Source organism: Pedobacter humicola (genome assembly GCF_056490705.1).
Genome location: NZ_JBWJIG010000015.1, coordinates 1 through 57,671, shown reverse-complemented (window position 1 = coordinate 57,671; position 57,671 = coordinate 1). Strand labels below are relative to the sequence as shown.

At 39.9% G+C, this 57,671-nt stretch carries 46 protein-coding genes, 3 tRNA genes and 1 pseudogene (1 of these 50 running past the window's edge); 24 read left to right on the top strand and 26 right to left on the bottom strand.

Annotated features, from left to right (window positions below):
- The 5 genes from AC04Q1_RS20600 to AC04Q1_RS20580 form a co-directional block, all read right to left on the bottom strand.
- Positions 1–715 carry the 5' portion of a glycoside hydrolase family 30 protein gene (locus AC04Q1_RS20600; RefSeq protein ID WP_478366448.1) on the bottom strand. The gene continues 692 nt to the left of window position 1, outside the view, so 715 of the gene's 1,407 nt are visible here — the first part of the coding sequence; its start codon is at positions 713–715; its stop codon lies beyond the left edge, outside the window.
- Between the two features lie 93 nt (positions 716–808).
- Positions 809–2,335, bottom strand: a complete 1,527-nt coding sequence (locus AC04Q1_RS20595; protein WP_478366447.1) for a RagB/SusD family nutrient uptake outer membrane protein — start codon at positions 2,333–2,335, stop codon at positions 809–811.
- A gap of 11 nt (positions 2,336–2,346) precedes the next feature.
- Positions 2,347–5,490, bottom strand: coding sequence for a SusC/RagA family TonB-linked outer membrane protein (locus AC04Q1_RS20590; RefSeq protein WP_478366446.1), 3,144 nt, complete (start codon positions 5,488–5,490; stop codon positions 2,347–2,349).
- A 260-nt stretch (positions 5,491–5,750) separates the two neighbouring features.
- Positions 5,751–8,666: a ligand-binding sensor domain-containing protein gene (locus tag AC04Q1_RS20585; RefSeq protein WP_478366445.1), complete on the bottom strand. Its 2,916-nt coding sequence runs from the start codon at positions 8,664–8,666 to the stop codon at positions 5,751–5,753.
- A gap of 511 nt (positions 8,667–9,177) precedes the next feature.
- Positions 9,178–9,837: a GDSL-type esterase/lipase family protein gene (locus AC04Q1_RS20580; protein WP_478366444.1), complete on the bottom strand. Its 660-nt coding sequence runs from the start codon at positions 9,835–9,837 to the stop codon at positions 9,178–9,180.
- A gap of 175 nt (positions 9,838–10,012) precedes the next feature.
- Here AC04Q1_RS20580 and AC04Q1_RS20575 point away from each other — a divergent pair, with 175 nt between their 5' ends.
- Positions 10,013–10,711, top strand: coding sequence for a tetratricopeptide repeat protein (locus AC04Q1_RS20575; RefSeq protein WP_478366443.1), 699 nt, complete (start codon positions 10,013–10,015; stop codon positions 10,709–10,711).
- 736 nt (positions 10,712–11,447) lie between these two features.
- Here AC04Q1_RS20575 and AC04Q1_RS20570 read toward each other — a convergent pair.
- Both AC04Q1_RS20570 and AC04Q1_RS20565 read right to left on the bottom strand, forming a co-directional pair.
- Entirely contained in the window at positions 11,448–13,529 is a 2,082-nt protein-coding gene (locus AC04Q1_RS20570; protein ID WP_478366442.1) for an FUSC family protein, read from the bottom strand.
- A gap of 128 nt (positions 13,530–13,657) precedes the next feature.
- Positions 13,658–13,730: transfer RNA gene (locus AC04Q1_RS20565), tRNA-Lys, on the bottom strand.
- Between the two features lie 871 nt (positions 13,731–14,601).
- Between AC04Q1_RS20565 and AC04Q1_RS20560 the strand changes: the two genes are divergently transcribed.
- The 16 genes and pseudogenes from AC04Q1_RS20560 to AC04Q1_RS20485 all read left to right on the top strand — a co-directional run bounded on the left by AC04Q1_RS20560 (position 14,602) and on the right by AC04Q1_RS20485 (position 28,826).
- Complete coding sequence (locus AC04Q1_RS20560; RefSeq protein WP_478366441.1) at positions 14,602–15,042, top strand: hypothetical protein; 441 nt, start codon at positions 14,602–14,604, stop codon at positions 15,040–15,042.
- An 82-nt stretch (positions 15,043–15,124) separates the two neighbouring features.
- Entirely contained in the window at positions 15,125–15,973 is an 849-nt protein-coding gene (locus tag AC04Q1_RS20555; RefSeq protein WP_478366440.1) for a hypothetical protein, read from the top strand.
- Positions 15,974–16,320: 347 nt separating this feature from the next.
- The gene (locus AC04Q1_RS20550) at positions 16,321–16,683 is read left to right on the top strand and encodes a hypothetical protein (RefSeq protein WP_478366439.1); all 363 of its coding nucleotides are present in this window, start codon (positions 16,321–16,323) and stop codon (positions 16,681–16,683) included.
- 299 nt (positions 16,684–16,982) lie between these two features.
- Complete coding sequence (locus AC04Q1_RS20545) at positions 16,983–19,034, top strand: hypothetical protein (RefSeq protein WP_478366438.1); 2,052 nt, start codon at positions 16,983–16,985, stop codon at positions 19,032–19,034.
- 126 nt (positions 19,035–19,160) lie between these two features.
- Positions 19,161–19,850 carry a hypothetical protein gene (locus AC04Q1_RS20540; RefSeq protein ID WP_478366437.1) on the top strand — a complete coding sequence of 230 codons (690 nt, stop codon included), beginning with the start codon at positions 19,161–19,163 and terminating at the stop codon, positions 19,848–19,850.
- A 470-nt stretch (positions 19,851–20,320) separates the two neighbouring features.
- Positions 20,321–20,554: a hypothetical protein gene (locus tag AC04Q1_RS20535; protein WP_478366436.1), complete on the top strand. Its 234-nt coding sequence runs from the start codon at positions 20,321–20,323 to the stop codon at positions 20,552–20,554.
- A gap of 79 nt (positions 20,555–20,633) precedes the next feature.
- Complete coding sequence (locus AC04Q1_RS20530) at positions 20,634–21,374, top strand: DUF6261 family protein (RefSeq protein WP_478366435.1); 741 nt, start codon at positions 20,634–20,636, stop codon at positions 21,372–21,374.
- A gap of 142 nt (positions 21,375–21,516) precedes the next feature.
- Positions 21,517–22,284, top strand: a pseudogene (locus tag AC04Q1_RS20525) (DUF2310 family Zn-ribbon-containing protein).
- A gap of 460 nt (positions 22,285–22,744) precedes the next feature.
- A complete protein-coding gene (locus tag AC04Q1_RS20520; RefSeq protein WP_478366434.1) occupies positions 22,745–23,293 on the top strand; it encodes a hypothetical protein in 549 nt (182 codons plus the stop codon).
- Positions 23,294–23,351: 58 nt separating this feature from the next.
- On the top strand, positions 23,352–23,750 hold the full coding sequence (locus AC04Q1_RS20515; RefSeq protein ID WP_478366433.1) for a hypothetical protein: 399 nt from the start codon (positions 23,352–23,354) through the stop codon (positions 23,748–23,750).
- A gap of 35 nt (positions 23,751–23,785) precedes the next feature.
- Positions 23,786–24,547, top strand: a complete 762-nt coding sequence (locus tag AC04Q1_RS20510) for a hypothetical protein (RefSeq protein ID WP_478366432.1) — start codon at positions 23,786–23,788, stop codon at positions 24,545–24,547.
- A gap of 135 nt (positions 24,548–24,682) precedes the next feature.
- A complete protein-coding gene (locus AC04Q1_RS20505) occupies positions 24,683–25,051 on the top strand; it encodes a ribonuclease E inhibitor RraB (RefSeq protein ID WP_478366431.1) in 369 nt (122 codons plus the stop codon).
- A 134-nt stretch (positions 25,052–25,185) separates the two neighbouring features.
- Positions 25,186–25,659: an SMI1/KNR4 family protein gene (locus AC04Q1_RS20500; protein WP_478366430.1), complete on the top strand. Its 474-nt coding sequence runs from the start codon at positions 25,186–25,188 to the stop codon at positions 25,657–25,659.
- Positions 25,660–25,765: 106 nt separating this feature from the next.
- A complete protein-coding gene (locus AC04Q1_RS20495) occupies positions 25,766–26,515 on the top strand; it encodes a hypothetical protein (RefSeq protein WP_478366429.1) in 750 nt (249 codons plus the stop codon).
- Positions 26,516–27,252: 737 nt separating this feature from the next.
- Positions 27,253–27,441, top strand: coding sequence for a hypothetical protein (locus AC04Q1_RS20490; RefSeq protein ID WP_478366428.1), 189 nt, complete (start codon positions 27,253–27,255; stop codon positions 27,439–27,441).
- Between the two features lie 317 nt (positions 27,442–27,758).
- Positions 27,759–28,826, top strand: a complete 1,068-nt coding sequence (locus tag AC04Q1_RS20485) for an FISUMP domain-containing protein (protein ID WP_478366427.1) — start codon at positions 27,759–27,761, stop codon at positions 28,824–28,826.
- 280 nt (positions 28,827–29,106) lie between these two features.
- On the opposite strand, the gene AC04Q1_RS20480 is transcribed toward AC04Q1_RS20485, so the two are convergent.
- Complete coding sequence (locus AC04Q1_RS20480) at positions 29,107–29,685, bottom strand: dihydrofolate reductase family protein (RefSeq protein ID WP_478366426.1); 579 nt, start codon at positions 29,683–29,685, stop codon at positions 29,107–29,109.
- 592 nt (positions 29,686–30,277) lie between these two features.
- On the opposite strand from AC04Q1_RS20480, the gene AC04Q1_RS20475 reads away from it, so the two are divergent.
- The 3 genes from AC04Q1_RS20475 (at position 30,278) to AC04Q1_RS20465 (ending at position 33,088) form a co-directional block, all read left to right on the top strand.
- A complete protein-coding gene (locus AC04Q1_RS20475) occupies positions 30,278–31,252 on the top strand; it encodes a hypothetical protein (protein WP_478366425.1) in 975 nt (324 codons plus the stop codon).
- Between the two features lie 11 nt (positions 31,253–31,263).
- A complete protein-coding gene (locus tag AC04Q1_RS20470) occupies positions 31,264–31,614 on the top strand; it encodes a VOC family protein (protein WP_478366424.1) in 351 nt (116 codons plus the stop codon).
- A 319-nt stretch (positions 31,615–31,933) separates the two neighbouring features.
- Positions 31,934–33,088 carry a TlpA family protein disulfide reductase gene (locus AC04Q1_RS20465; RefSeq protein WP_478366423.1) on the top strand — a complete coding sequence of 385 codons (1,155 nt, stop codon included), beginning with the start codon at positions 31,934–31,936 and terminating at the stop codon, positions 33,086–33,088.
- A gap of 204 nt (positions 33,089–33,292) precedes the next feature.
- On the opposite strand, the gene AC04Q1_RS20460 is transcribed toward AC04Q1_RS20465, so the two are convergent.
- From AC04Q1_RS20460 to AC04Q1_RS20440, 5 genes are all read right to left on the bottom strand, one after another.
- Complete coding sequence (locus AC04Q1_RS20460; protein WP_478366422.1) at positions 33,293–33,655, bottom strand: hypothetical protein; 363 nt, start codon at positions 33,653–33,655, stop codon at positions 33,293–33,295.
- Between the two features lie 356 nt (positions 33,656–34,011).
- Entirely contained in the window at positions 34,012–36,462 is a 2,451-nt protein-coding gene (locus AC04Q1_RS20455) for a TonB-dependent receptor domain-containing protein (RefSeq protein ID WP_478366421.1), read from the bottom strand.
- 533 nt (positions 36,463–36,995) lie between these two features.
- On the bottom strand, positions 36,996–39,449 hold the full coding sequence (locus tag AC04Q1_RS20450) for a TonB-dependent receptor domain-containing protein (protein WP_478366420.1): 2,454 nt from the start codon (positions 39,447–39,449) through the stop codon (positions 36,996–36,998).
- 45 nt (positions 39,450–39,494) lie between these two features.
- A complete protein-coding gene (locus AC04Q1_RS20445; protein ID WP_478366419.1) occupies positions 39,495–41,234 on the bottom strand; it encodes a PspC domain-containing protein in 1,740 nt (579 codons plus the stop codon).
- Positions 41,235–41,249: 15 nt separating this feature from the next.
- Positions 41,250–41,585, bottom strand: a complete 336-nt coding sequence (locus AC04Q1_RS20440) for a PadR family transcriptional regulator (RefSeq protein WP_055903176.1) — start codon at positions 41,583–41,585, stop codon at positions 41,250–41,252.
- A 600-nt stretch (positions 41,586–42,185) separates the two neighbouring features.
- On the opposite strand from AC04Q1_RS20440, the gene AC04Q1_RS20435 reads away from it, so the two are divergent.
- Both AC04Q1_RS20435 and AC04Q1_RS20430 read left to right on the top strand, forming a co-directional pair.
- Positions 42,186–43,637: an amino acid permease gene (locus AC04Q1_RS20435; protein WP_478366418.1), complete on the top strand. Its 1,452-nt coding sequence runs from the start codon at positions 42,186–42,188 to the stop codon at positions 43,635–43,637.
- A 208-nt stretch (positions 43,638–43,845) separates the two neighbouring features.
- Entirely contained in the window at positions 43,846–44,010 is a 165-nt protein-coding gene (locus AC04Q1_RS20430; protein ID WP_478366417.1) for a hypothetical protein, read from the top strand.
- Between the two features lie 15 nt (positions 44,011–44,025).
- Here AC04Q1_RS20430 and AC04Q1_RS20425 read toward each other — a convergent pair whose 3' ends face one another.
- The 4 genes from AC04Q1_RS20425 to AC04Q1_RS20410 form a co-directional block, all read right to left on the bottom strand.
- Positions 44,026–44,922, bottom strand: coding sequence for an NAD(P)/FAD-dependent oxidoreductase (locus AC04Q1_RS20425; RefSeq protein WP_478366416.1), 897 nt, complete (start codon positions 44,920–44,922; stop codon positions 44,026–44,028).
- 74 nt (positions 44,923–44,996) lie between these two features.
- A complete protein-coding gene (locus AC04Q1_RS20420; protein ID WP_478366415.1) occupies positions 44,997–45,623 on the bottom strand; it encodes a class I SAM-dependent methyltransferase in 627 nt (208 codons plus the stop codon).
- A gap of 112 nt (positions 45,624–45,735) precedes the next feature.
- Positions 45,736–46,647 carry a UbiA prenyltransferase family protein gene (locus tag AC04Q1_RS20415; protein WP_478366414.1) on the bottom strand — a complete coding sequence of 304 codons (912 nt, stop codon included), beginning with the start codon at positions 46,645–46,647 and terminating at the stop codon, positions 45,736–45,738.
- A gap of 119 nt (positions 46,648–46,766) precedes the next feature.
- Positions 46,767–47,114: a DUF5077 domain-containing protein gene (locus AC04Q1_RS20410; protein WP_478366413.1), complete on the bottom strand. Its 348-nt coding sequence runs from the start codon at positions 47,112–47,114 to the stop codon at positions 46,767–46,769.
- A gap of 51 nt (positions 47,115–47,165) precedes the next feature.
- Here AC04Q1_RS20410 and AC04Q1_RS20405 point away from each other — a divergent pair, with 51 nt between their 5' ends.
- Positions 47,166–47,573 carry a VOC family protein gene (locus AC04Q1_RS20405; protein ID WP_478366412.1) on the top strand — a complete coding sequence of 136 codons (408 nt, stop codon included), beginning with the start codon at positions 47,166–47,168 and terminating at the stop codon, positions 47,571–47,573.
- Positions 47,574–47,890: 317 nt separating this feature from the next.
- Here AC04Q1_RS20405 and AC04Q1_RS20400 read toward each other — a convergent pair.
- From AC04Q1_RS20400 to recO, 3 genes are all read right to left on the bottom strand, one after another.
- Positions 47,891–47,965, bottom strand: a tRNA-Val gene (locus tag AC04Q1_RS20400).
- A gap of 56 nt (positions 47,966–48,021) precedes the next feature.
- Positions 48,022–48,099 (bottom strand) — tRNA-Val (locus AC04Q1_RS20395).
- A 94-nt stretch (positions 48,100–48,193) separates the two neighbouring features.
- Positions 48,194–48,919: a DNA repair protein RecO gene (gene recO / locus AC04Q1_RS20390; protein WP_478366411.1), complete on the bottom strand. Its 726-nt coding sequence runs from the start codon at positions 48,917–48,919 to the stop codon at positions 48,194–48,196.
- A 121-nt stretch (positions 48,920–49,040) separates the two neighbouring features.
- On the opposite strand from recO, the gene AC04Q1_RS20385 reads away from it, so the two are divergent.
- Complete coding sequence (locus AC04Q1_RS20385; protein WP_478366410.1) at positions 49,041–51,392, top strand: efflux RND transporter permease subunit; 2,352 nt, start codon at positions 49,041–49,043, stop codon at positions 51,390–51,392.
- A gap of 80 nt (positions 51,393–51,472) precedes the next feature.
- Here AC04Q1_RS20385 and AC04Q1_RS20380 read toward each other — a convergent pair whose 3' ends face one another.
- The 6 genes from AC04Q1_RS20380 to AC04Q1_RS20355 form a co-directional block, all read right to left on the bottom strand.
- Entirely contained in the window at positions 51,473–53,329 is a 1,857-nt protein-coding gene (locus AC04Q1_RS20380) for an STN and carboxypeptidase regulatory-like domain-containing protein (protein WP_478366409.1), read from the bottom strand.
- Between the two features lie 5 nt (positions 53,330–53,334).
- Positions 53,335–54,285: a FecR family protein gene (locus AC04Q1_RS20375; RefSeq protein ID WP_478366408.1), complete on the bottom strand. Its 951-nt coding sequence runs from the start codon at positions 54,283–54,285 to the stop codon at positions 53,335–53,337.
- 4 nt (positions 54,286–54,289) lie between these two features.
- Positions 54,290–54,856, bottom strand: coding sequence for an RNA polymerase sigma-70 factor (locus tag AC04Q1_RS20370; RefSeq protein ID WP_478366407.1), 567 nt, complete (start codon positions 54,854–54,856; stop codon positions 54,290–54,292).
- Between the two features lie 54 nt (positions 54,857–54,910).
- Positions 54,911–55,702 (bottom strand): SDR family NAD(P)-dependent oxidoreductase, encoded by a 792-nt coding sequence (locus AC04Q1_RS20365; protein ID WP_478366406.1) that lies wholly within the window; start codon positions 55,700–55,702, stop codon positions 54,911–54,913.
- 155 nt (positions 55,703–55,857) lie between these two features.
- Positions 55,858–56,871, bottom strand: coding sequence for an SDR family NAD(P)-dependent oxidoreductase (locus tag AC04Q1_RS20360; RefSeq protein WP_478366405.1), 1,014 nt, complete (start codon positions 56,869–56,871; stop codon positions 55,858–55,860).
- A 1-nt stretch (position 56,872) separates the two neighbouring features.
- On the bottom strand, positions 56,873–57,538 hold the full coding sequence (locus tag AC04Q1_RS20355) for a DUF6134 family protein (RefSeq protein WP_478366404.1): 666 nt from the start codon (positions 57,536–57,538) through the stop codon (positions 56,873–56,875).
- Positions 57,539–57,671 lie beyond the last annotated feature (133 nt).

The following is a 57,671-nucleotide window of genomic DNA, read 5'->3' as shown; positions in this document are numbered from 1 at the left end:
CCATTAACAGGCTTGGGTTATTACCAGGGTGCAGGGGTTCATTCTGAACAGTAACCGCATCAATCGGGATCCCCTCTTTTTGCATCTCCTGCACGTAACGGACAAAGTATTTAGCATAAGCATCATAATATTCGGGCTTGAGCATGCCTCCCCGGGCATCATAAGTGGTTTTCATCCATAAGGGAGGAGACCATGGCGAGCCCATAATTTTTAGCTTAGGGTTTATCGCAAGGATCTCCTTCATTACCGGAATCACATCCACTTTATCCGGGCCTAAATCAAATTTAGCCTGTGTTAAATCGGTCTGTCCTTCGGGAAGGTCGTTATAAGAAAATACTTTTTCATTCAAATCAGAAGCGCCAATGCTCAGGCGGATATAACTCACACCAATATTGTTCCCATCTGTAGCAAATAATTCCTTTAGTAATGCCGCTCTGGCTGGTGCCGACATTTTTACAATGTGCTGTGCACTTCCTCCGGTTAAGGCATAGCCAAAACCATCAATATTTTGAAAAGTTTCCTTATCATTTACCGCAATGGTTGGGTGATCATTTTTTGCTGTAGCAAAACTTAAACCTGTTGCCTGTTTAGCAAATAATACAGATCGGTCTGCCTTGGTGAGCCAAACTGCTGCCTGGTTCTGTGCAATAACGGAAAGAGAAGAGCAGGTAAAAACACAAGCAATAAAAAGGCGAAGCGGTTGGGTAGAAAGCATAAATAAATGGAAATCGGATTAAAAAACAGGAAGAAAGGCTGTGCTTTCTCCCTGTTAACAATTAAACTTTAAGCGTTTGTAATAGATGAGCAGTTATTTTGTTCCACCCCACTCTTTGCTTTGAAGAATTTTGGTGTTGTTTAACTCAGCCTGTGGGATTGGCAAGGTTTCGTTTCTATTTGCCTTAAATCCTTTAAAAGCCAGTTTAGTTGGGGCGAGTCCCCATCTTACCAAATCAAACCATCTTTGTCCTTCAGCTACAAGTTCCAGACGTCTTTCTTTCATGATATTATCCATGGTTACCTCAACAGGATTTAAACCTACACGGGCTCTTACGGCATTGAGGAAAATATAAGCTCTGGTACCTGCACCTACCGCAGCACCACTTTTCAATAGTGCCTCAGCTTCCATTAAGTAGGTATCAGCTAAACGTATTTCGTACATGTTCTGACCAAAGTTTAATTCTAACTGGCCAACAGCGGCTTTGGTAGAAACTCTTCCAGCATACTTCTCAACAAAATATCCGGTATTATCATTGGCATGTTTGTAGGTTACAATACCTGCCTTTTCCAAACTATCCAAATTGGCAACAGTAGGTTTATTACGCGGATCGTAGTGAATTAAGTCGAACAGTTCTTTGGTTATTGGCATAACACTCCAACCCGAAACATAATCAGGAGCTTTTGCAGCAATTACAGGCACGTAATTACGTGGTCCTACCAGAATGCCCATCACATTACCTTCACGACTTCCTACATTACTCCAGCCCATGTTAGAGGTAGTGTTGTAGCTGAGTTCTAAAATAGATTCGGAATTGAACTTGTTTTTAACATTCCATAAATCAGCAAAATTTGAAAGTAGTTTATAGCCATAGGTACTTGCTCCAGGAGCCGTACCATTTACAAGCGCAAACTCTGCAGCTGCCGGAGCCCATTTTTCTTCCCATAGGTATACCTTACCTAAAACTGCATGGACCGCACCTTGACTCAAACGCCCTGCATCAGCAGTAGGGATAGTTACAGGAAGAGCAGGTAAAGCTTCTGCTAAATCTGTTTCTATTTGTTTATACACATCTGCCGGAGCAACCTGTGTAACATCGAACATGCCAGAAGGCTCTACCGGTGCGAGGATTAATGGTATATTTTTGAAGATACGCACCAAATCAAAATAAAATATAGCACGCAATGCTTTAGCTTCAGCAATATACCTTGCTTTGGTTGAGGCATCCATTGTAATACCTTCTATTTTCTTCAATAAAACATTTGCACGGTAAACACCGGTAAAACCTTTACTCCATAAATAACTTGGGGCACCTGATAATGAGTTTACCGTATAGTTATTCATCGCTTGCATATCCCCTAAATCTGACGGAGAATCGGCACCGGCGAAATGATCATCTGATGCAGAGCTAAATAAATTAAGTTTTGTGAGGTAGCCACTAGACTGATTACCCAATTGATCGTAAACAGCTACCAAACCAGTAAAAGCCTGCTGCTGGGTTTGATAATAACTTGTCTCCAGAATACGTTCACGCGGATTTACATCCAGTTGTTTTTGACAAGAAACGATTAGTTGAGAAGCGGTTAAAAGGGCTGCAATAGCTAAAATATTCTTTTTCATTTTAATTTTTTTTAGAATCCAACATTTAAACCAACCATAAACGAACGGGCCTGTGGATAAATACCTCTATCTACGCCCAATACAGTTCCACCGATTTCGGGATCGTAACCTGTATATTTTGTAATTGTCCAAAGGTTTTCACTCATCAGATATACACGCACCTTTTGTGCGCCAATTTTTTTAATCACATTAGCTGGAAGATTATAACCTACCTGAAGGGTTTTTAAACGGAAGTAATCTCCTTTTTCTAAATAATTTTTAGAAAACTTAGTATAGTTTCCGTTAAGGTCTTTATCTGCAACACGGGGAATATTGGTTGAGGTGTTTGTAGGTGTCCATCTATCCAGAACTGATTGTTGCCAGTTTCCATAAGTTACATCTAAACGTCTTAATCCCTGGAAGATCATATTTCCGCCTACACCGTTTCCAAAGGCAACAAAATCAAAGTTTTTATATGCCAGATTAATGGTAATACCGTAGGTGTATTTTGGAAGCGGACTGCCTAAATACGTACGGTCACTGCCATCAATGGTTTCGTTTCCATCTAAATTGGCAAATTTAATATCACCGGGTTTTGCAGATGGCTGCAGTACTGTACCTGCAGGGCCTTTGTAAGCACTAACTTCTGCCTGCGACTGGAAAATACCAGCCACTTCATATCCATAAAACTCGTTAAATGAACGGCCGAGTCCGGTACGGGTAAAGTTACCCATGCCTTGAAAACTCTGTGCGTTATCCTCAATAAACTCTCTTCCCGGCAATAGCTTGGTTACCTTATTTTTCAGGGTGGAGATATTGGCGTTGATACCTAAATTAAGCTCTCCGATTTTTTTTCTGTAGCCTAATTCGAATTCGATACCAGTATTCTGCATATCACCAACATTTTCTGCGGCACCACCAGCTGCACCTAAATAAAGTGGAATAGAAGGGGTTTGCAATACGCCAATGGTTTTCTTTTTGAAGTAAGAAGCACTAAGCGTAAAATCGTTAAATAAAGTAGCATCCAAACCAATATCTGTTTGATGGGTTTCTTCCCATTTCAAATCAGGATTTGATAAGGCGGCAGGACTCCATCCAATAGTACTTACATCTGTAGTACCAAAAGTATAATTACGTCCGCTGTTCACCAACGACACATAACTGAAATCGCCAATAGCATCGTTTCCTGTTATTCCGTAGCTACCGCGTAATTTTAAGAAATTAATAATCTTGTTTTCCTTCCAGAAACCTTCTTTGGTAGGCACCCAGCCTATTGAGGCCGAAGGGAAGTAACCAAAACGGTTGTTTGTACCAAAGCGTGAAGAACCATCACGACGAACAATACCCGTAAATAAATATTTTTCGTCATAGTCGTAAGTTACACGGGTAAATAAGGAGTTCACAACATGCAGGGTACCATCACTGCCATCACCCTGAATATCGGCAGTGGCTGGTTTATAATTTAAATTAGCCTGGTAAAAGTCTTGTGCAATGATATTGTTAAACCTTACATTTAAGCCCTTGTTATTGTTATCCATATAATAACCCTGACCCAAAATAGCGTAGGCATGATGTTTACCAAAACTTTTTGAATAGCTAACAGTGTTTTCCCAGTTATAATTCAAGGTCATATTCATCTCGCGATAGAAATTGGCCTTGCTGTTCGTGTTTGAGGGACTTAACCAGAATAAAGGGGTATAAGACTCCGCACCATAAAATGCAATTTTCGTTCCCAGTGATGATCTGAATTTTAAATTTTCAATGGGCTCAATTTCTAAGAAAGCATTACCAACAATATTGTGATCCCAGCCATAGTTACCCAATCTGGTTTGAATATAAGCCAGCGGGTTACTCATTTCCTGGCCAACAGGGCCTGAAATACCATAAGGAAATCCTGTTGCCGGATCTCTGATAATATTCGCAATGGTATAAGGTGATTTGCCGATAGCAGTTGGGTCGGTTTGAATAACCGGGGTAATTGGATCTAAATGGATTGCCGAGCTTAAAGGACCACCAAACTCGCTATTGGTATTTCCTAAAGAACTGTTAACCGAATGACTATAGCCTAAATTTTCACCAAAGCTGATCCATTTGGCAGGCTTAAATGTAGAATTAAGACGAATGTTTGCCCGATTAAAATTAGAAATCGGTGAGGCTACAATACCTTCCTGATCCAGATAACCAAAAGAGGTATAAAAGGTAGATTTATTCGTTCCGCCCGAAACGCTAAACTCATGGGTTTGTCGGCGGGCATCGTCATTAAAAACAACCGACTGCCAATCAGTACCTTCTCCATAAGAAGATGGATTTGCATACGGAAGGGTAAAAGTTCCATCGGTTGCTGCATTATAGCTATTTGAATACGCTTCATTTCTAATCATTGCATATTCACTTGCGTTGAGCAGTTTTAACTTTTTAGCCGGCGCTTGTGTACCGTAAAATCCATTGTAATTTATCGCCAACCTGCCTTCTTTACCTTTTTTGGTTGAGATAATAATTACCCCGTTTGCCGCTCTGGCACCATAAATGGCCTGTGAAGCTGCATCTTTTAAAACCTCAATAGATTCGATATCTGATTGATTTAAATAGCCAATACCGCCATTATCTACAATTACACCATCAACAACCCAAAGCGGATCGTTATTACCTGAAGATGCAAAAGAAGTAAAACCCCTCACCCTCACTGTTGAAGCAGATCCCGGTTGTCCGTTACCACTGGCAATAGTTAAACCAGATGTTCTTCCCTGTAAGGCTTGTTCTACTCTGTTAATGGGCATCGATTCCAGGTCTTTTGCCTTAACGCTGGAGATTGATCCGGTTACCAGGGCTTTCTTCTGCGTACCGTACCCCACAACCACCACTTCTGTTAAATCTTTCGAATCGGCTGCAAGTATAACACTGATGCGGCCACCTGCTGGAACAGTTACCGTTTGTGTGGCCATGCCGATCAAACTGATGGTGAGCTTCCCACCTACCGGCGCCTGGATGCTAAAAACACCATTGGCATCAGTAGATGCTGCCTTGGTTGTTCCGTCTAGCTTAACGGTTACGCCAGGTAAAGGACCGCCATTTTGTTCTGTTACTTTTCCTGTAACGGGAATGTCTTGTGCCAATAGGGCCAATGGAAATGCCAAGATACAGTAAACGAAGAATACGAATGTAAATCTTCCTCTCATAGAAATTAGTTTTAAGTTAATATTTGGTTAGTTTACGACCAGGGAGTTTGGTGCCCCCGATTCATCAATCAAATCTATAGCGGTGCATCACAATAGCAGAATTTGCCGCTACTACACGAACCATACAGAAGCCCTCAATTCACCTAAAAAGAAGAAATACAGACCTACATAAGCCCTACACAGAATACACAAACACACTGAAAAACAGCTAATTAAATTATTTCAATAGAAAATGTTCCGTTTGTAACAAAAACATCGATTTAAGCCCCTTTCTGACGGGCAATATTGATCAGAAACTCATATAAATTGGTTTCCGGTTTAAGCTGAAGTTTCTTTCTTAAGCGATATCTGCCCACTTCGATGGCCTTAATGGTAACATTCATCAGTTGTGCCATTTCTTTTGAGGATAGGTTCATCGATAAATAGGCACAAAACTTCAAATCATTCTGACTTAAATCCGGATAAAGATCTTTAAGCTTATTAAAGAATTCGGTATTTACGTGGTTAAAATGCACACTTAAATGATCCAGCTCCTGATCTTTCTTCTCTACATCCCTGATCAGCCTGATTAAATGCCGGAAACTCGGCGAGCTTTCATTAATATCATGGTTTTTGATTACCGCCGAGATTACTTCCTTAATCTTGGCCAATACCTTACCCCGCTGTACCAAATGCATGGTCATGGTAGAGAGTTCTTTGTTTTTATAATTTACATCTGCTTCCAACTTTTCATTCTGCAGCCTTACAATTTCCTTTTCATTCCTGTCCAGTTCAAGCTGGTGGAGATAACTCATGCGCTCCTGTTCCTTAATGTGCTTGCGCTTTTGCCATTTAATAATCAGCCTGATTAACAAGATGATTAAGATCAGGTAAAAAATTCTCATCCAGATGGTATTGTACCAGGCAGGTAATACCACAAAAGTATAACCCACCACTGCCGATTCATTGCCAACATCTGTTCGGGCTTTAATGTTGAAAGTATATTTACCTGCAGGCAAATTGGTATAGTCTTTTTCACTTTTGGCGCCCCATGCAGACCATTCGCGATCGAAGCCTACCAATTGATAGCTAAAGTTTATATTCTTGTCGTGCTCAAAAAGTGTAGACGCATATTCAAAGTGTATAGAATTTAAACTGTTGATGTATTCCGGTATCTCGCGGTCCTGTTTGGCAGAAATTACACCTTTGTTTACAAAATAACCCCCAAATACCAAACTGTCTTTATTGCCAAGCAGTTTAACCTGCCCCAGGGTTATAATAGGTTTGGTGATGTTTTGGATATACTTTTCATAGTTAATATGATAAGCACCCTTGTTGGCGCCAATAAATATATTCCTGCTATCGAGTGTGTAAATGGATTCGAAACCGCCAACCACTTTCCCATCCAGTTCGGGCAGGTAAAAAATGGTGAAGGGATTCGCACCCGAAGGATGTTTAAAATCGATTACACCAACTTTTTTATTGCTTACAAACCAGATGTTCCCATCACCATCTTCCTTCATGTATTGAACAGAAATACCTTTTAACACACTGGCCAATAATTTAAAACGGATAAACTTCTGTCTGCCCTCATCATATTCATAAATCCCATCCGATGTTGCAATTACAACCCTGTTTTTAATATGGAAAACATAATTATAAAGGTTAGATGGTAAACCATTTTTATCGGTATACAAAGTGGTACGGAGCACACTTTTATGATCGGGACGCAATTCTATTTTGTATACACCATGATAAGGGTGTGATGCCCAGATGCGATCGGGATTATTGTTATCGGCTACAATAAACCGCAAGGTTTCGGCAATACCGCCTATTTTCCCGGCATTGATAAAACGGGAGTTGCTATAGGTTATTTTCTGCAGCCCGGCATAGGTACCGGCAATCACCTCATTACTGGGGTAAATATTATCCGGGGTTTGGTACATCCAGGTTCCGATCAGGCTGTAAACCGGCTTCGCTACATTCTCCTGAACGAGCAAGGTTCCATCCTCATGTGCCATCAATAACTGGCTGTTAATTTCATCCAGGCCCCAAACCTGCCCCTTGGTATTTTTTACCTCTTCAAAATTGGCAGGCGAGTAGCTTAAATCCTGCACGCCCGAACTTACTTTTGCCCGGTACAGGCCGTTAGAAGTACCAATGTAAATCGATTGGTTAAATTTCCGGAAGGCATAACTGGTAATCTGTTTGTTTCGGTCGGGGAAAATATTCTTAACCGCACTGTTAATGGCCACATAGGCTATTCCATCATCAAGGGCAAGCCACATGTTTTTATCCCGATCGATCAAAATACCCCTTACATTGTTGTTCTGTAAACCTTCCCTGTAATTGTATTTCTGTACCAGCTCACCTTTCCTGTTCATAATGTACACCCCACCTGAAGTAGTGGCTACACCATACAAATGATTACTGATCTGATTGGCAAAGTAGATCCTGTCATTCAAAAACACCTGGTCTAGCTTTGTTTTTAGAGGAATAAGCTGGTGGTTAACCACCAGAAAGAATCCCTTTTTTAAAACCGAAACCAAAAGGGTATCCCCACCGTAAGGCAGTACAGCTGTAATGGCCGAGCGGTTTAAAATACTATCGTTGCAAAAGGGCTTCCACATTTCGTGATCGTAAATCATTAAACCCGAATCTGATGACTGCGAAAAAACTTTATTGTTCGCCATGCCCATAAACAGCCAGGTGGTGGTGGTTTTGTAACTCTTAATTACCCCATCCTTGTAATGCAGAATGGCGTGTATGGACCTAAAAAACACTTCGTCGTTAATGATGGAAACGCCCCAGATATCGGCCAGTTTCCGCATGTTCTCGGGCAGCAGATTTAACAGGGAAGTATATTTTAAAACACCCTGTGCATTGGGGTAGAAGTAGCCAAACTCGTCCTGTCCGCCTACATAAATCCGGTTTTTGGCATCGATGCCCACCGAACGTACCGAAGTATAATTCGGCAATCTGAAAAGGTTCCAGTAACGCCCGTTAAAAGTGAGCAAACCCTCATTATTGCCAAAATAAAGTATACCGTTCCTATCCTGCTCCACATCCCAGTTCTGGATGCCGGCATTATATTGCTCATTATTGTAATTTACAACCTGCGGAATACCCAAAAGGTCCTGGGCATGCAGGGCATAGCCTGTTAAACAAAATATAATCGCAAGTAGGAGTTTATTCATCTGGGTTAGGGAGGATGATTTGAACGCAATAATAAATATATAATTTTAATTCCGATTAACCTTGTTTACAACCGCATCAGGAAATATATCGTTATGATGGATAAAACATAGTAATCCTTATTGCTTAGGTGAGCTAAGTTGCCTAAGGTGGTGAGAATAAATAGATGCTTTTATTTTTTAGAGCGCAATGCCTGTGGTGCTTGGGTTTGCTTCGGTCCCGCTTTCACTGCAAGTCCACGCTGCGCTGTGGGCTTTCCGTTCATCCAATAGCTATCAGATCGGGGCTAAAGAACAACAGACCGTACACTAAATACCAAAGCAATAAACTAAACTTAGGTGTGCTCAGGTGACTAAGGTGGTAAAAAGGTGTTTATTTTTTTAGCGCTACAGCTCAAAGGTTTTCTAACCATATAAGATATTTTAGAGCATATAAGCTCATATGTCCTTAGATCACTTATATGGTAATAATTAGAAGAATATCTTAATCAGAAATACCTCGGTTATAAAATAACTATTTTAGCAAATAGGGTTCAACCGCTTTTCGCCAGATGGCATAACCCGCAGCATTCATATGCAACATATCCCCTACAAAAAGCTCCGGTCTTAATTTCCCCTCTTTTGTTAACATCAAAGGATAAACATCAACAAATTTCACATTGGCTTCTCCGGATAAAAACTTTTTGATCAGTGCATTCGAAGCCACCGCTTTCTCTTTAAACTTATCCCTGCTTGGGCTTGGTTTAATCGAGATGTAAACAACGGGTACGCCAGGTAATTTTGCCCTGATGCCCTGGTATAAACGGATGGTTCTATTCAAAACCGTATCAGGTGTTACCGCATCGTTTACCAGATCGTTCTCACCCACGTACAATACAATCTGTTTAGGTTGATATGGAAAAACAATATCGTTTAGATAATAGGTAATATCATTGATCACCGCACCTCCAATACCACGGTTCAAGGCATTATATTTAGCAAAAACCTGTGTACAATCGTCCCATTTACGGATCGACGAACTCCCTACAAACAACACCGGATGAACAGGTGGCTTGTACATCTGATCGTACTTTTTAATCGTTTGCACATCCTCCCAAAAATTAGGTTTGTTTTGCGCGAACGCAGTAATCGTTAAAAAGGATATCAAAAACAGGACTAGAAATGACTTTTTCATATTGGATAAGGATGTAAAAGTTCACAATATAACGATATCTACATTTTTATAAACCAATCAATCAAATTTATTACGCCTAAACCTGATGCAAAATCACAACTAAATTACATCACACACCAATAAACTAAGTAAATAGTTCATATATTTAGTCAACCAAATATTTAAATAACAGCTCATGCAAAATTACCGTCTTTTAACAGGCCTCAAAAGCCAGATCTCAATCAAAAAAATCAGTTTCATTCTTTTTGTTTCCGCAGGTCTCTTATACGCTTGCAAACAAAACAACAAACAGGCTGATCATCTACCAAAACCAGGTGCCAAACTGGCCAATGATAGCGCAGTTAAAATCTACATGAATGTGGTAGGGCTAAAATATCCTAAAGACTCCCTAGAAAGTGCCGTTAAACTTTACAAAAAGGCGTTGGCTGAAGATCCTGAATCTGAACTGTTTTTTTATAATTTCTTAGATTGCTACAACTACATGAACAAATATGATGAGGCTGTAGCACTATGTTCTGCATGGCTGAAGAAAAACCCTAGTGACGTAAATGTCCAATATAAAAGGTCGATGATTTATGAATTACAGGGGAAAAGCGAGCTGGCCAGGTCCGGTTTTAAGGCAGCTGTTGAGGAGATCGAAAAAAAGCCACGTCCAAAAATTGATACCTCGTTAACACCTGCACAGATCGATGAGTTATTGTCTGACGCAGCAGTATTATATATTGCGGAGAAAAACAACAGCAAATCTTTATCCCTAATCAACGAGTTAAAAGCAAGTTTCCCCGATAATACAAGAGTTGATGGTGTTTACAATAGCATCATAAAGAATAACAGGCTTGAAAGAATCAAAGATGGCCTGCATTATGCAAGATAGGAATATGGCTCTGCGATTATCATCTTTAATCTGCAGGAACAAACCTGTTGCCTAATGGTTTCCCGCTGATTGCGCAGGTTTACGCTGATCCAGTTCCATCATCCATTTCCATCTTTTAACCACAGCGCTTGGCGGTCCTCGTCTCCATCCAATAGCTATAGGATCAGACTGACAACATCTAAACTAAAACCCATTTAATCTGCGCTATCTTCTTTAATCTGCGGGAACAAACCTATAGCCTAATGGTTTCCCGCTGATTGAGCAGATTTACGCTGATCCAGTTCCATTATCCATTTCCATCTTTTAACCACAGCGCTTGGCGGTCCTCGTCTCCATCCAATAGCTATAGGATCAGACTGACAACATCTAAACTAAAACCCATTTAATCTGCGCTATCTTCTTTAATCTGCGGGAACAAACCTGTTGCCTAATGGTTTCCCGCTGATTGCGCAGATTTACGCTGATCCAGTTCCATCATCCATTTCCATCTTTTAAACGCTGTAAATAAACCTGATAGAACGGAAAGCCCGGAGCGAAGCATGAGTGAGGACTTGCAGTGATAGCAGGACTACCGCCCGCCACGACCTAAGCCCTTCCATTTCCAAAAAAGTCGAAATTTTCATCTTTCCAACCGCAAAGTACGCGGAGAGAAGGGCGCAGAGGGCACGGAGCTAGGCGCTTCTACTCCCTCCGATAGCTATCGGACCAGACTGACAACAATAAAGAAAGCAACCTATTAGCCCCTAAAACCTGCACTAAACTGGCTAAACTGACCAGACAATGCCGCAATATGCGCCAGCTTCTGTTTGGTAGAATGATCACCATCGTGATACAGATAAACCTCATCATCTGGTTCGGTATTATTTTGTACCACTGCCCCATCACTTAAATTGCTGACAATCCGATCCACCAACAAGGGATCGGCCTGTTCGGGTTTGTGGTTAACCGAAAGGTAAATGGAGGTAATAATCGCATTGATCTGGTAAATGGCCGATTGAACCCCGTACAAGCCATTAAAATCGATATGTTTCCGCATGGGCTCCTGACTGGCCGATTCGATGGCTTCGCTCAAGGCCGATAAACTCAGGTTGGCGTTCTTCCGTGCCATACGCGAAACGTTCCCGCCCAGGTTTTCCTTCCTTTCTATCGCTACCTGTAAATAATGCAGCGTATCGGTTGTGGCCCTGCTTATCTTTGCTTTCAGCTGGCGGCTGTCCCAGATGGGGAAAAGATAGGTGGCAAAAATGGCGATCACACAGCCCAATACCGTGAAGATAATCCGGTCGTGCACAATATGGTCGAAATGCCCCTGGTAACTGCCCAGGGTTAAAATAACCGCCGGGGTAATAAACAGCACACTGATGGTATAATTTAAACGGTTAAAGGCATAAAAGCCGAGCAAAAAGATCACCGAAAAAGAGAGCAGCACCGCCGGACTCTTCACCAAATACACCATCACCAATCCGATTACCACCCCGCCAAGGCTCCCCTTTAAACGCTGCAGGTTCCGTTTCCAGGTAATCGAAAACTTTGGCCGCGCCACAATCACCAGGGTCAGGAAAAGCCAGTAGCTGTATTTGCTCGGTTCCATTTGCCAGATCAGCACAAAACCAAACAGGAAACAAATGGCCAAACGCAGCGAAAACCTGAAGATGGGCGATTTTAACGTGAGGTGTTCCTGAATCGAAAAGCGATCTCCGGTAATAAATAATGGATACGAAATCGCTCCGCTCAGTTCCTGCAAATGTTTTTCAGGCGTGCGCTCATTGCCCCTGATCATTTCGATAATGCGCACGATATCGTTCATGTTCGAAACCACCTTCAACACAATTTTCCGTTGGTTCTCGTTTAAACGCTCCATTTCCTGCAACAGTGTTAGCCGTTTCTGGTAGTACTCGATATTGGTGGCCACCTCGCCCTTGTAAGCCTTGGCCGAGCGCACGTGCCTGCCCAGTTGTTCGAGTTCTTTGGCCAGCAGCTCAATTAAGGTGGCAATGAGTTTTAAACTTGGCCCGGCAGCCAATGTCTCGCGCACCAGAACATAGTCGTAATGTACGGCATTCAGCTGTTCGTATAAATCGATCAATAAACGCGCCCGCTCCAACAGCAACTGACCTTTAGCATTATCGGGGTTCATGGCATACTTATCGGTAAGCAACAGGTTGCGGATCAGCTCATGTTTCTGGTTCACCTTGATGTGCAGTTTTATCGCTTCCTTTTGTTGCAGATCAAGCGGGACATCCACATCGTAATTCCTGGCCTTGGCATTGAGAAATAACGCGCTGCTCATCAGGCATTCGAAAATGGCATGGTGAAGCGAGCGGTAAGGCCGCAGCAATATCTGGATTAAACTGATCACATAATACCACACTCCACCCAGCAGAATATAACTGCTAAAATATAGCGGTCGCGCCGGATGAAGCCCCATTACAAAGGTGCATACAATCAGGGCCATGGTGCCGATGAGTGAGAGTTTCTGTCCGTATACGGCAAACATCGAAAAGCCGAAAGCGGCAACTACCACCACCACCGCCGTAAGATAAACCTGATCTAAAACCGACGACACCACCAGCGTAGTGGCAAAAAAAACGATGATACTCGATAAAGCTGTTTTCAGTTTATTCAGGCGGTTATCGGGCAGATCGGTTAAACTGATCAGCAGTGCCCCAACGCCTATCCCCTTTGCCGCTTCGGGGTTGCCCAGGTAAAAGAACAATATAATCGGCAATACCACCGTAATGGTGGTGCGCAGTGCATCAGAAAAATACTCTCCTAAAAAGAAATACGTAATGGTAGAGCCGATGCTGTTTTTGCCCATGTAAAATAATATGAATAAACCTCAGTTAGAAAGCCGCAAAGGTACAGGATTAAAGTGAATGTGAACAGCGCAATCGCAAAACCGTAATCATGGCTTTGCGGATCGGTTAAACAGGAAGATTAATATAGTGACCCCTCAGGGGCTCGAACCCTGGACCCACAGATTAAGAGTCTGTTGCTCTACCAACTGAGCTAAGAAGTCTTGGTAGATTAAATATAAGAAAAAAAGGGAGAGTCAGCTAACCCTGCTATCAGATTAATAATGATAAGCGCCAAAGCAATGTGGCGCTTTTTTATTATACTTGGATTCTAAATATTAATGAGTTAACTATGAAAAGAGAGTTGATTATCATTCTTGTAATTGCCTTTTCTATTTATGGATGTAGCACGAAACAGAAACAGAAGCCCTACACGCTAACCATGTTTGTGATTAAATACGACAACAAAGGTAATCTTTTCGACTTCACGCGTAATCGAGGACCGATTTTAGCCTCCGATGATACTACTGCTTGCAATCAAGCCATCAAATTGTTTTATATAGAGAGGCTTAATGAGATGAAATTGGATTCCAAACATTTTGAAAGAACAATGAGATTTGAACTTAAGGATGGATCACGAAATGTAAATACTGATCTAACGCCAAAAGTTGTTGATAGTCTTCGTTTAAATTATCAAAGGTTAAATCCAAAGGTGCTTACAGATTTGCATTCATCCTAAACCATCGCATAGGTAGCCGAAGTAAGACTGCGCGCAGGGCAGGAACAACAACCTACTCTTTATCCCCATTACCCCGCCTCAGCTCATCATAAATCCCCTTCAAAATTTCATTGCGCTGCAAATTAGATTTACTGATATTATCCAGTCTGCTCAACACAAAATAAATAATGGTAACCACTACAAGAATTTGAAAGGTTAAAATCGCGATCGACATGAATCCCATAAGGCGTATATTTTTTTTAACTAAGATAAAGATTTATAGCAAACTAAATCAGACACTTGCGCAAAAGCCAAATTTTAATACACCATTCTAATTATTCCCCCGAATGTTTATATTTGATCAAAACGCAATCTCAATGAAAAGACAAACCCTACTGCTAATCTCAGCATTAATCCTGATCGCCATCAGCCAAAAAGCCAAAGCGCAGGACAGCACAAAAGTAACCGCCCTGGCCGATACTACCATTTATGACGACAAATTGTCGTCTGAAGGACATGTATACAAGTTCCCGCTGTCACCGATGAATCAGGTAGATTATACGCAATTCATCAACAATCAATTTGCAACCTCAAATGTGATCAGACAAAATAAACTTTACACCAAACTAGAGGTAACCACAGTTGTGGAGAAAGATGGCAGTGTTTCTAACTACCAGGTAAAAGGAACAGGCACAGAAGCCATGAAAAACGAAATCGCCAGGATTCTGAAACTCCTCCCTAAAAACACCCTCGGCACCAGAGATGGGCAAGCGGCCAGGTTTCGGCTACACCTGCCTTTTGAGTTTAAATATGAGTAAAGGTTGCGCTGGCATATCTGGGCACGCAAAATCCCATAACTCCGCACCATCAGTTTTATTTATTTAGCGTTAGCACCAATTTATGAGGGCACGAATAACCACACTATTAACCTTTTTTCTTCTGGCTGTTTCGACTGTTTACGGACAAACATTCGAACCTCTGGACTTAGCGAAAACGATATTTGGTAAAGACAGTTTGCCAGATATTAAAAAATACATTGCAGGCGAATATGAAGGCCGACCAAATGGACAAGACTTACAAAGTGGTACGATAACAAAATTCACATTGCTCGGCCAGTCTAAAAAAACTGCTGTTGTAGCCATGTCGGTTCTCGACTCATTAGGCAAAGGCTTCGACACCTATTTGCACTTCGAAAAAGATACCACCTGGAAAATGACTGCTTTTAGAGCACTAGCCATGACCGGAATAATTGTGCAGGCAAAAATGGAGCTTGAAAAGATGACTCCACAGCAAATAGACGAAATTATTGCCAGGGCTAAAGTGAAGAAGAAAGACGATTATGCCGTGTTTACTTCAAGAGAGGATTATAACTTCCAATTGGGTAATGCTAAACTGATCCTCGAACTGGATGAAAACATTGCTAAACACTTTTTAGCCAATCAGCCCCAATTTGAGCGCCTTAAAAACCTGGCCCTAACGCAACTTGGTAAAAGGAAAGCAGATGAAGAAAGAAGTATTAAACTAATTGAAGACGCAAAATCTACCTACCGTAAACTTTTTGTTTCTGCTGTATCTACAGGAGGTTATGAATTGGGAAACGGCATTAATTTTTTAATTGGCGGAATGATTGATAATTCTGTTGGCTACCTATATGTAAAAGATAAAAAGGACCTGCCTGAAATGAATGCCGAAAGGGTGATCATGATCAGGGAAATCGGAAATGGATGGTACATTTACAAGACGACTTAAAAGCAAAACCAGTACTCACGTCCGTTTGACAATAGGAAGGCTAAAGTAATCAATCAAAATTTTGTATCAGGTTAATCCACCATGAACCAGGAAACAGCAAATTATATCATCGCCTACTTTAGCAACTTAATGTCTGACGCTGAAAAGTTAGCGTTGAAACATTACAGGCACAGCTTCAAAACTGATGGTGATCCTAAAATGAGGAGGATTTTGATTGATAAAGGTTGGATCAGGACGGAACCTAAAATACTCAGCTTGTTAAAAACGGCTATCAACAATTTGAGTTGAACACAGCCAGGCGTATCATGACGGAAAATCCTGAAAAGGTATTTCTTAACTATTGTTCAGTGTGTAATCTACTTGCCAGAACACCCTACGCCAGGCAATGCCGTTGTGGTCATAACTGGCACGCCATAACCGTAGCCCAGTTTAAATTTGATGGTGCTTATCAATTGACAGGAAAACAATTTTTCTTACTCGGACAATTGATTAAAGGTGATATTAAACAAGGTCAGTATCTGGACCTAACCTTATTAGGATTGAACAAGAAACCAAAAATCGATACCATTGAATTTGTACGTAAACGGAGAGCAGGAAAAATAGGTGAAGACATTGCACTTGGCACCACCGAACTTACAGAAGAGGAAAAAGAATTGATCAAAAATAAAGGGGGATTTGCTACACCATTCGACATTTTAAAAGAACGGTGACCTGCAACATGCGTTACTCATCTAAATGGTAATGCAGAAATATTAAATACACATTTCAATCATTCCATGTTCCTGTCCATTAAGACTTTCACTAGTTTGGGTTTTCTAAGTCGCGTAAGAGATGAGCAGTATTAGCCATATCAGTGTTTATGTAATTTTCCAAGTAAATGCACGCCTATTAAACGAAAATGATCTTCCAGTTAAATTTGGTGTAAAATTAATGATTTACGCTTTGAGTAAAAAATGTGATGCTCTATGTTTGTATCTCATCCCTCTCACTTTTTTAAATTAAACTAACGATGAACAAATTAACGCTCATTAAAGGCATAGCCATGTCTTGCCTGGTTCTAATCTGCCTTTTTATTGGACAGGGCTGTAGGAAGGAAATCCTTCTACCAAAAGGTAATAATTCACTTACTTCTACAAAGGTGAAGAATATTACTTATCAGGAATTTATTAACTCAATTAACTTAAAGGCAACAGGCAGCTTAAGCACCGTACTCACAGGAGCTAAAGAAAAAATTATGAGTACAGAAGCTTTGGCTGGCAACCTAAGCTTGGTAATGGATAGTGTTAAATTACTTCATTTAGGAGATACACTGAGTTATGTGATTAGTATAAGACCTCAAACACCTAGAGCAACAGTCTTTCAAAACTTAACTATACAAGTTGTAAAGGAAAGAACAACTGCATTCTTGAGTACTTATTTTCCATCTAAGGAATGGATAGATAGATGGAGGGCTGGACATGCCATTGCATTTAAAGATAACGTTGTATTTAATAAAGTAAACCTTAATGATGTTGGCCTGAGCACAAAAGCCCTAAATACAACAAATTTTACACAAGATAATGGGTTAAAGGGAAAGATTATAGCGAGTATTAGTAGTCCTTCAGGTGCGCCAAATCTGATCAGTTTGGCACCAGGGGAGTGCGAAATTTATGATATTTATACTGTTGTTCCTCATACATGCTCAACGGGTGATTGGCCTGGCACTTGTCCGTGGGAAGTAGGTGGTATACCAGAAGCAGGAGGTTTCCTTCCTTACTATACGTTAGAGCGGACTACTGGCGTAGATTGTGCTCCGCCGGCAGCAGGAACCGAGGGTGGAGGCGGCGGAGGGGGTGGTAGTACCGTACCTACACCACCATCTGGTTTTAACCCCTGTGATGGTGGCACACCAACTGTATCGGTTAAATTTGAAAAAGGCACAAGGTTGCCCATATTACCCCCTACTCCTTGCGATCCTATAATGCCAGAGGGGGCAGATCCATCGGTTTCAGCAAATGCTCAATATCTGTTTAACATTTTATCAATTTCTGATGAGAACAGAAAAAATTATATTAAAACCCATAATGAGGCTACTAATGCATTTGTAGCTTACCTGGCAACAAATGGCCCAACTACAGAGAATAAGAATTTTATTATTTGGGCTATTAGTTATTTGATTGTGAACCCTACTAGTTTTAACCAGGCATTTAAAGATTTACTAAATAATGTTTACAACGAAAACTCACCAATATACATCCCGGATAATTTTGATATAGCCTATACTAAAGAATGGTATGATGCTGAAAATGAGTTGGGAAGTTTCATATCAGACCTTACTCAGCAAGGTATCCATGATACTGATCCAATACCCGAAATGTATTATAAAAATGGTACAGGGATAGACATGAGGCCTGCTAGCCCCACTGGTGGGTTAACTGTATTAAATGCTCCAAGAAACAAGGACTATTTTTGGGGAAAATTAGCTTTTGAAAGACCTGAGATGTTTAGCCCAACAAACCGCGCTAGGCTTGCGTTGCCAAAACCACTCGCGCCAATAATAGATGAGCGATGGATAAAATATAATCCAACACACAAATCATATATGTTCGGTAGATTGGTTCACCATCATGAAGGGCAAAGCTACATGGCTTTCGCAATACCAGAAAAAGTGCACCAAAAATGGACTAAAATTCTTCATGAATATAGATTAAATGGCAAAATGCCGGGATTGAGGAACAAATTAATATCATTAGTTTCTGTTATGCAGATTTTCTCACTTATCACGGATGTTAAGACTACCAATCCAGATGCATGGATAAATTGGTTCGCTCAGCAAAATGAAACAGGAAAAATTTATGCTGATCCTGCAAATAATAAATATTGGGAGATTATGGATCAGGTTATCTATAGAAATTCAGCAGGCGTTGCTATAAAAGCTGTTGTTCATTATAATGTCTATGCAGATTTTATCTGGGACAGTGATGAACAAAGATATATGGGCGTGATTAAGTTAAATGAATTCACTGAAGAGGTAGATCTAATACATAATACCTCCAAAGAGGTAATCAAAAAATGGCAATAGTGATCCGCTAAATAGAATCTCAGTTATCTATGGTATATCAAATATTGTTTAATTTTAAGTAAATGGTTACGTTTAAACATTACTTTTCGCAAAACGTAACTGTAAAATTAAATCGAAACTTTAACTATGGAAGATACCCAAAAAGTAATTAAACATTTCTATGATGAGCTTTTTGAACAAAACCTAAAAACGGTTTTTACAGATAAAACTCCAGAAGAAATGGTTTCATCTGCTGTCGATTCTGAAGGTTGGTTCAGCTGGAAACCTATACATGGAACTTTGGACATTAGTAGCTATAGAGATATAGAAAGAAAATTTCATGTTGCATTTCCTAAGAGTTTTATAGAATGGCATAAATTATACTTTTTTTTAGATTGTGATTGCTCACTAGTTAGATTGCCACATTCATCCCCTGCAGAGCCCTTGCAGGAAATCATTGATAATCTTGATAATGATATTGCACAGGAACTTATTTTACTTAAAATTTATCCATTTGGCCAAGAGGGCAATGATACTGGGCCATTGGTTTTTGATGGTAGATCTTCAATAAATGATAATGAATTTCCAATAAGGATCTATGATTATGACTACAATGGAGGTCTCGAAGGATTAAGTGAAATTATATTTTCCTCATTTTTAAAATTATTAGAGTGTATAACTTATTTCCTTGAAGAAGTTAAGACTAGAAAAATCCATGAAATAATTCCTGATTTTTTTACCATTGACCCAGATGGGGCTGGAAAAACAGGAATTGATTACTGGCTAGGCTGGATAACAATGGCAAAAGAAAATGACGAACTCTTTGGTAATCAATAGAATTATTAAAAACTTCTCTAGCCCCCATTCTAGCGCAAGTCTTAGCACCTTAGCCTCTGCAATGGCCAAGACTTGTGCTTTAATAAATATTTGATAGATGCTGAAACAAGTTCAGCATGACGATCGCCTTAGGCAAAGCGGCTAAAAATTATCTATTCCTCAACAACTCCACCTTCTCGCGCTCACTGGCCAGCAAACTTTCGTAAACCAAATAGATTGCTTGCCTGCAGAGTCAGGCTTCACGCCGCCTCGCCACCCTTCCCTTCAGTTCGCAATGACGAACCACTATACATCCAAACCTCCGACCCCGGACCTCCGACTCCGGACTATCCCCCCTTGACAATAACTAACCTTTTCGTTACTTTAGTATCATTCTATCCCTAACTACTGAGCAGCGATTTTTCATTACGCTCAGGCCGATCATCCCACATTTTATTAACGGGTTTTATAACCCATAAAATTTACAGGTTATGAAAATAACAGGCATGATTAGGGAACCTCCGCGTTCTGCAACAGCTGCATGGGGCAGCACAAAAACGGCTCGAAAAGCATCTTTTTGGTTAAAATGGGCAAATTACTTTGAAACCTTCCTGCTATGGGCAGCGACAAATCAAAGTTACTTTGAAACCTTCCTGCCGTGGGCAGCGATAAATCAAAGTTACTTTGAAACCCTCCTGCCGTGGGCAGCGGCAAATCAAAGTTAGTTTGAAACCTTCCTGCCGCGGGCAGGGGTAAATCAAAGTAAAATCTACTAAAACAGTAAAAACCACAAAATTAAAACCTATGATTAACAGTATAGTATTACAACCGCTCAGAAATGGAGAGTATATCCAGTTCATGACCGATACCTTAAATATCGTATCGAAAAACAATCCCGAAAAACTTAAGGTTAGCGCCCACTATGAAGCCTTGCGTGCCGCAACCGATAATGTAGAAAAGCTGTTCAAAATCAGTCAGGCCAGTTTGGTAACCGAAGAACTGGAAGCTATGGATAAACGTAGGGACGATGCCATAAATGGTATTAATTTACATATTCAAAGTTTAACTTATAGTCCCGATGTTATAATAAATAAACACGCTAAAACCCTTTTGGCCCATCTGGCATTGTTTGGCACCAGCATAGCAAAAGATAACTACCAGAGCGAAACCACAAGTCTGCGCAATATTGCCAACGATTGGAAAAACAAACCCGAACTGCACGCGGCGGTAAAGGCTTTAAACCTGGGCAGCTGGTTAACCGAGCTCGAAACGGCCAATAACGATTTTAATGCGGCTTATGTAAAACGCAACGAAGAACTGGCCACCGCACCCATAGAGAAACTGAAAGAACTGCGCAACACCGCCAACAACCTGTATTACAAACTGCGCACCCGGATTAACTCTAATCTCGATATTAACGATGGTGCCGAGCCATGGGCCGCTACCGTAAACCTGCTTAACCAGAACATCAGCACCTATGTGCTGTTGCAAACCCGCCGCACAGGCGGCACAGGTGAGGAACCCATTGCGCCAACCATAATTTAAATGTGAACAGCAGACAAAAAAGAGCTATAGCGGTATAGCTCTTTTTTATTAATTTGGATTTGATTAATAAGCAACAATAAGTGATCATAGTTATACCTCTAAAGGTAGTTCGGTAGAATATGAGCAACAAAACAAAGGCACCATGTACATTCAAAAACTATCTATCGATATAAAGACCAACACAAATAAGGACGAACTTATTGAAGCATTCGGATTGCTTATGGCATTTTATCGTGGCAACGGGCAAACACAAGGAAAAATTGAATCCCGGTATATCGATCACAACAAAATAGTTTGCCTGCCTTTTACTTATGAAAAAAACACATTACATACAAAACACAACAACTTCTATGTTAACAGGCAATCGAAGAAATTAGAGGAGCTTTGCAATTCAAAACTGGTATGCAAAACAGTTGGTAAAACCTACCAAAGTTACAAGAAGCCATGCAGGTGCAAGAAATCAGATTTTTTTATCCTTATTACAAATTATATCTCAATTGACTCACCATTAACCTGTGGTACTTGCTTTAAACCAGTACCGCTATATAAACTGCCAGTTTATTACGACCATGGTTATATGCCAATTTTAAGTTGGGAAACAAATTACATTTCTTGCGATAGCTTGCAAATGAACTGCGAGGTTGGAGAAAATTGGGCACTAAGATAAATGCAGGAAGTTACCTCTCAACTATCCAAACAAGGGCGTGAAATATGCAGAAAGATTGAAGAACTCACTTCAATACCAACTTTTTATTATTTACATAATTACAAGAAATATAAGGGCGACCAACTGACCAGGCCTTGCCCAGGCTGTACTCAAAAATGGAACCTAAAAACATCACTGAACAATCAGTATAATTTCAAATGCGACCATTGCAGAATAATTTCAACAATATCATCAAATAGTTAATTAAAACCCATGTATTAAGCCCTTGTTAAGGATAAGGGAGAAAACATTTGTATATGTGATTGGGAATATCGTATCGGACTTAGTTGAAGGAGAAATAGTTCGGTAAAAACGGTCAACAATAATTTAACTACACATTCCGCACCGCTCAGGCTTGCCTGATCCGATAGCTATCGAATTACAAAGCGCTACTCTTAATTGGCGGCTGACCTATCTTCTCTCCACGACATTCATCAATTTGATATTTTAGGCTGAACCATATAAGACACATAAGGGCATATCAGCTTAAATGGCCTTATGTGTCTTATATGGTAAAGAAGATAGCATAGCGGTAGTCTTTGGTGAAAGTCCATTTAATGATCCTGCTAAACACCTCTTGTAGATCTCATTTGTTAAACTTAAATTTAATTACGCTAACCTCATCACTTGCTGCGACATTATAATATATCTATACTTTAACATCTTGAAAAGAACCCTCATCATTTTAATACTCTCGCTGACTTCGGCAGCTTACGCACAAAACAGACCAATGCCAGCAGATGAAGAGTCCGTTATCAAACGCAAGGCTCCAACTCCTGATTTACAAAACACCATTATAAATATCATTGAGCGCCAGGTTAATAAAGACTCAATCTATGCCACGCCAATAAATCATGCTTACACTTTTAGCATCGCGATAGCTTTCGATAGTTTATCGAAAATCGCCAACCTTACTTTTAGCCAAAACATCAATGCGCATCTTGTGGCTATACTCGGTCCAACGGAGCAGCTCAAGGCAAGGATTATACAGGAGTTTAACCGAAGAAATATAAGCATTGATCAAAAATATAACAACAAACTTGTGATCTGGCCGATACTGCTTAAGCATACTGATGACGAAAAAATACTAAATATTGGGGAATTTATGCAAGGTTATAACAGTATGATGCCTGTTTTAAGTAAAGCAGATGATAACAAGCAAAAGGTACTGCTGAAACCTTTTAACTGGATACTTTTTACTGCTCAACAATGATGGGTAAACATGAGCACCCAAGACGATAATTTTATACATAAAAACATATCTGAGTAAAATGAAAAAAGCATTGATTTTTATATTTCTATTGGCTGCGTTGATTTCAAAAGCTCAAAATAACTCGGCAAATGAAAAATTAATTTTAGGTAAATGGGAATACAATGTCGCCTACGATACAATCGCTGCAATTGACACCGCTGATTTTTACAAGCCTTTTGAGCAAAGAGAAAAGGTTATGTTTTTTATGGAGATTAAGATAAAAAAATCTACTGCCACGTTATCTGAAGATTCCGAAAAATATAATGCAACCTGGCAACTTAAAAACGAGAACGAACTTTATTTCTTTTTAGAGAATAAAAAAACACTGAAATATATCATCACCAAATTAACAGCTCATACTTTAGAATTCCGAGAACCGGGCGATACAGTAAGTGCATTTGGATATTATAAAAAATAGACTCATGCGAACAGTTTATATTTATCTTAGTTGAAATGAAAATATTAACAACGCTCGTATTACTTCTCTCATCAACCGCTGTTTTTGCACAGATTGATACCACAATGATTAAAAACTGGAAAAGCTATCCTATTCCAACCAATAAAGACACGTTATTGAAATATAATTGGAGCCACAATTGGGAGGTATCTATTCAAAACGGCGATGTAAAAGTTACTAAAGAGACTTATCCCAAAAAATTACCTTTCAGCATTCAGACAAGAGATGCAACAAGTGAAAAGTTTAGGGGTACTCCCTATACTTTTAAAGTTGATGATGGCTACTTGGTGAGTTTTTTTAAAGGAGAATTCGGTGGAAATGTTTTCTGGTTTTCGGCAGACGGGAAGGATGATTATGAAATCCCAGGTGGCTATCAGGTAGTGCAATTTATTAAACGCGATGGCAAAATATATGGAATTGAGGGGCTTGCGCATCTATCTTTGTCTTCCGGGAGTATAATAGAGTTTCTAAAAATAAACGGCAAATGGACGGCAAAAGATTACCTAAGGCTTCCAAAAGCACCTCATGCTGTGAAACTCGACAGCAAAGGCAATTTTATCATTGTTACCTCACCAGCATTACTTTCGGTTGATCGTAACGCAAATATTAAAACACTCATAAGCGAAGGGATATGGTATCCATATCTTTATCCATCATCATTGGCCATTGACAAAAACATAGTTTATATCGGAATGCGCAAGGGTGTTTACCAATATAATTTGAATACGGCGCAATCCGCTTGGCTAATGCCACATTAATATACGGCCATGACTAAATACGATAATCGACCTGGCACCTACCAACAAAGATTTGTGGTATTTTAAGCTAATGTTAATAAAAAATCAAATCTCCCGAATCGCATTTAGATTTCAGTTGTTTCGTTAAATTCGCACATGAACAAACAGGCAAATACCTTTTTCACGAAGGACGTATACGACACCGAAATTCATTTGGAAGTGAATGAAGACATCATGGATAACATCTATTCAGATGGCGTAAAAGCCACCGACATGCTGCCGATCGAATTTGTATTTATTACCAATACAAAAGATAAAGCAGATCAGTTAAAAGAGCAATTGTCGGCACAGTTTCCGCTGTACACGCAACTTGCTGTTGAAGAAACTGAAGATTATTGGGAAGTGCACGGAGTTACAAACAACACTGAAATGTCGTTAAATGCAGTAAACAACTGGAACCAGGTGCTGTGGGACTTAGGATTTGAATACGATTGCCAGTTAGATGGATGGCAGGTTGGTACTTAGGGAAATGGTAATGGCTCTTAACATTGACAGATTTAAAAAAAGAGGTTCGTCATCTCGACCGGAGCAACGCGGAGTGGAGAGATCTATGAGCCAAATTAATTGAACATAGATTTAACAGACAAAAGTTAATGCTGATGAATCCAACAATCACTGACATCATAAAAAGAATAAAAACTGAGCAAAAAGCCCTGGGGATTACACTTTTTGCGCCAGCTTCCCCTGCAGAAATACAGAATTTTGAAAACATCATGGGCGTTAAACTACCGGAAGACCTGGTAAAATTTTACAGCTTTTCCAATGGCTTCGAATCTGAAGAAGATCTCTTTAGAATTATTCCTTTGGACGAAATTATCGACAATTTGAAAGATGAAGACACCTATACGGTTTGGCCGAATGATTTTCATATTGCGGAATATATGATCTACTGCGATATGTGGACAATAAACACCAACGCTGCTAACAGCGAAGATTATAAGATTTATAATAAGGCTAAAAACGTGATTACCCTGACAAATTCATTTCCAGAATTTTTGGACACATTTTTAAACGACGGTGTTTTTGGAGGGTTGTACAATTGGAGAGAAAAGATTGAAGGATTGGGCAAATAAAACGGCTTTACTCTTGTTTTTTCAGCGCACTAAAAAACAAAATTCACTCTTAAAGTTTTTGGATTAATGTTCAATTAATCATCTTTTTAGTACCTTACTGACCTTAATGAAGCGCTGTTTAAAAATCCTGGCACTATTGTTTCTGCTATCAGGCTGTAACAATAAACGGTCTGCCAAAGTGAATCTGGCCCAAGAAAACGCTAACCCAAACTGTATTTGTGTTAAGGATACTTTATTAGCCCAAATTATCTCTTGCAAACCAAAGTTTTTAGATAACGGGGCAAAACTCTATTGGAGTTATAACTGTGACTCCTCCTGGATAACGTTTGAAAACAGCGCTGGAGAGAAAAAGAAAATCTTTGAATTAGGTGATGGATTAGTCCAATTGACCAATCGGCTTGGCCATACAGACTTTAAGGAATTTAGCACTACATTCTTATATACAAACAGGGTGATTTCTGGTTGCTGCGACCCAGACGATTATTACCTGTACAGTAAAACTTCGGGCAAACTCATTAAAAAATTTGGGGCTGTCATTTATGTATCTGATAATAGTCGAATACCGATTCTGATTTCTGTTAGCAATAGTAATCACAACCGCATTTCGAAGTTCGATTTTTATTCGCTAAGCCTACATAATATCGACACTCAAAAATCTTTTAGGATCAAAATTAAAAAGGGAGATATCGAAAAAGGCATGAAAAATAATGATTATATGTTTCTAGAGTCTCTTTTTGATACATGCACGATCGAAGGTCAAATGATAACAATCAAATATTTTACAGAAAAACACATTAAAGGAACGACACCAAATTACAAAACCATAAAAGTAGACTTGAAACGATACCTGCACTAAGCGTTTATCCCATTAAACGCAAGCCTTAGCGTTCTGTCTCAGTATCTGAGATTGTTATTATAGACCGGATTAAAAATTGCGCCGTCGAAATTCTTTACAAGATATTAAACGGCCCTTCGACAGGCTCAGAATGACAATTGATCACGCAAACCTTTATTCCATCATACCAACCCTCCCCTTCAATTCGAAATAACGTAATGTTTTGCGATTATACACCCAGCCTTCCGACCTCCGACTCCTAACTAATAACCTACCGATTTGCTACCAGACTTCGGACCTCCGACCTCCGACTCCCGACTAATCGCAATGACTCACCGGTTTGCTTTTATACTCCCAAACTTCCGACCTCCGACCCCGGACGCCCGACTTCTCACAACGACATTTCAATACTCGTTTGCGTTTTCGAGGCACCACCCATTGTTAAATAGCCCTGATGGAAGTGGACCCCGATTTAAGCACAAGCTTTTAATTTTTACGGTGTACTTGCGTGTTTCACAGGTTTTTCGGGGGAAACGGACAGCAGGACCGAAGCCAGCCTAAGCACCACTGTCTTTGTGCTCCAAAACCCTTTTAAGGCCAAACCAATTTTCTGCTTGTTATCTTTTATGCACCCAAACTTCCGACCCCGGACCTCCGACTCCCGACTCATCTCAATGATGCATAACTCCCCTCTTTTAACAATTACCAAAACAATTGCCTTTTAAAAGGATTATATAAATACACCAATACCATTTCATATGAAAACGAAAATCATAATTTTAGTTGCCGCCTTGGGTTTAACCTTGTCGGCATGCAGTGGGAATAAAGCGGATGAAAAAAATGCCGACAGCCTGCACAAATACACCGATACCAGTAAGATGGATAGTACACATACCGATTCTACTGCGGATTCGACGACCAATGCGCCTGCTGATGTTAAGCAATAAAGACAATAATCAAACAACTAGCGCTCATGCTGCAAAGTATGGGCGTTTTTTTTGATAACGTCCAGAATTAACAGTCTAACCCCACACCTCCCACTTTGGACCAGATGCACCCAGACTTCGGTCCCCGGACCCCGGACTGCAGACTACCTTTAATGACGTGGCGATACGCAATGATGTGCCCAGACATCCATCCCCCCGCCACTCCAGACTTCGGACTAAAGCCCCCCAAACTACCCTCCTAAATATACCCAGTAAAAGGTATTGATGACAAGTGAGGTAATTGGGAAATTTGCTTGCAACAAACAAACAATTAAGTTATGAAAATAAACAAACTCCTACTAATGGTGCTATTGGCCATGGCATCGGGTGTGATGGCGCAGGTTAAGAAATCGCCAGCCAAAACAGCTGTTCCCGTTAAAACCAAATATGGTGCATTGGCTATAGACCGGTCAAATGGCTTTTATTATGGTTTTTCATTCGATCAGGCAAATCTGGCAGAAGCCGAAAAGAGAGCGGTTGACGAATGCAACAAACGTGGCGGATCTTGTAGCATTGTGCTAACCTATTCGGGAACGGGTTGTGCAGCCTACCGCACCATAAACGGTAATGTGGGTACCGCATTTGGCTGGGGGATAGCAAAAACCAAAGAAGAGGCCGATGCCATAGCGACGAAAGAATGTTTAAAAAGAAGCGGCGGCATACAGCCGGGCAATTTTGTATGGGCCTGCAATGCCGCACAATCGGCTCCGTTAAAAGAAATTTACAATGCTTCAGCAGAAATAACCGGTCCGGTAAAAATTGGCAACCAGGTGTGGACAAGCACCAATTTAAACGTGAGTACGTATAGAAACGGCGAGCAGATTTATTACGCGGCCAACCAAAAAGAATGGGAAAAAGTAAGCAGAGAAATGATTCCGGCTTATTGTTACCTTAATTTCGATAGCAATAATGAAAAGAAATACGGAAAGCTGTACAACTTTTATGCGGTTACCGATCGCCGTGGCTTAGCACCTGCCGGTTGGCATGTGCCCAGCAGAAATGAATTTTTAACGCTTATTTCGGCTTTAGGAGGGGAAGAGGTAGCAGGTAAAAAAATGCGTGGTACTACCGGATGGGATGTAAAAGATTCGTACAAATTTGCGCATGGCAATGGCGATAACTCATCAGGCCTAAATTTATTGACCAATGGCAGCGCAGGCGGCGATGAATATGGCGGCGGAAAATCTTTCCTTTACGGAATATGGTTAAGTTATTGGTGGTCGAGTACTACCAAATCAAGTGGCGACAGCTTTGCATATTACCTTGATTTTAACAAATACAGCGAACCGCGTGTAACCGATTATAGTAAAACCACAGGCTGCGCCGTAAGGTTAGTAAAAGATTAATTACCCGTATCACAATAATGCTCAGATTTCGGAGCCCAAAGGTTAGAAATCGCTTAATCAACCGGGAACGACCAGGATTGCCGGTTGATTTTGTTTGGGAGGGCGTTAACACTCCCATGTAAGTGACATTTGACTACAGACTTCCAACCCCAGACATCAGACTTTGGGATAATTGCACCAAACTTCCAACTCCGGACCTCCGACTAATTCCACCCAGACTTCGGTCCCGCGTCTTCTGACTAGCTCCATCGACTCAAAACCCCAAACTCCCAACTCCCAACTAACTTTCCCCCAACGCTCCTACATACCGGTAAGTATTGATCAGCACACCGGTTGGTGTAGTTTTCGTGTTTACAAAAGCCAGTTCGCGCGCATTGGCCTTGTCTGAAAAGAAACGTTTGCCACTGCCCAGCAATACCGGATAAACCATTAATATTAGCTCATCAACCAAACCCTGTTCAAGCAGTACCGCGATCACTGTCGAACTTCCATATACGATCAGGTCGGGGCCATCGGTTGATTTGAGCTCGCGAATGCCTGCTACGATGTCAGTACCTAAATCTTTTGCTGGTCCCCATTCGAGGCTTTCCGGCCTGTGGGTAACCACATATTTCGTTGCCGCATTTAAAGCGTTCGCCATTGGATTATCGCCCGCTTTTGGCCAATATTGGATCCAGCTATCGTAGGTTTGGCGGCCAATCAGCAGATCGATGTTGGTGCCTTGTGCTTCCAGTACAGCGGTTAGCCCTTCTAAACTTCTATAGGGATTGGTCCATCCACCATGTTCGAAACCTTCGCTATTCTCGTGTTGCATCACGCCATCAAGCGAGATGTGTTCCATGATTTTGATCTTTCTCATTTTCTATGCTTTTAGTAATGATATAAAGGTACAAGGAACGGACTTACACTCATGAGGGGCAATCGTGACAATATAAAGGCCTTTTTATGACCGTTTATAATCGTGCTATTCAGATAGCTTCTGCGAAAATCACCTTAATCGGCGGGAACAAATTACACGCAAGTTCTCCCGCAGATTACACAGATAAACGCAGATTTTAAATTGTCAGTCTGAGCGTAGTCGGAAGCCCTTTATATCTCACTTACCATTTCCGAAAACGTTCATTCAGTAATTCATAGGTGCTGTAGTCCCGCCATCGCATATAGTCCTCATTTCGTTGCACTTCATTCCGGGCTATTTAGCTCTGTCAGGTTTATTTTACGGCAGGCAGTTCCTCTTTTGAAAAGCCTGTTCCTGCGATGGTACGATTTGTTCGCCCATTTAGCTTTAAGTTGAGAAAAAATGAGAGATAAAATATTACATTTATCATTATGAAAAATACGCTCCTCATTTTTGCCACATTTTTTATCATCTCCTGCAAACGACCCATCACGCTGGCCAACGAACAATTTTATCCTTTTTAGCTTCTTTGCAATACATTCGAACAGCTATCATGAAACGACAAACGATACCAGTCACTTTTTTAAAAACCATCTGTTGGGTCGGCAACTCCATTGTCGGTTGGGCCTCAGCTGGCAAGCGGTATACCTTTGATGGAAAAACAGATCAATTAGGCGAAACTAGTTTTGGTTTTGGCGACAGCGCCATCACATCGACCGACGGACAATACGCCTTTATTTATCAAAAACTTGGTACAAAGGGACTCTTACTTAAAAACGGAGCACTTTTGAGGGAAATAAACCGATCTTACTATTGTGCAAATGTTTATGAATACCCTGCGGCATTTGTAACCACAGAAAATGAAACATTTTTAATCCACTGTCCATCCGAATATTGCAGGCTTGATTTTGAAGAGGTTGAAACGGGGCAGATCATTACCAATAGTAAGGGTAGAAGCCCTGCTGATTTTTTTCATTCGCGGCTCGAAATCAGCCCTAATGGTAAATACCTGATGAGTAAGGGTTGGGTCTGGCATCCTTTGGATGCTATCAAAGTATTCGACATACACCAGTGTATCCAGAACCCCAAACTGCTCGATGAATCTGAAATTTATCCAAACGTTGGCGTTGAAATCTCCACAGCAAGTTTTATTGATGATCAGCGCATACTAATGGGTTCATCTAGTGAGGAGGAAATTGATGAAGAGTTATTGGAAAATCTTCCGCCAAAACACATTGCCATTTGGAATGTAACCTTAAACCAAATTTCTAAACCGGTTAAAATGGACATTGAATTTGGAAATCTTTTTGCCATTAACGATCAGTATGCCTGGGATCTGTTTAGGTTTCCGAAAATTATAAATCTCGAAACAGGCGAAATAGTAGACCAGGATGAGACTTTGCCAAGCGGATTGCAAAATTCATCAATCATTCATCACATTAAAGAACTTCCGAAAATAGCCTTTAATCAAAAGACCAAACAACTGGTAATAACAAATGCCGATAGTATTGAAATTATTGGGAAATAAAAAACAAACATATGGAGATCCGATTATTGGTATTGCGAACAAGTAGCATAAAACCTCTGGCTGATTTTTACTGTTCATTTGGATTTGAGTTTGAATATCACAAACACGGTAACTCACCATATCATTATTCAACGACGATTGGACCAACTGTTCTTGAAATTTATCCTTTAGCTAAAAACCAGATTGAGCCTGACAAAAATTTAAGGTTAGGCTTTGGTATAAAAAACTTTGATCAAGTGATAACAACATTAAAAACATTGCAAATTGTTTTTTTTCAGGAACCAACCCAAACAGACTTCGGTTTTATGGCGATAATCATTGATCCCGACGGAAGGAAAATCGAATTATACAAAAACAGTTAAGTGGTCTTTATTCTTCGTGTAAATTAATTTAACCACTCTTACCTAGCCACTTAGGCAGAGAAAGATAAAACACTGAATTAAGTAAGATTAGCTTCGCTGAGAAAGCATGGTTCCCGCCTGCTCGGAAATGAAGACATTTTAGTTCTGCAAAAATCACCTTAAATCTGCGGGAGCAAATTACAAGTATACCTTAATGTAGATTATAAGGCTTGTGCAAGAAAAGGGATGCTAAGTCTTTCATCCAGGCGCATATAAATTATCATAAAACGGAAAAGTAAAATATTATCTTGCAGTAACTAAATTAGCAATAAGCTTAAATATGAAATTAAAACCGCCTTTATTTTTTAAAGTTTCATTTACCACATACTTTACGCTTTTCATGTTGACACAGTTAAGTGTGAATGCTCAGTTGCTGGTCAAGTCCTCACAAAAAATACTTTTACTTAAAAATTTAAGATATGTAGATATAGTTAAAACAAAGTTTTCTTTTCAGGATGACTATTATGCCGACACAATTAAATCTGAAATTGTGACCGGGAGTAAAACAAAGTCTGATGATGGATATTATTACCTAAAATCGAAAAATGCATCATATGCTTTCGATGGAATCAAATTAGTGACTTTAAATTTAAAGGATAGCACCTATACTGTTCAGAACGAAAGCGTTAACGGGCAGGATACCCGAACAATTTTGTATTGGGCAAAGCAAATGGCCAAACTATCGAAAACTATCTCAAATAAAACTAAACAATTTGATGATACCACCATTAACAATGTCCCTTATCATAATATCCGCATCACACAAACGGATACGATCATAAATAAAGTTAGATCCTATAGTATTTATAATTTTATTATCGATAAAAAAAACGGGCTACCGGTATACATTGCCCATCAATATCTGGGCAACGCCGACGATGGTTCAGTTTTTGGGCTGGTTGAAACGCATACCTACAGCAATTATATCCTCAACCAAAAGCAATTCCCTGATTTATCCATAGCTGTCATACCCGATTATTTTAAACCTCCTGCTAAAAGGAACCCTATTCAGTTTTTAAAAAACGGTGTTGCCGCACCAATGCTTATTGCCAAGGATGCTACTGGTAAAAAACTTAATATAGATGAATTAAAAGGAAAAACAATATTAGTTAATTTTAGTTTAATCGGCTGTCCACACTGCGTTGGCGCAGCACAAATGCTAAACAGATTGAACGAAAAGTATAAGGACAAAAATGTGGTTATCATTAATGTGTATCCGATTGACCAAATGGACGCAATCACTAAATTTGATCAAAAACAAAATGTAAAAACCGTTAGCTATACTTCTGACCGAAGTGTGCAAATTAGTTATCCATTTGATGGATATCCCTCTTTTTATCTGATAGATAAGGGAGGGAATATCGCCGATTCTTATAATGGCTTTTACAAAGAACTGGAAACTAAAATCATGCAAAAGATAGAAAGCATTTTATAAATCAAAGGGACAGGATTAGCCTTGATGAGCATTCCCTGATTCCCCGTCAGTACAAGAATTGCGACAGCTGAAGTTCTGCGGAAATCACCTTAATCTACGGGAGAAAACCCAATAGTGGTTTCCCGCAGATTACACAGATTACCGCAGAGAAAAGACTGCCCCGCTATTGCTTTGTGTCTTCGCTCCTTTGCGGTTAAACCACGATTACTCCGTTAATTTCTTTTTAATCCCTTCAGTCAGTTTTCTTACGCTCCTATAACCGGCAGCAGAGTTGTTTCTTTTATCGAAATCGATTACCAACCAGCCCTTTTTGGCTTTCAGGTTAAACTGATCGCTGCCGTTTATATTTACCAACAGATCGATATTCTGATTCAAAGGAAGTTCATTGTTCAAAGCACTGTCGAGGTATTTCTCGAGTTTGCCTGTTTTGTTTTCATCGTACTCCGCCTCAAATTTAAAGTTGGTCGTGTTATCCAATGTGCTTAGGGATAAATGTCCGCCACTGTTGTGGCATCCGTAGCCTAAAGTGGTAACTAAAATTGCGATACTGTAGAATATTTTTTTCATGTTTTTAATGGTTAATTGTTTATTAATCCCCCTGCCCCCTTCAAAGGGGACGGACTGGGTTTTCCCCCCAGACTTCTGACCTCCGACCCCGGACTTTCCGACTCCAAACTCCAAACTTAGACCTCATCCCCCTGCCCCCATTCAAAGGGGACGGACTGGATTGTCCCCCCAGACTTCTGACCTCCGACCCCGGACTTTCCGACTCCAAACTCCAAACTCCAAACTTAAGCCTCATCCCCCTACCCCCTTCAAAGGGACGGACTGGGTTGTCCCCCCAGACTTCTGACCTCCGACCCCGGACTTTCCGACTCCAAACTCCAAACTCCAAACTTAGACTCGGGACTCAAGACTACAGACTACCCTCCGCCCGCTCTTCCCTTCATATCATCCGTAGCGGTATTTCTCGAGCGTGCCGATTTTACATTCTGGTTTCCGAAGTTGTAACTGATGCTGAAGTTTGCTCTTCTGCTGGTATAATGGTTTACTACGTTCATGTTGATGTTCTGGTAAACCAGTTTGCCTTCCCAGTGGTTGGTGAGCAGAATATCATCCATATTTAAACGCAATTTCAGTTTTTTATCCATTAAGGTTTTCTGGACTCCTGCATTTAAGGCGCCCTGGTAGATGGTAGTCTGTTCTACGCCGTTTACCCTTGGCGAGTTAAGCCACGCACTAATTTCGATACTAAAGTTCTGCGGCAAAGTGAAAGAACTCGAAGTAAATAGATTAATTGCCGCTTTACCCGAACTGAAAGCCGCGCCTTCAATATTTCCATCATTGAATTTGCTGTAGTACACGCTTACGTTGTTTTGGATATTCCACCATTTGGCCACCTTTACCTGAATATACAAATCGGCAGAGTAATTCTGGAAACGGCCCAAATTCTGGCGGATTACGCTGATGATCCTGGTAGCATCGTCCTGTTTGCTGATCTGCGTGATCATATCTTTGGTATTCGAATAATTCAGCGAGAAAGAAATCTCTTTATAACTATAACTGATCTGATAATTATCGGTAAACTGAGGTTTGAGATAAGGGTTACCCTGATCAACCGCCAAAGGGTCCATATAAAAAACAAAAGGATTAAGTTGCTGGTAATTTGGGCGGTCTACCCTTCTGCCATAAGAATAACGGATATTGTGGTTTTCGCTGATCTTCTGGTTTACAAAAATTGTTGGGAATAGCGAAAGGTAATTCCGGTCTACTTCCTTCTGGTCGGTAACCGAAGTGCCGTTCGAATGGGTATGTTCTGCACGCAAGCCCAGCTGCACCTGCCATACCTTCCATTCTTTAGAGAAGCTTCCATAAATGGCATTGATGTTTTCTTTGTACACAAAGTTGTTCGATTTACCCAGATCATTTTGCCATACACCACCAATCAATTGCTCCGAAATAAAATCGTTATTCGTCAGCACATAACTGCTTTTTAATCCGGCTTCGAGTTTCGTTGTTTTCGAAAGTGGCAAGGTGAAATCCGTTTTCGCCGCATAAACACTTATCTCGGCATCGGTATTGTTTCTTAAAGTAGTTTTATTGGTCGAGCTGCCGCCGCTATTTAAATAATTGGCCAGAAAGTTTTCATCTTTTTTGTTGCTGAAACCCGAATAATCCATATCGAAGGTGAGGCTTTTGCCTTTTTTATCGAAATCGTGTTTGATGTTAAAGTTGGCGGTTAAGTTACCTACCGGCGAACTCGAATTGGCATCCTGCAGAATATAGCTGAGGTTCGAAGCACCGTTCTGCACCGCGTTGATATTGGTATTGCTAAAATTGGTGAGCTTGGTGTTTACCGTATTGGCATCTAACATTACGCCAAAAACGGTTTTCTCAGAAGCGTAATAATCGGCGCCTAATTTCCCCTGAAAACCAAGGCCTTTGTTTTTGCGGTCGAAGTTTTGCGTTAGCGAACTGGCCAAACCATCAGATAAAGTGGTACGGGTTAAAAAGGTATTGTTAAACTGGGCTTTGCGTGCCACGGCGCCATTGCCAAAAATGTTCCATTTCCCTTGCCTGTGGTTGAGGTTCAGGTTAACCCCCGCACGGAACAAATCGCTAGGGGAATCGGGCATAATGCCCTGACCTGTATTTACAGAAACTGTACCGTTGGTACCGTAGGCTTTGTTGCGTTTGAGCTTGATGTTGATGATTCCTGCGTTTCCGGCAGCATCATATTTAGCCGATGGATTGGTAATCAGTTCGATGGTAGCAATCTGATCGCTGCTCATGTTGCTCAGCAAAGTGGTAATATCTGCACCAGAAAGGAAGTTCGATTTTCCATCAATCATTACCATTACACCGCTTTTATTGTTCAGTTTAATCTGGTCGCTCTGGCGGTCGATCTGTACACCCGGGGCTTTTTCTAAAACTTCTAATGCTGTTCCGCCAGTGGCAATGATGCTGTTTTCTACATTCAACACTGTTTTATCAATCTGGTGTTCTATAAAAGGTTTCTTGCCCTGAACACTCACTTCTTTTAACTGTTTGCTTACACTTTCGATGGCAATAGCAGGCAGTTTTAAATCTCCATTGATCGGAAAATGCGCTGTCTTTTTACCTTTAAAACCCACAATCGAAATCGATAACACATACTCACCATCCTTTAACTGGTTGATTGTAAACTCACCCTCAATACTGGTCGATACACTTTTAACCACAGTGGTATCCGGATAATTTAACACCCGAACAATGGCAAACGACACCGGAACAGTCTTCTCATCGACTATCTTGCCCGACAGTGTGCTTAATTTTTGGGCAAAAGAAGCCCCACATGCTATTAGGCATGCCATTAGCGTAAGTAATGTTTTCATGGTTTGTTTCTTTTAATTTTTTTTAAATGCTTCGTTTTTTTTATCCCCCTGCCCCCTTCAAAAGGGGGACTTGGACTCAAGACCACGACTACTATACCTCCCTTCAAAGGATAGACGGATTGTTTTTTTCATCCAAACTTCCGACCTCCGACCCCGGACTTTCCGACGCTCAACTCAAAACTCCAAACTCCAAACTCAAGACTCCCAACTTAGACCTCATCCCCCTGCCCCCTTCAAAGGAGGACTTGGACTCAAGACTACGACTACTATACCTCCTGCAAAGGATAGACGGACTGGTTTTTCATCCAGACCTCCGACCCCGGACTTTCCGACGCCCAACTCAAAACTCAAAACTCCAAACTTAGACCTCATCCCCCTGCGCCCTTCAAAGGGGGACTTGGACTCAAGACTACGACTACTATACCTCCTGCAAAGGATAGACGGACTGGTTTTTCATCCAGACTTCCGACCTCCGACCCCGGACTTTCCGACGCTCAACTCCAAACTCCCAACTCCAAACTCCAAACTCAACACTACCCTCCCGCTCTATTCTTAATATCATCGGCAGCGGTTTTACGGTTTTGGTTTGATTTTAAATTTTGGTTACCAAAGCTATAACTGATGTTGAGTGTGGCCCTTCTGCTGATGTAATTGTTCTGAACCCTTAAATTCACATTCTGATAATCGAGTGTTCCTTTCCAATAATTGGTTTGGAAGATATCGTCAACATTTAATCTAACTTTCAAAGCTTTGTTCAGGAAACTTTTTTGCACCCCCATATTTAAGGCGTATTGATAAATAGTGGTCCGTTCCAATCCCCTAACCTTTGGAGAATTTAGCCAGAAATTGGTTTCTAAAGACCAGCTATCCGGCAAGGTAATGGAGTTGTTGATATTAAAGTTGTAGGCTACTTTACTTAACATAAAGGGTGCACCTTCCAGGTTATCATCATTAAATTTATTGTAGAACAGATTGAAGTTGCTCTGTAAATTCCACCATTTGGCAATGGTAAGCGGAAAATATAATCCTGCGGTGTAATATTGGCCGCTACCGATATTGCCCTGTCCAACGGTAACAATTCGGGTACTGTCGTTTTGTGCCGTTTTACTATCCAAAATAAGATCTTTTGTTTTTGAATAACTCAGGGAGAAAGACAGGCCGCTTTTATAGCTATAACTCACTTCGAAATTATCCGTAAACTGAGGCTTTAAGTATGGGTTTCCCTGTGCTATGGTATAAGGATCCATATAAAAGTTAAAAGGATTTAACTGCTGGTAATTTGGCCGGTCGATCCTCCTGCCATACGAATAACGTAGATTACTGCTCTCCGAAATCTTCTGACTAATAAAAACGGTTGGAAACAACGATAAATAGTGCTGCTTTGCCTCGGTATTATTGGTTACCGATGTTCCGGTAGATTGGGTATACTCTGCCCGTAAACCCGCCTGGATTTGCCACTTGCCTAAATCTTTGGATACATTTGCATAAGCAGCATTCACGTTTTCTTTGTAGATAAAATTATTGCTTTGTCCTACAACATTCTGCCATTCATTATTGATCAATGCCGATGACAAAAAATCGTTATTGGTTTTCACATAGGTACTTTTCAGACCGGTTTCCAGTTTTGTAGTTTTTGATAATGGCCAGGTAAAATCTGTTTTTGCGGCATAAATATCGATGGCTGTTTTACTATCGTTTCTAATGATTGTATTGTTGTAAACCGTCCCTTTTTCATCATAAAAGTTGGTGTTAAAATTTTCCAGCCCCGTATAATCAAAGCCCGAGTAATCGGCATCAAAATTTAAACTGGCACCTTCTTTTTTAAAATCATGTTTGATGTTAAAATTTGCGCTGTAATTTTTGTTTGGTGTATTGGCATCAGAATACTGAATTAAGGAATTGTTACTGACCACACCGGCATTCGTTTCATTGATAAATGTTTTAGAAAAATTATCCAGTTTACGCGTACTTGTGCTACCATCTAACATGATCCCGATGGTTGTTTTATCACTCACATTATAATCCGCACCGAGTTTTGCGGCTAAGCGCGATCCGGTATATATTTTCTGAAAATTTTGATTAAACGCACTCTCCAAACCGTTAGAACCGGTGGTCCGCTCTAACAATAAATCCGAGAAATTATTATTCTTTGATGCATTTGCGTTGGTATAAAAATTCCATTTTTCTACGCGGTGATTTAAGTTGAAGTTAAGCTCCGATCCATAAATATTGGTGGGCAAATGAGCTCTTATCGCATTGCGGTAGGTTGATGATATACTTCCATTGGTGCCAAATGCCTTATTCTTTTTCAATTTAATATTGATGATACCTGAATTACCCGCCGCATCATATTTTGCCGATGGGTTGGTAATGATTTCTATGGTCGCAATCTGACTGCTGCTCAGGCTATTTAAATAGATAGTTAAATCAGATGCCGATAAAAAGTTATTTTTTCCATCAACCATCACCATAACACCCGACTTGTTGTTCAACAAAATTTGTTCGTTTTGCCTGTCCAACTGCACCCCAGGTGCTTTTTCCAGGATTTCGAGTGCGGTGCTGCCCGATGAAACGATACTATTTTCTACATTCAGTACGGTTTTATCAATCTGATGCTCGATGAAAGGTTTCTTGCCCTGCACACTCACATCGTTTAATTGTTTAGTTGAACTTTCGATACCGATGGCAGGTAGCTTTAAATCACTGTTAATTGAAAAGTGCTCTGTCTTTTTACTTTTAAAACCCACAATCGAAATCGACAGCACATACTCACCACCTTTTAACTGGTCGATTGTAAACTCCCCCTCAATATTGGTCGATACACTTTTAACCACAGTGGTATCCGGATAATTTAACACCCGAACGATGGCAAATGGCACCGGGGCAGTTTTTTCATCGACGATTTTCCCCGTCAGTGTGTTCAATTTTTGGGCAAAAGAAGTCCCACACGCTATTAAGCATGCCATTAACGTCAGTAATGTTTTCATGTTTATTTTTTTATAGGCAGTTTATGGTGATGTGTATCGCATCAATTATTGAGGCTTAATCCCCAGCTCTTCCTTAACTTCCCTAATCCTGTTTGAAACAGAATCCTGGTAAAGGGTATCAGTGGTCTTATCCTTGCGCAATAACTCTAAACCGGACAGCTCCTCTTCCAGTTTTTTCTTTTTGATGGCCTCCTCTTTTAATTGTGCAACGCATTTCAGGCCATCTTCGGTCATGATCCAAACGGTATAATCGTTATGGTCATTTTCAGCGTTTTTACAGTCCCAGGTCCAATAGTTGTTGATGTAACGGTAAGCATCTTCCTTTAAAATTAATTTTGTACCCACCGGAACTTCAAGCGTTAACCTTACTTCCTGGTTTCGCCAAATGCTTCCTTTTCTCAATTGAAACCTCGGACTAAAAATCAATTCCGAATCTTTCAGCTGGTAGGTGTAACTAATGTTTTGCGCGTTCTGTAAGGCACTTTGAAAGGTTTTTCCCTGCGATTCATATTTCTGTGTTAAACGGGTAATGCCCGTTTCACTTTTGTTGATATCAATACGGATATGGTTAGGCGAAACAAAAGGACCGTCTTCGAAATCGTCGACCACAATCTGGTGGCGGTTATTGGCATCGATATGGTAAGCCACGCTATCTTCTTTACTGAAATATTTACTTTTATCGATATTGAGGGTATAAACAGGGAAAGATTTGAGGTCGACAGTTTGTGTCAACTCCGCATGCTGTTTAAACTCCGATGATATTTTAGCGGCCTGATAACCGGTTACAGCCACACCCGCCAACCAGATGATCAACAGGGCAAAAGAGAGTGTTTTATTAATGGCCTGTTTGTTAAACGCCACCCTGATCGAGAAGAGCACCAAAGCTAAAATCGGCACAAAGCAAACAATAAATGCACCAAATAAAATAATGCCCCTATTGCTTTCATTGATGATAGAGAAGGGGAAATATTCGTAAATACTGGCATCCCAGAATCCCTGAAATGCGGCAGTTCCAATGATTAGCGCCAGTAGAAAGAGTACGCCAAACACAACAATACAACCAGCAATGACTTTAAAGATTACTTTTCCCGTACCCGATATAAATCGGCCAAGCCATTCGAAAAACTCGCCGATAAAATTACCTAAGCGGGCAAATATCGGTTGTGCATGTTTGTTTACCTCACCCAAACGTTCCTTAACGGCCAGCAATTCTTCATCCAGATTCCTTTGAAAACCCTGAAGGTTGGCAGGTTCGCCTTTCATTTCCATACGTTCAATACGCGATTTGGCCTTTGGCATGATGATCCAAAGCAAGGCATATACTAAAATACCCGATCCACCCAGAAAAAAGGTAAGCACCGTAGCCACCCTGATCCATTTCGGATCGGCATTTACATAATGTGCAATACCGGCGCAAACACCTGCTACTACGCGGTCGTCCATATCGCGGTATAATTTTTTCTCGGCGTACTGATGCTGATAAGTATTGTTGATTACAGGCTCTTCTTCACTTTCTTCTGCGGTATCAAAATCCTGTACCTTGCCCATCTGTGCGATAACCGAATTTACATTGGCCGAATCTACAACCTGTTTTTTCTGCTCTTCCAATTGCTCGGTTAAGAGTTCCGCAATCCGGTTTTCGATATCGGTTACAATTTCAAGGTCGTCTGCATGGTTGGCAAAATACTGTTTTACTTCGTTCAGGTAGGCCTTTAAGAGTTCGTAAGCACTTTCTTCAATATGAATAATCGTGTTCCCTATATTTATAATGATGGTCTTTTCCATTTCCTTTTTTACTAATTATGAATTGGCTCCTTTTTGTGAAATACCTACGGCATAAGCCAGCTCCTGCCAGGTTTGATCTAATTGTGATAAAATGCCCCGACCATCTTCGGTTAAGGTATAATATTTACGCGGTGGGCCTGAGGTAGATTCTACCCAGTTATAGCTTAACAAACCATTGTTTTTAAGCCTGGTTAATAATGGATATAATGTGCCCTCAACCACCAATAGCTTTGCCGCCCTTAATTCGGCAATAATATCCGAAGCATATATTTCGCCCCGGGAGATGATTGATAAAACACAGTACTCCAGAATTCCCTTCCGCATTTGTGTTTGCGTATTTTCTGCTATCATATAACAAAGATATATGTTTTATATACTACCATGCAATACATAGTACTAAAATAAATCAAAGTAAACACACAACATATTGATTATCAATAGAATAATTTTAAAATAAATTTTGTGTTTTGGAAATAATTCTGTAATAATGGAAAATTTTAACTTTTTTTTAGAAAAGAAAGGTCCTGTAATCTTTCGCTTTTTGCAGTCCTGCTGTTGCCTATAGTCCCGATTGATATGCTGATTAAATACAAATATTTTGACAAAATCGGGAGCTATCTGGCGCCATTAGGTTTAATTGGCCAGGTCCGGTGCTACTGTTTATGGTTTTGAAAAGTAGCAGAACAGCCCCTTGTAAATAAACCTGACAGAGCGGTTAGCCCGCATTGGAGCAAAGCGCAAAGAGGACTATAAGCGATGGCGGGACGGCAGTACCTATGAAAGCCGCACGCAAGTTTTCCAAAAAGAATAAATTCGTTCTAACCGCTTATAAATTCCGAAGTTCTTGCTTTGCTCCTGTTCTCCTAAACTTTGAAAGCAGTTAACAAATAATATATAAATACTATAGATTTAATATATTTTAATAATTTTGCAGCGTCTTAACTTATTTTCATGAAAAAATCTATTGCCAGCATTGTTGCTGAGGCAAACGAAAGCGGCGAAGGAACGCTCAAAAGAACCTTGGGGCCCATAAATCTCATTTTAATTGGTGTGGGCTTAACGCTTGGTGCAGGTTTATTTTCGATTACCGGTTTGGCAGCAGCCAACCACTCTGGCCCGGCCGTTACCTTATCCTTTGTGATTGCCGCTTTGGGCTGTGGCTTTGCAGCACTGTGCTACGCTGAATTTGCCTCGATGATTCCCGTTGCAGGCAGTGCTTACACCTATTCTTATGCCACCATGGGCGAGCTTTTTGCCTGGATTATTGGCTGGGATCTGGTACTGGAATATTCTGTGGGTTGTGCTACAGTAGCCATTAGCTGGTCGCAGTATTTAACCAAGTTTTTGGCCAGTTTGCACATATATTTGCCTCCTCAGTTGACCTTATCTCCATTCGAAACCGCAAAACTAGCTGATGGTTCTACCGTTAACGGGATCATCAATATCCCCGCAGCATTGGTAGTGGTATTAATGACGGCGATCTTGATCCGAGGGACCAAAGGATCAGCCATTGTAAATGGTATAATCGTATTTTTAAAAGTAGGCGTGGTATTGGTTTTCATTGCATTAGGCTGGCAATATATCGATCCTGCAAACTACCATCCTTACATTCCCGACAATACCGGAACATTTGGTCAATTTGGCTGGAGTGGTGTTTTACGCGGTGCCGGCCTGGTATTTTTTGTATTTATCGGTTTCGATGCCGTTGCCGCTTCGGCACAGGAAACGAAGAACCCTGCCAGGGATCTCCCCATCGGTATTATTGGGTCGTTGGTAGTCTGTACAGTTTTATTTGGCCTGTTCGGTCATGTAATGACAGGCTTGGCCAATTATAAAGAATTTGCCAATAGCGGTGCACCTGTGGCCATCGCCATCGAAAAGACGCCTTATGCGTGGTTAAGTCAGGCGATAATTTTGGCCATTTTGATCGGTTATACTTCGGTAATCTTAATCGACTTAATGGCACAATCGCGGATGTTCTATTCAATCAGTAAGGATGGCTTACTGCCAAAGATGTTTTCTGATGTACATGCCAAATTTAAAACCCCTTATAAATCGAACATAATCCTGTGCATATTCATTGCATTGTTTGCGGCATTCGTACCCATGAACGTGGTCGGCGAAATGACCAGTATCGGTACGTTGCTGGCCTTCCTGATGGTTTGCGTAGGCATTCTGATCCTGAGAAAAACAGATCCTGAAGCCAGGCGTCCTTTCAAAGTTCCATTTGTACCCCTCATTCCGATTTTGGGCATTTTAACCTGTATTGCCATGATGATCTTTTTACCCTGGGAAACCTGGTTAAGGCTGGCGGTGTGGTTAATTATCGGCTTGGCCATTTACTTTTGGTATGGTAAAAAGAACAGTAAATTAACCACAAAAGAAGGATCCACGAAAGCTTGATAATAAACTCATTACTATACATATAACACAATAAGGCTGTTCGATATTCTGTACAGCCTTATTGTTCTTTTTTAGGCCTACCGTATTTACAACCGCATAAATATCAGCGAAATAACAAAAAAATATAAGTTATCCACAATTCCACATTTTTCTTGGTTTTTGGCTTGGGATTTGTCTTAAGGAAATTGACCCTATTAAATTCATCCCTATGCTGATTAAATTAGACACATCCGTTTTCAGGCTTTCGAGGCACAAAGCTGAAACCGTAAAAAAACCAGTTACACCACTTACCAGAGATCAATGGATTACTGCCGATAGAATTGTTATGGCAGCGATGTTTATTGCTACAATTGCCGGTGCAATCTTATTTTAAATTTCCGATGGTTAATCAAAAATCCTCAGAAATCATTTCCTTATTCAACATTACCGCAGCCATCGTTCCTGCTGCAGTAACAATAGACAACGACCTAAACATCGTTGCGCAATCTCCTGCGGCATAAACGCCCTTAGCAGTAGTTTGCTGCTGCTCATTCACTTTTATTGTATTCAGCTCTGTTAATTCACAGCCCAGATCCCGGAATAAATGGTTATGCTGCACTACTTCAGCCCTTGCATAAATGGCTTTTAAGGCTAATTTCTCTCCGTTTTCAAATACTATTTGTTTAAGCTCGCCATCAACATGCTCTATTTCAATAATTTCTTCCTCCAAAATGGTAATCGACTTAGCTTTTAGTTTTTCCGTTTGCTCTACAGTAAACTGCGATTTGCCATTCGTTAAAATACTTAAATCATTGTTCCAAAGGTGAAGGTTTTTGGCCATATCATAGGCATGGTCGCCATTCATTAACAGACCTATTTTTTCGTCCCTCACCTCATAACCATGGCAATACGGACAATGGATAACCGAAATGCCCCAACATTCGTGAAAACCTTTAATTGCTGGCAGTACATCTTTTAAACCAGTGGCCAGTAATACCTTTCTTGCCGTAAAACTTGCACCATTCTCGAGGCTAATACTAAAACCCTCATCTATTCTTACACCCGAAACGGCCATCTCCTTTAAAAACCCGACGGTTGGGTATTTCAAAACCTCGGCTTTTGCTGCTTTAGTTATCATTGCAGGCTGATCACCATCATGGGTTAAAAAATTATGCGATTGCGGGGTCTGCCAGTTACAGGGTTCTCCAGCATCGATTATCAAAACATTTCGAGTTGCCCTGCCCAAAGTCAATGCAGCAGATAAACCTGCGTAGCTGCCACCAATTATGATTACATCAAAGTCCATATTTAATATCTTTTTATGCAAAGATCTGAACTCAATTCGTTAATGCAATACAGTTGCATTTATTTAATGTCATTTTATTTTTTAAAGATTGTTGCTTTGATAAAATCCCCATAATACAAACGTTCATCAGTAATTTGATACTGAGCATTCAAAAAGTAAGGACTCATGTCGATGAGTTTATTCGCCTCTATAATGCCTAACAGTTTAAAAAAGGTATACATCGATTTGAGGAGCAGCCATTTCCACCAGTTTCCATTGGTATTATTCATTGAAAAATCAACAAGAAACCATAACCCACCCTTCTTTAAATATGCATGTAACTGTTCAAATACTTTTGCTGCGCGTTCTTCGGCAAAGTTATCGAATAGAAAAGGTGTTAAAACCACATCAAAAATCAGATCGCTTCTAAAATCTTCGATTGCGAGGTTAATAAATTCAACCTGATTATCTCCATAACCGCGCTTTTGAGAAAGTTCAATCATTTTGGCAGAAATTTCTACGTAAACAATTTTTAATCCATCGTTATAAACCTTGGCAAGTTCTTCTAAAATCCAGCCTGTTCCACCACCCACAATTAATATATCGCTATTTTCCGGGATGTATTGAAGCTGATTGATCTGTGCATTTACCTGCGATTTAAAAAATACCAAACGACTTAAAGTATCGTAATGACCGGCTATTTTATCGTAGTTATTTTTCATAGTATCAAGTAGTGAGAATAAAGTATCAAGTAACGAGAATCAAGTATCAAGTAATGAGAATCAAGTATCAAGATAGACCTCCCCTATGCAATATTCGTTTTAGTCTTTCAGCTTATCGGACAAACTGCATTCCGATCATTCCACATATCGCTTTAAATAAAATCAATCCATCAATCACCATCAGATAATAGAGGATATTTTTTCTTTTATGCATCGAATACGCTATGTAAATGGTTAAGATAAAAGGCAATACGTTAAATAAAACCAGTGGCAGGGCAAAGCCTTTATAACCGGCAAATATGCCTAAAGAGATTAAACCAATTAACAGCAAGGGAATCAATATATTGAAGATCGTACGCCGCAAACCATAACGCACCACAAAAGTCCGCAAATGTTTATTGGCATCAGTTGGGTAATCTTTAATATCAAAAATAATGGCATTTACAGTACAGAACATCCAGTTTTTGATAAATAACCAGGTCCAGAGTATAGAATCATGATAGCCTACTCCTGTTTCAATTTTAAGCACAATTAAGGGCAGCACATTGGCACAACAGGCCCATACAAAACCAATTACAAAAGCTTTTAACCAGCCCGTGTTGCGGAGGTTGAATTTGAGGAAGGATCTGGGCAATAAACCATAATATAAGCCTCCAGCGATGATGATAATCAATATCGCCAGCCAATAACTGACCGGCAGGGCTAAAATATGCTGAAAGTTTTGGCAAAGCAGATTGATCGCCAGCAACATACAGGTAATAAAAAGCAGGGCCTGGCTCCAGTTGATAAAATTTTTATGCTTGAAATACCACTGGTTGCGTGGATTAGTTGTAGACGGTGTGGTAGAAACCTTATTGTAGGCGTAGGTATAATAAATGGTCGGCGCCAGAAATAATAACAGGTAGTAATTTAATGAAATGAAAGGTAACCTCAATTGAAATGTCGCTTCCAGTGTTAGCGCAACAGCCAGAATGCCTACAAAGTAATTTCCAAAGAAGATGAACCTGATTATTTTACCGAGCATTTGCTACCGTTTTTCAGCAGGCAATTTCGGATATATAATTGAATTAGGTAAATAATTATCAAGATTAAATAAAATGCAAAACAGTATACATTTCCTGTTTTGCAATTAGATATTGGAAGCTAAGGGAGTGTGGTGAGGTTAACCGTTGGCGCTGTCCCAGAAGCTGTTATGGTAAATGGTTGGTTTGGCGTAACATGATTGGCAAAAAAGACCGCCATTCTGTAGATAAAATTTACCGCCAGAAACACCACCGGCAAAGTCCATCCGCTGCTGATTACTACCGGTACAGTACCTACCGTGTACGTGGTATTGGCAGTACCGGCTGCCGTTACATTAAATGGCGTTCCGTTAATAGTAATTTTTAACATACTTGTGCCACCCGGTACCGAAGCTTTTACGAATACGGTTAATGCACCTGGATTCCCGATCCTGAAATAAGAACTGAAAATATTATTTGCTGGGGACATAAACCATAACAGTGCTTACATTTGCAATACAACCATCAAAAAACAAACGATATGGAAGAACAAAAAAATCAGGATGACATTACACCTAAAGTAACAGGAATCGGCGGCATTTTCTTTTTTTCAGACAATCCGAAGGAGACCAAAGATTGGTATGCCAAAAACTTAGGATTTGAAATGAGTGCATGGGGTACCACGAGTTTTGAATCGAGAAACCTCAACAAGCCTAATGAGGTAGAATCGCTTCAATGGAGCCCTTTTAAACAAGGAGATGAATACTTTTCACCATCAAAAAAGGAGTTTATGATTAATTACAGGGTGCAGAATATAGAAGGACTTGTGGAAAAACTCAGAGAAAACGGCGTAACAATACTTGATGAGATTGCTACTTACGATTATGGGAAATTTATCCATATTATGGATGCGGAAGGCAATAAGATTGAATTATGGGAACCTAAATAGGGTTGTTATCCATGCGCACCACCCTTCAGTACGTTTGCAGGGTAGGACAAAAAGAGCCTGTGCCATAAATATAAAATTGTCATCCTGAACCTGTTGAAGGATCTATTAAAATGTCATAAAAGGTATTTCGACAGGCTCAACGTGACAAATTCAAATGAAATTACCGCTTGTAATATAGTTTCTGAATGGGAAATGATTCCGATGGTAATTGGGACGCCCTTCCGACTGATAACGCAGGGATGCTCTGAACCAGCTGAGCTAATTTCTTTCAAAAGCACAAAAAAAGCCTCTCAATAAATTGAAAGGCTTTTTTATTGTGGGAAATGAGGGGTTCGAACCCCCGACCCCCTCGGTGTAAACGAGGTGCTCTGAACCAGCTGAGCTAATTTCCCTATTGGGTGTATTTAATAGTTTTTATAAAAAAGCCTTCCAGTTATACTGAAAGGCCTGGTGGGAAATGAGGGGTTCGAACCCCCGACCCCCTCGGTGTAAACGAGGTGCTCTGAACCAGCTGAGCTAATTTCCCTTTTATATTTTGTCAAACTTAATGCCCCATCCTCCGTTTGGGAATGCAAATATAGTGCTATAAAACTGTTCTGCAAATCTTTTTTTCTTTTTTTTCAACTTAGCAAAGTTTCAAGGATTTTATGTGATTGTACCACTCCAAACGACGCCGTATGTAAGGTATAGAAAACCAATAGCTTATCGAGTAAAAACCGTCGTTGTGAATTACTCATTTTTATTTCAGAAATTTTTTCGAGTGGTGTATTAAAAAGCAAAATAAAGCTAATGGCATCCTCCAATTGTAAATAATTAGAGTGGATTGGCAGTCGGGAAGTGAACTCTCCTTCCTGAAGATCAAAATAAATTTGGTCGCTCCTTCTTTTCTCGTTGGGCGAAAAACCTAAAAACCGTGTAAGTTTTAATAAAAACGACAAGTGAAAATTGGGATTGATTTCTTCAATTTCGTCGAACCAGGCGATTGAATTAAAAATATAATCGAACAAACTTTCGTCGGCAGACTGTTGCCTGATGCTTTTATAAAGCACCTCATTTAAAAAAATAACGATACTCGTTTTAATCATATCATAAGGGATACTTTTAAAAACAGGCGTTTGCCGGACTTCCGATATCCTTTGGATATTGGTATTTGCTTTATGATAAACAACCATATCCAACAAGTGGAGTGATTGCAGCATATTCATTTTGATCTTTGCCTTAGGCTTTTTAACACCATTAATCAGGTAGGATTGCATGCCAAATTTATCGGTAAGCACCTGCACCACCACACTGCTTTCGCTATAATTTGTGGTCTTTAAAACAATGCCCCTAACTTTGTGCAACATGCGATTAAAACATTTTTTTCAAAAGTATGTTATTTGTGCAAATTTAATTGCGCAAAAAGTAATCGCATTTTACAAATAAGATTAGTTTTGCCGTTAATATTATTATTAAACTAAGCTGCACATGTGGGTTAAGCTATCGAGATTCATTCTTCAGAACCGTATCGCAATCATCGTATTTTTTGTTTTAGGCACCATTTTCATGGCTTATCAGGCCAAAAATGTTAAACTCTCCTACACAGGGAGCAAAATCCTGCCCGTTACCGATAGCGCATTCATAAAATACAATACCTTTAAAAAGACCTTTGGCGAGGATGGAAGTGTGATGGTGGTAGGGATACAATCACCGGAGATTTTCAAAAAAGAAGTTTACAACCAATGGGTACAGCTTTCTAATGATATCCAAAAGCTTAAAGGCATTAAACAGGTATTATCTTCAGGTCGGATCTTTCAATTGGAAAAAGATACTGTAAACCAAAAATTTGTGCTAAAGCCCCTGCCTGGCGGACTGGTCAAAACCGATACAGAAATGGATTCAATCAAGAATGCCATTTATAGTAATCCCTTTTTTGAAGGATTGGTTTACAACCGTCAGAATGCAACTCTAATGGCGATTACCTTTGATACCAAAATCTTAAATACCGCAGCGCGTAACCCCATTTTAAAAGAAATCGAAGCAAAGGCAAAAGCTTTTCAGTCGGCTACCAAAATTCAGGTACATATATCTGGCCTACCTTATATCCGTACAGCAGTAAGTAAACTGGTGAGTAATGAATTTGTGTTGTTCTTAGGCTTATCAATCCTTGTTTCAGCTTTAATCTTATTGTTTTTCTTTAAGAAATTTTATGCCGTATTCTTCCCTATTCTAGTCGTTGTAATGGGTGTAATCTGGAGTATAGGTACACTGGTCTTATTTGGCTTCGAACTCACCATATTAACAGGATTAATTCCACCACTTATCGTCATTATCGGTATTCCTAACAGTATTCTATTGTTGAATAAATATCAGAACGAACTTAGAAAAGATGGCGATAAACAGCGGGCTTTAAGTGTAACGATAGAAAGGATCGCCATTACCACCTTAATTGCCAACATTACCGCAGCTATAGGATTTGGTGTATTGTACTTTACCGGAAGTGAGCTGTTGATGCAGTTTGGTAGTGTGGCTTCTATAAACGTAATGATTACCTGGTTAATGTGTTTATGTTTAATCCCGATTATCTTCAGCTATTTGCCTGCGCCAAAACTTAAAGCGCAAACCCATGTTGAAGAAGGCTTTTTGCACAAATTATTGGTTAAAACAGATATTCTTGTTCAAAATAAAAGTGGATTGATTTATATCGGAACCATCATCATTTCTATTATCGCTTTTATCGGTGTAATGAAAATCAACGTTAACGGATATGTGGTTGATGATCTCCCGAAAAACTCTGAAATTCTAACGGATTTAAAATTCTTTGAGAAAAATTTTGAAGGCATTTTACCTTTAGAAGTGAGTGTAGATACTAAGAAAAAGAATGGGGTTTTCAATTTGACTAACCTGAAAAGAATGGAAAAACTGGAAAAGATGATTTCTGCCTATCCTGAATTTTCACGTTCTATTTCGGTAAATATGGGATTAAAATATGCTACGCAGGCTTTCTACAATAATGATTCTACCTTTTTCCGTTTGCCAGACAACTTAGAGAAGAACTTTATTCTGGCCTACATTGCCAATGGTGGCAAAGGAAATGCGAGTTTGTTAACCAATTTTATCAGCAAAGGAAATCAAAGCACCAGGATCAGTTTTCAGATGGCCGATGTGGGCTCGAAACGTTTAGACGCCATAATGGCCGAATTAAAGCCACGAATCGACAGTATTTTGCCTCCATCTAAATTTGATGTGGAACTTACCGGATCGAGCATTATATTTTCTAAAGGAACGGATTACATGTTAAGGCATTTGGTAGAAAGTATTGCCCTTGCCATTGTGTTAATTTCCATTTTAAGATTGGCCCAGTTTAAAAGTCTGGGCATTATGTTTATTTCTTTATTACCCAATATTGTCCCCTTAATTATCACCGCAGGGATTATGGGGTATTTTGGGATTTCCTTAAAACCATCGACCATATTAATCTTCACCATCGCCTTTGGTTTGGCTTCAGATCAGACCATTTATTTCTTAACGCGTTATCAGCAGGAATTAAATTTAACCAACTTCAGTGTACCTAAGGTGATTACCGATACGATTACTGAAACAGGAGTAAGTATGACACACATTGCTTTGATCTTATTCTTTGGCTTCGGGATTTTTACGGCATCTACTTTCGGAGGGACAGTTGTATTGGGCTTACTCCTATCCATCACCTTACTGGTAGCTTTAATTTTCAATTTAACCTTATTGCCTGCACTGGTTTTGTGGCTGGATAAAAAGAAGGTAAGGAAACTGGTTTCAGATGAAGAATCGGCAAAAAATGCGGGTGAGTTTGACCACTAGCTCAGTTTGGAGTTTTCAGTCGGGAGTTCTTGACGCCTAAATAAATCGATATTAGCCTTGGATTTAAACCCAAGGCTATTTTATAAAATCATCAGCCCCACATTCCAGCCAAACCATCCTGTATATCTCGGATTGTTGAAAGCAAAATCTTGATGTTTTTCCTGCAACAATCCAAATTGCCCTATTTTAGTGTTTTGTTTGGCATAATACACATTAACCGATGGACCGCCCTGGATGGCCAGCCATTTATTTAACCGGATATTTATAGGCAGCTCAAATTTGTTCAGCAGGTTAAGGTAATCCCAACTACCCTGGTAAACATATTGGCTACTGATTTCAGGATTTAGGGAAAGACTTCTGAATACTTTCATTTCCTTTCCAAAACCCAGTCCACCGGTATATATTTTTTCTGCTGATTTGTTATTTGTACCAAACAGGAGCATATTGTATAATCTTTTGCTCCCACCTTTATAAGCCACATTATACGTTGTGCTTTCGTTGGTACCAAAACTGAATTTATGATAGCCTTTTAAAGCAATATTGACCAGTCCGATGGAATAGCCATCATTTTGATCCGAAACATTGAGTATGCCCAGTTGAACGCCCTTTAAATTTTTAGCATAATTAATTGTGCCAATTTGCAGTCCGCCAGCCGTTTGTCCGGTAAAATTGGTGAGCACAGCAAGATTTACGCCACTGCTTTCTTTGTTGATATTAGCAATACCACCCACCTGTATTCCACTTGTTCTACCAGATACGATGTTACCACCAATTCCAATCTGAACACCCTTCGTCTCTTTGCTAACCAGATTTAAGGCACCTGTTTGCCAACCCTTTAGGGTACCGCCTATTGTGTTAAGTCCTAATGAAAGTTGAATACCTTTCACATCCTGATTCACCTTATTGTAAATCCCACCTACCTGGAAACCTTCGAAACGCTTACCTACCCGGTTATAAGCTAAGGCAACCTGGGCCGCATGGACATCACCGGTTACATCATTAAAAAAACCGGCAATCTGCACTCCACGAACATTTCCTCCAACCAGATTGAAACCTCCGGCAAACTGAAAATATTGGACATCACTTTTGTTGATATTGAAACCCAAACCAATTTCACCCCCATCTACCCCTGCGCTGTAAGCACCAACTACATTGAACGAAAATTTATTCACCACCTGACCGCTCAAAGAACCATGGGAATTTAAACCGGGGATAAGTGAAAACTGAAACGGGGCTTTTGAGATAAAGCCACCAATGTTAATCGACTGGATTTTTTGCTGTGCGGTAACCAAAGCATTGCCCAACCAGGTTTTTTCTATATTCCCCAGGTTTCCGCCAATAAATCTCTCGGTGGAACTTTCTTTTCTATTGGTAACATTTACCTCAGCCAGAAAATGCGTAATGGTAGATTTGTAATTCTCTTTGCTTACGGTTAATGTGATGGGTTGTGTAATATTTTTTAACCGCATCGAAAAATAACCGTTTCCATCTGATAATTCGGAAACCAATAGATTTCTTTCGTAGATACTGGCATCCTCTATAGGCTTATTGCTTCGTTTATCTACTACCTGCCCCGTAATGGTATAAAGTTCGGGACTACCTACCGATTCTTTAACCAATAAAAGCAGTTCGAGCGGAGCATACCTGATGATTACGAAATTACCCGATTGACGGTATTCGAAACGATGATTCAATAGCTTATCGAGCGTTTCGGCAATATTTAAGTTGTTTTCGTGCATGCTTACCAAGCTATCAACCGGTAATATGTTACTGTTATAAGAAAACCTAAAACCACCTTTTTCTTCTATCATAGCCAATACCGAACCTAATTTTTGCTGTTCGATATTAAGGGAAATACTTCTGGATAAATTGGATTGCGCTTTTATCAGCGAACTGAAAACCAAAACAAACAGGAAAGTAATTTTGAGCGTACGCATGATTATTATTTTAGTTTAATCATATCCTGTCCATACTCAACCTTAATTTTAAAAGTTTCGGCAATTACACTCAGGATTTCTTTAAGCGGTTCATTTTTAAAAGTTGTACTGATTTGGAGTGTTTTTAACCCAGGATTTACAATCACAATATTGGATTTAAATTTTTCATTCAATACGGGAACCAAATCACTAAGTGGTGTTCTATCGCAAACCAACTCATTTGTATAGTAGTAATTGTACAATTTGCCCTGATTTTCTCCTTTAAATAGCTGAGCTTGATCCTTCAGCACTTCTACTTTCTCTCCTGCAGTTAAACGTACGCTATCTTTCTGGTTGTTTACCCTAACAATACCACTTTCTACAACTACGACAACGGCTTTCCCATCGCTTTTCACATTAAATGCTGTGCCCACAACAGTTACCCGAACATCATTAACACTGATGATAAATGGTTTAGATTTATCGGCACTGACTTTAAAAAAAGCTTCACCTCTCAATTTAACATCGCGGGTTTTATTAAAAAACCCACCAACGAAGGCTATTGAAGATTGTTTATTTAATATGGTGGTAGATCCATCGGGCAATAGCTGTGTTAATGTATTTTTTCCGCTACTTACCTCTATTCTATTGCCGATTAAATTTTGATATAAAAATAAGCCGGTACTAAAAAATATAAATACCACAGCTGCCCAGCGTAAAATGAATGTATAACTGATCGTTTTTTTTTCGGTTTCCAAACGGGCATTTAACCGTGCTAAAGCCTGATATTCATTAAGCTCAGGATCAATCTGGAGTCTACTTTTCTCCAGTATTATCCTGAAATCTTCCAATTGTTTAAGGTGATCGGGATTCGATTGCGCCCACGCTTCAACCTGCTTACTTTCGGGCACAGTAGCTTCCCCAAGCAAGTATTTTGCAAGCATATCATCATTAATATGGGTATAGTTTTTATCCATAAGCTTATTTCAATAAAATAAAAATGAGGATCAGAAAATCAACCACTTTGAGGCGTAAAATTTTCAGTGCTTTTCCCATTTGGTTCTCGACGGTTTTGAGAGAAATGTTTAGCGCATCCGCAATTTCCTGATATTTCATCTGATCGAACCTGCTCAACTGAAATACATTTCTGCATTTTTCGGGCAGACTGTTTATTGCCGAATGAATATTCTTTTCCAGTTCTGTGGCCATAATCTCTGTATTTAAATTCCCCATATCGTTTTTTACGGAATCAGCATAATGAACGTTAAAATTCGATCTCACTTTTTGATGTTTCAAATAATTTAAACTTTCATTATGTACCGAACGGTAGAGAAATGATTTTAAAAATCCATCTTCTTTAAGCTGTTCTCTTTTTGTCCAGATACGCACAAAAACGTTTTGAACGATCTCTTCCGCATCATCTTTTTCCTTGATTATGGTAAAAGCATAGGCATGCAGGCTTTTGAAATGTTTTAAAAACACTTCGTCGAAAGCCTGTTTATTACCGCTTTTAATTAATCCGATAAGATGGGTATCGTTACTTTCCATAAAGCTAAAACCTGCAAGATTTTTAAAAAACCCTGCAGGTTTCTGGTCTATAATTTATGTTGTCAAAATCGCTTTCAATTTACGCCTAATTATAATTTCTTTTAAAAAGCCGGGGATAATTTTATCCAGCACAAGCAAAAAGCGGTTGGCAAAACCCGGAATGATTTCTTTCTTGCCTTTTAACATACCATCCATGGCTATCTGGGCCACGTAATCGGCCTCTAAAATTGTTGCTTTGGCAAAACCTTTTAGTTCATTGTTCAACACCAATAATTCTGGCTTGGTATTAATACCCCCTGGACTAAGCAAACTGATGTGCACATTGGTACCACTCAATTCAAGTTGCAAACAACGGGTGAAATAACCAATAAAGGATTTGGTTGCCCCATATACCTGCTTTTTGGGCACAATAAAATGCCCACCCAAACTACCAACATTTAAAATATAACTTGCCGTACTTTTATCAATATGATTTAAAAATAATCGTGTGAGCAACACTGTATTCGTAATATTAAGGTCGATCTGTGTTCTATAAAAATCGACGTTTTTATCTTCGAACCAGCTCCAGTTACCTAAACCTGCATTGTTGATCAAAACATTAACTTCGATTTTGTACTCCTTTAGTTTTTCAAATATTTCGCTTGCAGAAGTGCTTTTAGTCAAATCTATTTCGATACAGAATACTTTACTGTTAAAATTTACGCGCAGATAATTTGCCAAATGCTCCAAACCACTATTGGGTAGCGAAACCAATACCAAACTTAGTCCCCGTTTGGCCGATTCGATAGCAAAAGATTTACCTAAACCTTCACTTGCCCCTGTAATTAATACGGTTAGTTGTTTCATTTATATCATTTATAGGGTTATCCTTTTATTTTTATATATCGCCCTCGTTTGCAACGAGGATGTGAGAGATCCAATTTGCAATGTGGTTATGAACTTTTCGAAAGTCGCTACAATCGACATTCATATACATCCTCGTTACAAACGAGGACGATGGTTTAATTGATATTAATTGCCTTGAAATGGTTCACAGTCTTCCAGAGACCGACAGCAAAAGGTGTTATCCGGTAATTGAGTTCGGCTATGGCTTTGTTGCTCGAGTATTGCTGATTGCATTTCAACCTATCGGCGAATTCCGGCAGAAAGAACGGCGTAAGGTTAAAGAGTCTCGATTTTAGCGACTCCAGCAAACTATATGCTTTAATTACGCCCACCGGAATTTTATAAAGAGTTCTTTTTTTGCCCGTAATCTGCCTCAAGGTGCCAAAAAATCCATTAAAAGAAACATCAATTCCTCCCAAAATGTAGCGCTCGCCGTTCCTGCCATCTTGCATGGCCGCGATGTGACCATCCACTACATCATCCACAAAAGCATAATTGGCTATTGCCTTTCCATCACCGGGGATAAAATGCCAGGTACCTTTTATATAACCTGTAACCATTTTACTCACGGTATTGCTGTCGGTAATCGGTCCGTCGCCATATACCCTTGATGGATTAACGATTACCACTTCCAGGCCTTTTTTCACAAATTCTTTCACCTCCAGCTCAGCCAGGTATTTTGTACGTTCGTAACTGATCGGGAAACCAACAGCCCTTGGATCGTTCTCCGAAACCGGTAAATTTAATGTCGGCCCCCATACCCCACAGGTTGAGGTATGCACCACCCTTTCTATATCCATCTTCCATGCGCAGTTTAGTACATTCCTTGTTCCGATTACATTTACATCATAGAAATCCTGCTCATTTTTGCACCACATTTTAGCCATTGCCGCGGTATGATAAACCTGATAACAATCTTTCATTGCATTTTCTAAACTTTCGGGATCTAAAACATCGCCTTTTACAAATTGAATGTTTCGGTGCTGAATCAGAAAGGGATGATCCACGTTTCTGCAAAGTGCAATTACATCATAACCCATTTCTGCTAGCGCAAAACATAATTTACGACCGATAAAGCCCGATGCACCAGTCACCAGAACCTTCAGGTATTTATTTGCTACTGTTTCCATATTAAACCCTTTCCATTCTAATGGTGTACAATGAGTGATTAACGATGACCAGTTTACATAGCCCGTTTTCGAAATGGTAATCGTTGTAATTGCCATCGGGAAGATTGATCCGGTACTGGTGTGCCCCGCTTTTTTCAATAGGAATAAAACACTGAAAGTTATCGGAATAAACTTCAGGAATATTCACAGGTTCTTTCGCGTACAAAAGCATCATGTTATAGTTGATGGGTTGGTTTATCGTACTTGTCTTATCACCTGTTTTGAGCTGATAAATATTATTGATCCAGTTTGTTTTCTTAGCCTCTTTGGCTGTACCATTTACCATTCTGCTCACGTTTGAAGTAAGCAGCCGGCCATTTTTGAAATGTGCTACATCTTCTGTTTCTACATCGATTTTAAAAACGAAGCGGGTTTGTACTTTCGAAGTTATTTTTAGGTAAACATGATCACCTTCATCTTTCTGCTGGAAGTACATCTGACCGATTACTTCGCCATTACGTTTGATGTTAAATTTACTTTGCTGTGCAAAAGCAGACGAAAATGAACAGATTAAAAAGAGCACCGATGCAACGCTTTTCGGATTGACCGGACTTTTAGATGAGCAGGTTTTGTAGGTTTTTGGAGCAAGATATTTCTTGCAGAGCCAAATAATTAATGCAGGAATCATAGTATCTCTATTTGTTAATTTAGAGCTAATACAACTCACACGAGATTTACCCCTATATGGATTTTATTTTTTTGGAAATATATTAACGGCTTAGGAAAGACATCCCCCATTTTTTACACAGGCCTCCATTACC

Coding starts and splice junctions, on each gene's coding strand:
- AC04Q1_RS20595 (WP_478366447.1), bottom strand. CDS start 2,335: ATGAAAAAGAATATTTTAGCTATTGCAGCCCTTTTAACCGCTTCTCAA.
- AC04Q1_RS20590 (WP_478366446.1), bottom strand. CDS start 5,490: ATGAGAGGAAGATTTACATTCGTATTCTTCGTTTACTGTATCTTGGCA.
- AC04Q1_RS20585 (WP_478366445.1), bottom strand. CDS start 8,666: ATGAATAAACTCCTACTTGCGATTATATTTTGTTTAACAGGCTATGCC.
- AC04Q1_RS20580 (WP_478366444.1), bottom strand. CDS start 9,837: ATGAAAAAGTCATTTCTAGTCCTGTTTTTGATATCCTTTTTAACGATT.
- AC04Q1_RS20575 (WP_478366443.1), top strand. CDS start 10,013: ATGCAAAATTACCGTCTTTTAACAGGCCTCAAAAGCCAGATCTCAATC.
- AC04Q1_RS20570 (WP_478366442.1), bottom strand. CDS start 13,529: ATGGGCAAAAACAGCATCGGCTCTACCATTACGTATTTCTTTTTAGGA.
- AC04Q1_RS20560 (WP_478366441.1), top strand. CDS start 14,602: ATGAAAAGACAAACCCTACTGCTAATCTCAGCATTAATCCTGATCGCC.
- AC04Q1_RS20555 (WP_478366440.1), top strand. CDS start 15,125: ATGAGGGCACGAATAACCACACTATTAACCTTTTTTCTTCTGGCTGTT.
- AC04Q1_RS20545 (WP_478366438.1), top strand. CDS start 16,983: ATGAACAAATTAACGCTCATTAAAGGCATAGCCATGTCTTGCCTGGTT.
- AC04Q1_RS20540 (WP_478366437.1), top strand. CDS start 19,161: ATGGAAGATACCCAAAAAGTAATTAAACATTTCTATGATGAGCTTTTT.
- AC04Q1_RS20535 (WP_478366436.1), top strand. CDS start 20,321: ATGAAAATAACAGGCATGATTAGGGAACCTCCGCGTTCTGCAACAGCT.
- AC04Q1_RS20530 (WP_478366435.1), top strand. CDS start 20,634: ATGATTAACAGTATAGTATTACAACCGCTCAGAAATGGAGAGTATATC.
- AC04Q1_RS20515 (WP_478366433.1), top strand. CDS start 23,352: ATGAAAAAAGCATTGATTTTTATATTTCTATTGGCTGCGTTGATTTCA.
- AC04Q1_RS20510 (WP_478366432.1), top strand. CDS start 23,786: ATGAAAATATTAACAACGCTCGTATTACTTCTCTCATCAACCGCTGTT.
- AC04Q1_RS20505 (WP_478366431.1), top strand. CDS start 24,683: ATGAACAAACAGGCAAATACCTTTTTCACGAAGGACGTATACGACACC.
- AC04Q1_RS20500 (WP_478366430.1), top strand. CDS start 25,186: ATGAATCCAACAATCACTGACATCATAAAAAGAATAAAAACTGAGCAA.
- AC04Q1_RS20495 (WP_478366429.1), top strand. CDS start 25,766: ATGAAGCGCTGTTTAAAAATCCTGGCACTATTGTTTCTGCTATCAGGC.
- AC04Q1_RS20490 (WP_478366428.1), top strand. CDS start 27,253: ATGAAAACGAAAATCATAATTTTAGTTGCCGCCTTGGGTTTAACCTTG.
- AC04Q1_RS20485 (WP_478366427.1), top strand. CDS start 27,759: ATGAAAATAAACAAACTCCTACTAATGGTGCTATTGGCCATGGCATCG.
- AC04Q1_RS20480 (WP_478366426.1), bottom strand. CDS start 29,685: ATGAGAAAGATCAAAATCATGGAACACATCTCGCTTGATGGCGTGATG.
- AC04Q1_RS20475 (WP_478366425.1), top strand. CDS start 30,278: ATGAAACGACAAACGATACCAGTCACTTTTTTAAAAACCATCTGTTGG.
- AC04Q1_RS20470 (WP_478366424.1), top strand. CDS start 31,264: ATGGAGATCCGATTATTGGTATTGCGAACAAGTAGCATAAAACCTCTG.
- AC04Q1_RS20465 (WP_478366423.1), top strand. CDS start 31,934: ATGAAATTAAAACCGCCTTTATTTTTTAAAGTTTCATTTACCACATAC.
- AC04Q1_RS20460 (WP_478366422.1), bottom strand. CDS start 33,655: ATGAAAAAAATATTCTACAGTATCGCAATTTTAGTTACCACTTTAGGC.
- AC04Q1_RS20455 (WP_478366421.1), bottom strand. CDS start 36,462: ATGAAAACATTACTTACGCTAATGGCATGCCTAATAGCATGTGGGGCT.
- AC04Q1_RS20450 (WP_478366420.1), bottom strand. CDS start 39,449: ATGAAAACATTACTGACGTTAATGGCATGCTTAATAGCGTGTGGGACT.
- AC04Q1_RS20445 (WP_478366419.1), bottom strand. CDS start 41,234: ATGGAAAAGACCATCATTATAAATATAGGGAACACGATTATTCATATT.
- AC04Q1_RS20440 (WP_055903176.1), bottom strand. CDS start 41,585: ATGATAGCAGAAAATACGCAAACACAAATGCGGAAGGGAATTCTGGAG.
- AC04Q1_RS20435 (WP_478366418.1), top strand. CDS start 42,186: ATGAAAAAATCTATTGCCAGCATTGTTGCTGAGGCAAACGAAAGCGGC.
- AC04Q1_RS20430 (WP_478366417.1), top strand. CDS start 43,846: ATGCTGATTAAATTAGACACATCCGTTTTCAGGCTTTCGAGGCACAAA.
- AC04Q1_RS20425 (WP_478366416.1), bottom strand. CDS start 44,922: ATGGACTTTGATGTAATCATAATTGGTGGCAGCTACGCAGGTTTATCT.
- AC04Q1_RS20420 (WP_478366415.1), bottom strand. CDS start 45,623: ATGAAAAATAACTACGATAAAATAGCCGGTCATTACGATACTTTAAGT.
- AC04Q1_RS20415 (WP_478366414.1), bottom strand. CDS start 46,647: ATGCTCGGTAAAATAATCAGGTTCATCTTCTTTGGAAATTACTTTGTA.
- AC04Q1_RS20410 (WP_478366413.1), bottom strand. CDS start 47,114: ATGTCCCCAGCAAATAATATTTTCAGTTCTTATTTCAGGATCGGGAAT.
- AC04Q1_RS20405 (WP_478366412.1), top strand. CDS start 47,166: ATGGAAGAACAAAAAAATCAGGATGACATTACACCTAAAGTAACAGGA.
- recO (WP_478366411.1), bottom strand. CDS start 48,919: ATGTTGCACAAAGTTAGGGGCATTGTTTTAAAGACCACAAATTATAGC.
- AC04Q1_RS20385 (WP_478366410.1), top strand. CDS start 49,041: ATGTGGGTTAAGCTATCGAGATTCATTCTTCAGAACCGTATCGCAATC.
- AC04Q1_RS20380 (WP_478366409.1), bottom strand. CDS start 53,329: ATGCGTACGCTCAAAATTACTTTCCTGTTTGTTTTGGTTTTCAGTTCG.
- AC04Q1_RS20375 (WP_478366408.1), bottom strand. CDS start 54,285: ATGGATAAAAACTATACCCATATTAATGATGATATGCTTGCAAAATAC.
- AC04Q1_RS20370 (WP_478366407.1), bottom strand. CDS start 54,856: ATGGAAAGTAACGATACCCATCTTATCGGATTAATTAAAAGCGGTAAT.
- AC04Q1_RS20365 (WP_478366406.1), bottom strand. CDS start 55,702: ATGAAACAACTAACCGTATTAATTACAGGGGCAAGTGAAGGTTTAGGT.
- AC04Q1_RS20360 (WP_478366405.1), bottom strand. CDS start 56,871: ATGGAAACAGTAGCAAATAAATACCTGAAGGTTCTGGTGACTGGTGCA.
- AC04Q1_RS20355 (WP_478366404.1), bottom strand. CDS start 57,538: ATGATTCCTGCATTAATTATTTGGCTCTGCAAGAAATATCTTGCTCCA.